73 protein-coding genes are annotated in these 54,712 nt (G+C 51.0%); 2 read left to right on the forward strand and 71 right to left on the reverse strand.

Annotation, left to right across the window (positions count from 1 at the left end):
• Positions 1-105: 105 nt before the first annotated feature.
• The 32 genes from FYJ45_RS16890 to FYJ45_RS17040 form a co-directional block, all read right to left on the reverse strand.
• Positions 106-1,101, reverse strand: coding sequence for a recombinase family protein (locus FYJ45_RS16890; RefSeq protein ID WP_235930856.1), 996 nt, complete (start codon positions 1,099-1,101; stop codon positions 106-108).
• A 55-nt stretch (positions 1,102-1,156) separates the two neighbouring features.
• Entirely contained in the window at positions 1,157-1,498 is a 342-nt protein-coding gene (locus tag FYJ45_RS16895; RefSeq protein ID WP_154465980.1) for a recombinase family protein, read from the reverse strand.
• A complete protein-coding gene (locus FYJ45_RS16900; protein WP_154465982.1) occupies positions 1,485-3,122 on the reverse strand; it encodes a recombinase family protein in 1,638 nt (545 codons plus the stop codon). The genes FYJ45_RS16895 and FYJ45_RS16900 overlap by 14 nt, the downstream gene beginning before the upstream one ends.
• A 4-nt stretch (positions 3,123-3,126) precedes the next feature.
• Positions 3,127-4,830, reverse strand: a complete 1,704-nt coding sequence (locus FYJ45_RS16905) for a recombinase family protein (protein WP_154465984.1) — start codon at positions 4,828-4,830, stop codon at positions 3,127-3,129.
• On the reverse strand, positions 4,831-6,498 hold the full coding sequence (locus tag FYJ45_RS16910; RefSeq protein WP_154465986.1) for a recombinase family protein: 1,668 nt from the start codon (positions 6,496-6,498) through the stop codon (positions 4,831-4,833). It lies immediately after the preceding gene.
• A gap of 131 nt (positions 6,499-6,629) precedes the next feature.
• Positions 6,630-6,893 carry a DUF6870 family protein gene (locus FYJ45_RS16915; protein ID WP_154465988.1) on the reverse strand — a complete coding sequence of 88 codons (264 nt, stop codon included), beginning with the start codon at positions 6,891-6,893 and terminating at the stop codon, positions 6,630-6,632.
• Positions 6,894-6,943: 50 nt separating this feature from the next.
• Positions 6,944-7,303, reverse strand: a complete 360-nt coding sequence (locus tag FYJ45_RS16920) for a type II toxin-antitoxin system PemK/MazF family toxin (protein WP_105205761.1) — start codon at positions 7,301-7,303, stop codon at positions 6,944-6,946.
• 534 nt (positions 7,304-7,837) lie between these two features.
• Entirely contained in the window at positions 7,838-8,347 is a 510-nt protein-coding gene (locus FYJ45_RS16925; RefSeq protein WP_154465990.1) for an RNA polymerase sigma factor, read from the reverse strand.
• Positions 8,277-8,660 (reverse strand): hypothetical protein, encoded by a 384-nt coding sequence (locus tag FYJ45_RS30095; protein WP_207708432.1) that lies wholly within the window; start codon positions 8,658-8,660, stop codon positions 8,277-8,279. Before FYJ45_RS30095 ends, FYJ45_RS16925 begins: the two co-directional genes overlap by 71 nt.
• A gap of 435 nt (positions 8,661-9,095) precedes the next feature.
• The gene (locus FYJ45_RS16930; RefSeq protein WP_154465992.1) at positions 9,096-9,506 is read right to left on the reverse strand and encodes a winged helix-turn-helix domain-containing protein; all 411 of its coding nucleotides are present in this window, start codon (positions 9,504-9,506) and stop codon (positions 9,096-9,098) included.
• Positions 9,507-9,713: 207 nt separating this feature from the next.
• A complete protein-coding gene (locus tag FYJ45_RS16940) occupies positions 9,714-10,529 on the reverse strand; it encodes a hypothetical protein (protein ID WP_154465996.1) in 816 nt (271 codons plus the stop codon).
• A 33-nt stretch (positions 10,530-10,562) separates the two neighbouring features.
• Positions 10,563-10,973, reverse strand: coding sequence for a DUF6578 domain-containing protein (locus FYJ45_RS16945; RefSeq protein ID WP_195841859.1), 411 nt, complete (start codon positions 10,971-10,973; stop codon positions 10,563-10,565).
• Between the two features lie 102 nt (positions 10,974-11,075).
• Positions 11,076-11,660, reverse strand: a complete 585-nt coding sequence (locus FYJ45_RS16950; RefSeq protein ID WP_154466000.1) for a hypothetical protein — start codon at positions 11,658-11,660, stop codon at positions 11,076-11,078.
• 208 nt (positions 11,661-11,868) lie between these two features.
• Positions 11,869-12,588: a hypothetical protein gene (locus FYJ45_RS16955; RefSeq protein ID WP_154466002.1), complete on the reverse strand. Its 720-nt coding sequence runs from the start codon at positions 12,586-12,588 to the stop codon at positions 11,869-11,871.
• Between the two features lie 152 nt (positions 12,589-12,740).
• Entirely contained in the window at positions 12,741-13,145 is a 405-nt protein-coding gene (locus tag FYJ45_RS16960) for a mannose-1-phosphate guanylyltransferase (RefSeq protein WP_154466004.1), read from the reverse strand.
• 248 nt (positions 13,146-13,393) lie between these two features.
• A complete protein-coding gene (locus tag FYJ45_RS16965; protein ID WP_154466006.1) occupies positions 13,394-13,849 on the reverse strand; it encodes a hypothetical protein in 456 nt (151 codons plus the stop codon).
• A 320-nt stretch (positions 13,850-14,169) separates the two neighbouring features.
• Positions 14,170-14,967 (reverse strand): endo alpha-1,4 polygalactosaminidase, encoded by a 798-nt coding sequence (locus FYJ45_RS16970; RefSeq protein ID WP_154466008.1) that lies wholly within the window; start codon positions 14,965-14,967, stop codon positions 14,170-14,172.
• Between the two features lie 14 nt (positions 14,968-14,981).
• Positions 14,982-15,695 (reverse strand): CPBP family glutamic-type intramembrane protease, encoded by a 714-nt coding sequence (locus FYJ45_RS16975; protein ID WP_154466010.1) that lies wholly within the window; start codon positions 15,693-15,695, stop codon positions 14,982-14,984.
• Between the two features lie 12 nt (positions 15,696-15,707).
• Positions 15,708-16,457, reverse strand: coding sequence for a CPBP family intramembrane glutamic endopeptidase (locus tag FYJ45_RS16980; RefSeq protein ID WP_130850988.1), 750 nt, complete (start codon positions 16,455-16,457; stop codon positions 15,708-15,710).
• Between the two features lie 18 nt (positions 16,458-16,475).
• Positions 16,476-16,901 carry a hypothetical protein gene (locus tag FYJ45_RS16985; RefSeq protein ID WP_130850987.1) on the reverse strand — a complete coding sequence of 142 codons (426 nt, stop codon included), beginning with the start codon at positions 16,899-16,901 and terminating at the stop codon, positions 16,476-16,478.
• 6 nt (positions 16,902-16,907) lie between these two features.
• The gene (locus FYJ45_RS16990) at positions 16,908-17,213 is read right to left on the reverse strand and encodes a VOC family protein (protein ID WP_165449968.1); all 306 of its coding nucleotides are present in this window, start codon (positions 17,211-17,213) and stop codon (positions 16,908-16,910) included.
• 22 nt (positions 17,214-17,235) lie between these two features.
• Positions 17,236-17,829, reverse strand: a complete 594-nt coding sequence (locus FYJ45_RS16995; protein ID WP_154466012.1) for a hypothetical protein — start codon at positions 17,827-17,829, stop codon at positions 17,236-17,238.
• Positions 17,830-18,079: 250 nt separating this feature from the next.
• A complete protein-coding gene (locus FYJ45_RS17000) occupies positions 18,080-18,484 on the reverse strand; it encodes a mannose-1-phosphate guanylyltransferase (RefSeq protein WP_130850984.1) in 405 nt (134 codons plus the stop codon).
• A 39-nt stretch (positions 18,485-18,523) separates the two neighbouring features.
• Entirely contained in the window at positions 18,524-18,754 is a 231-nt protein-coding gene (locus FYJ45_RS17005) for a PF20097 family protein (RefSeq protein ID WP_130850983.1), read from the reverse strand.
• Between the two features lie 41 nt (positions 18,755-18,795).
• Complete coding sequence (locus FYJ45_RS17010; RefSeq protein WP_154466014.1) at positions 18,796-19,113, reverse strand: DUF6442 family protein; 318 nt, start codon at positions 19,111-19,113, stop codon at positions 18,796-18,798.
• Positions 19,114-19,442: 329 nt separating this feature from the next.
• The gene (locus FYJ45_RS17015; protein ID WP_154466016.1) at positions 19,443-19,724 is read right to left on the reverse strand and encodes a 50S ribosomal protein L7/L12; all 282 of its coding nucleotides are present in this window, start codon (positions 19,722-19,724) and stop codon (positions 19,443-19,445) included.
• A gap of 20 nt (positions 19,725-19,744) precedes the next feature.
• A complete protein-coding gene (locus tag FYJ45_RS30795) occupies positions 19,745-19,981 on the reverse strand; it encodes an ABC transporter (protein ID WP_235930857.1) in 237 nt (78 codons plus the stop codon).
• A gap of 331 nt (positions 19,982-20,312) precedes the next feature.
• Entirely contained in the window at positions 20,313-20,474 is a 162-nt protein-coding gene (locus FYJ45_RS29670) for a hypothetical protein (RefSeq protein ID WP_195841861.1), read from the reverse strand.
• Between the two features lie 52 nt (positions 20,475-20,526).
• Positions 20,527-21,111 (reverse strand): hypothetical protein, encoded by a 585-nt coding sequence (locus tag FYJ45_RS17025; RefSeq protein WP_235930858.1) that lies wholly within the window; start codon positions 21,109-21,111, stop codon positions 20,527-20,529.
• 65 nt (positions 21,112-21,176) lie between these two features.
• Complete coding sequence (locus tag FYJ45_RS17030) at positions 21,177-22,481, reverse strand: HAMP domain-containing sensor histidine kinase (RefSeq protein WP_154466018.1); 1,305 nt, start codon at positions 22,479-22,481, stop codon at positions 21,177-21,179.
• Complete coding sequence (locus FYJ45_RS17035; RefSeq protein ID WP_154466020.1) at positions 22,474-23,187, reverse strand: response regulator transcription factor; 714 nt, start codon at positions 23,185-23,187, stop codon at positions 22,474-22,476. Before FYJ45_RS17035 ends, FYJ45_RS17030 begins: the two co-directional genes overlap by 8 nt.
• Before the next feature lie 124 nt (positions 23,188-23,311).
• Positions 23,312-23,869, reverse strand: coding sequence for an SLOG family protein (locus FYJ45_RS17040; protein ID WP_154466022.1), 558 nt, complete (start codon positions 23,867-23,869; stop codon positions 23,312-23,314).
• 164 nt (positions 23,870-24,033) lie between these two features.
• Between FYJ45_RS17040 and FYJ45_RS17045 the strand changes: the two genes are divergently transcribed.
• Positions 24,034-24,342, forward strand: coding sequence for a helix-turn-helix transcriptional regulator (locus FYJ45_RS17045; protein WP_154466024.1), 309 nt, complete (start codon positions 24,034-24,036; stop codon positions 24,340-24,342).
• Positions 24,343-24,436: 94 nt separating this feature from the next.
• On the opposite strand, the gene FYJ45_RS17050 is transcribed toward FYJ45_RS17045, so the two are convergent.
• The 29 genes from FYJ45_RS17050 to FYJ45_RS17185 all read right to left on the reverse strand — a co-directional run bounded on the left by FYJ45_RS17050 (position 24,437) and on the right by FYJ45_RS17185 (position 47,533).
• On the reverse strand, positions 24,437-24,949 hold the full coding sequence (locus tag FYJ45_RS17050) for a helix-turn-helix domain-containing protein (protein WP_154466026.1): 513 nt from the start codon (positions 24,947-24,949) through the stop codon (positions 24,437-24,439).
• Positions 24,950-24,981: 32 nt separating this feature from the next.
• A complete protein-coding gene (locus FYJ45_RS17055) occupies positions 24,982-26,016 on the reverse strand; it encodes a hypothetical protein (protein WP_154466028.1) in 1,035 nt (344 codons plus the stop codon).
• Positions 25,994-26,143: a hypothetical protein gene (locus tag FYJ45_RS29675; protein ID WP_195841862.1), complete on the reverse strand. Its 150-nt coding sequence runs from the start codon at positions 26,141-26,143 to the stop codon at positions 25,994-25,996. Before FYJ45_RS29675 ends, FYJ45_RS17055 begins: the two co-directional genes overlap by 23 nt.
• Positions 26,144-26,154: 11 nt before the next feature.
• A complete protein-coding gene (locus FYJ45_RS17060; protein ID WP_154466030.1) occupies positions 26,155-26,982 on the reverse strand; it encodes a C39 family peptidase in 828 nt (275 codons plus the stop codon).
• 14 nt (positions 26,983-26,996) lie between these two features.
• Entirely contained in the window at positions 26,997-27,476 is a 480-nt protein-coding gene (locus FYJ45_RS17065) for a hypothetical protein (protein WP_154466032.1), read from the reverse strand.
• A 65-nt stretch (positions 27,477-27,541) separates the two neighbouring features.
• Positions 27,542-28,609 carry a hypothetical protein gene (locus tag FYJ45_RS17070; protein WP_330588723.1) on the reverse strand — a complete coding sequence of 356 codons (1,068 nt, stop codon included), beginning with the start codon at positions 28,607-28,609 and terminating at the stop codon, positions 27,542-27,544.
• 4 nt (positions 28,610-28,613) lie between these two features.
• Complete coding sequence (gene ltrA / locus FYJ45_RS17075) at positions 28,614-30,293, reverse strand: group II intron reverse transcriptase/maturase (protein ID WP_154466034.1); 1,680 nt, start codon at positions 30,291-30,293, stop codon at positions 28,614-28,616.
• A gap of 533 nt (positions 30,294-30,826) precedes the next feature.
• Complete coding sequence (locus FYJ45_RS17080; RefSeq protein WP_330588724.1) at positions 30,827-31,687, reverse strand: hypothetical protein; 861 nt, start codon at positions 31,685-31,687, stop codon at positions 30,827-30,829.
• 15 nt (positions 31,688-31,702) lie between these two features.
• Positions 31,703-32,647, reverse strand: a complete 945-nt coding sequence (locus tag FYJ45_RS17085; RefSeq protein WP_154466036.1) for a phosphoadenosine phosphosulfate reductase family protein — start codon at positions 32,645-32,647, stop codon at positions 31,703-31,705.
• A 2-nt stretch (positions 32,648-32,649) separates the two neighbouring features.
• A complete protein-coding gene (locus tag FYJ45_RS17090) occupies positions 32,650-33,408 on the reverse strand; it encodes a hypothetical protein (RefSeq protein WP_321170247.1) in 759 nt (252 codons plus the stop codon).
• Positions 33,378-33,758: a hypothetical protein gene (locus FYJ45_RS17095; protein WP_154466038.1), complete on the reverse strand. Its 381-nt coding sequence runs from the start codon at positions 33,756-33,758 to the stop codon at positions 33,378-33,380. Before FYJ45_RS17095 ends, FYJ45_RS17090 begins: the two co-directional genes overlap by 31 nt.
• Positions 33,755-34,165, reverse strand: a complete 411-nt coding sequence (locus tag FYJ45_RS17100; RefSeq protein ID WP_235930859.1) for a DUF3846 domain-containing protein — start codon at positions 34,163-34,165, stop codon at positions 33,755-33,757. The genes FYJ45_RS17095 and FYJ45_RS17100 overlap by 4 nt, the downstream gene beginning before the upstream one ends.
• Positions 34,166-34,182: 17 nt before the next feature.
• Positions 34,183-35,922, reverse strand: a complete 1,740-nt coding sequence (locus FYJ45_RS17105) for a hypothetical protein (RefSeq protein ID WP_195841863.1) — start codon at positions 35,920-35,922, stop codon at positions 34,183-34,185.
• A gap of 40 nt (positions 35,923-35,962) precedes the next feature.
• Positions 35,963-36,514, reverse strand: a complete 552-nt coding sequence (locus FYJ45_RS17110) for a DUF6550 family protein (RefSeq protein WP_154466042.1) — start codon at positions 36,512-36,514, stop codon at positions 35,963-35,965.
• 153 nt (positions 36,515-36,667) lie between these two features.
• Complete coding sequence (locus FYJ45_RS17115; protein ID WP_154466044.1) at positions 36,668-37,213, reverse strand: hypothetical protein; 546 nt, start codon at positions 37,211-37,213, stop codon at positions 36,668-36,670.
• Positions 37,210-37,605, reverse strand: coding sequence for a DUF4320 family protein (locus FYJ45_RS17120; RefSeq protein ID WP_235930860.1), 396 nt, complete (start codon positions 37,603-37,605; stop codon positions 37,210-37,212). Before FYJ45_RS17120 ends, FYJ45_RS17115 begins: the two co-directional genes overlap by 4 nt.
• Before the next feature lie 17 nt (positions 37,606-37,622).
• Positions 37,623-38,495, reverse strand: coding sequence for a secretion protein F (locus tag FYJ45_RS17125; protein ID WP_154466048.1), 873 nt, complete (start codon positions 38,493-38,495; stop codon positions 37,623-37,625).
• Between the two features lie 6 nt (positions 38,496-38,501).
• Complete coding sequence (locus FYJ45_RS17130; protein WP_321170253.1) at positions 38,502-38,957, reverse strand: XF1762 family protein; 456 nt, start codon at positions 38,955-38,957, stop codon at positions 38,502-38,504.
• Positions 38,958-39,053: 96 nt separating this feature from the next.
• The gene (locus tag FYJ45_RS17135) at positions 39,054-39,983 is read right to left on the reverse strand and encodes a type II secretion system F family protein (protein ID WP_154466050.1); all 930 of its coding nucleotides are present in this window, start codon (positions 39,981-39,983) and stop codon (positions 39,054-39,056) included.
• Positions 39,980-41,356, reverse strand: a complete 1,377-nt coding sequence (locus FYJ45_RS17140; RefSeq protein ID WP_154466052.1) for a CpaF/VirB11 family protein — start codon at positions 41,354-41,356, stop codon at positions 39,980-39,982. The genes FYJ45_RS17135 and FYJ45_RS17140 overlap by 4 nt, the downstream gene beginning before the upstream one ends.
• Entirely contained in the window at positions 41,346-42,101 is a 756-nt protein-coding gene (locus FYJ45_RS17145) for an AAA family ATPase (protein ID WP_154466054.1), read from the reverse strand. The genes FYJ45_RS17140 and FYJ45_RS17145 overlap by 11 nt, the downstream gene beginning before the upstream one ends.
• On the reverse strand, positions 42,091-42,942 hold the full coding sequence (gene cpaB / locus FYJ45_RS17150) for a Flp pilus assembly protein CpaB (RefSeq protein ID WP_154466056.1): 852 nt from the start codon (positions 42,940-42,942) through the stop codon (positions 42,091-42,093). Before cpaB ends, FYJ45_RS17145 begins: the two co-directional genes overlap by 11 nt.
• 18 nt (positions 42,943-42,960) lie before the next feature.
• A complete protein-coding gene (locus FYJ45_RS17155; protein WP_321170248.1) occupies positions 42,961-43,407 on the reverse strand; it encodes an A24 family peptidase in 447 nt (148 codons plus the stop codon).
• Positions 43,404-43,997 (reverse strand): DUF3848 domain-containing protein, encoded by a 594-nt coding sequence (locus FYJ45_RS17160; RefSeq protein WP_235930862.1) that lies wholly within the window; start codon positions 43,995-43,997, stop codon positions 43,404-43,406. The genes FYJ45_RS17155 and FYJ45_RS17160 overlap by 4 nt, the downstream gene beginning before the upstream one ends.
• A 233-nt stretch (positions 43,998-44,230) precedes the next feature.
• Positions 44,231-45,652 carry a DNA cytosine methyltransferase gene (locus FYJ45_RS17165; RefSeq protein WP_154466060.1) on the reverse strand — a complete coding sequence of 474 codons (1,422 nt, stop codon included), beginning with the start codon at positions 45,650-45,652 and terminating at the stop codon, positions 44,231-44,233.
• Positions 45,653-45,660: 8 nt separating this feature from the next.
• Positions 45,661-46,146 (reverse strand): DUF3849 domain-containing protein, encoded by a 486-nt coding sequence (locus tag FYJ45_RS17170; protein WP_235930863.1) that lies wholly within the window; start codon positions 46,144-46,146, stop codon positions 45,661-45,663.
• Positions 46,143-46,466 carry a hypothetical protein gene (locus tag FYJ45_RS17175; RefSeq protein ID WP_154466062.1) on the reverse strand — a complete coding sequence of 108 codons (324 nt, stop codon included), beginning with the start codon at positions 46,464-46,466 and terminating at the stop codon, positions 46,143-46,145. Before FYJ45_RS17175 ends, FYJ45_RS17170 begins: the two co-directional genes overlap by 4 nt.
• Before the next feature lie 9 nt (positions 46,467-46,475).
• Positions 46,476-46,676, reverse strand: a complete 201-nt coding sequence (locus FYJ45_RS17180) for a hypothetical protein (RefSeq protein WP_330588726.1) — start codon at positions 46,674-46,676, stop codon at positions 46,476-46,478.
• Between the two features lie 20 nt (positions 46,677-46,696).
• Positions 46,697-47,533 carry a conjugal transfer protein TrbL family protein gene (locus FYJ45_RS17185; RefSeq protein ID WP_154466064.1) on the reverse strand — a complete coding sequence of 279 codons (837 nt, stop codon included), beginning with the start codon at positions 47,531-47,533 and terminating at the stop codon, positions 46,697-46,699.
• Positions 47,534-47,822: 289 nt separating this feature from the next.
• Here FYJ45_RS17185 and FYJ45_RS17190 point away from each other — a divergent pair, with 289 nt between their 5' ends.
• Entirely contained in the window at positions 47,823-49,031 is a 1,209-nt protein-coding gene (locus FYJ45_RS17190; RefSeq protein ID WP_154466066.1) for an IS110 family RNA-guided transposase, read from the forward strand.
• 181 nt (positions 49,032-49,212) lie between these two features.
• Here the strand turns inward: FYJ45_RS17190 and FYJ45_RS17195 are convergent, their stop codons facing one another.
• The 10 genes from FYJ45_RS17195 to FYJ45_RS17240 form a co-directional block, all read right to left on the reverse strand.
• On the reverse strand, positions 49,213-49,497 hold the full coding sequence (locus FYJ45_RS17195) for a SpoVG family protein (protein ID WP_154466068.1): 285 nt from the start codon (positions 49,495-49,497) through the stop codon (positions 49,213-49,215).
• Between the two features lie 61 nt (positions 49,498-49,558).
• Complete coding sequence (locus tag FYJ45_RS17200; protein ID WP_154466070.1) at positions 49,559-49,822, reverse strand: DUF6133 family protein; 264 nt, start codon at positions 49,820-49,822, stop codon at positions 49,559-49,561.
• 78 nt (positions 49,823-49,900) lie between these two features.
• Positions 49,901-50,263, reverse strand: coding sequence for an Mbov_0395 family pilin-like conjugal transfer protein (locus tag FYJ45_RS17205; RefSeq protein WP_154466072.1), 363 nt, complete (start codon positions 50,261-50,263; stop codon positions 49,901-49,903).
• A gap of 16 nt (positions 50,264-50,279) precedes the next feature.
• The gene (locus FYJ45_RS17210; protein WP_154466074.1) at positions 50,280-51,836 is read right to left on the reverse strand and encodes a VirD4-like conjugal transfer protein, CD1115 family; all 1,557 of its coding nucleotides are present in this window, start codon (positions 51,834-51,836) and stop codon (positions 50,280-50,282) included.
• 9 nt (positions 51,837-51,845) lie between these two features.
• Positions 51,846-52,292 carry a TRAG family protein gene (locus FYJ45_RS17215; protein WP_154466076.1) on the reverse strand — a complete coding sequence of 149 codons (447 nt, stop codon included), beginning with the start codon at positions 52,290-52,292 and terminating at the stop codon, positions 51,846-51,848.
• Positions 52,289-52,939: a DUF7768 domain-containing protein gene (locus FYJ45_RS17220; protein WP_154466078.1), complete on the reverse strand. Its 651-nt coding sequence runs from the start codon at positions 52,937-52,939 to the stop codon at positions 52,289-52,291. Before FYJ45_RS17220 ends, FYJ45_RS17215 begins: the two co-directional genes overlap by 4 nt.
• An 8-nt stretch (positions 52,940-52,947) precedes the next feature.
• Positions 52,948-53,316, reverse strand: coding sequence for a hypothetical protein (locus tag FYJ45_RS17225; protein WP_154466080.1), 369 nt, complete (start codon positions 53,314-53,316; stop codon positions 52,948-52,950).
• Positions 53,309-53,596: a hypothetical protein gene (locus tag FYJ45_RS17230; RefSeq protein ID WP_154466082.1), complete on the reverse strand. Its 288-nt coding sequence runs from the start codon at positions 53,594-53,596 to the stop codon at positions 53,309-53,311. The genes FYJ45_RS17225 and FYJ45_RS17230 overlap by 8 nt, the downstream gene beginning before the upstream one ends.
• A gap of 3 nt (positions 53,597-53,599) precedes the next feature.
• On the reverse strand, positions 53,600-54,283 hold the full coding sequence (locus tag FYJ45_RS17235) for a hypothetical protein (RefSeq protein WP_154466084.1): 684 nt from the start codon (positions 54,281-54,283) through the stop codon (positions 53,600-53,602).
• 17 nt (positions 54,284-54,300) lie between these two features.
• Positions 54,301-54,627 (reverse strand): hypothetical protein, encoded by a 327-nt coding sequence (locus tag FYJ45_RS17240; RefSeq protein WP_154466086.1) that lies wholly within the window; start codon positions 54,625-54,627, stop codon positions 54,301-54,303.
• Positions 54,628-54,712: the final 85 nt, after the last annotated feature.

Consider the following 54,712-nt stretch of genomic DNA (forward strand, 5'->3'; position numbering starts at 1 on the left):
TGTTTTTCTGTCAGGAAAACAATTCGCAGAAACAATTACTTTTAAAATGACTAACCTATCTGTAGAGATCCCAAATCGGCACGAAATAATCTGCCGGATGGAACATCATTTAATTTGCCGGACAACACCTTGGTTGGTGTACAGTTTATTCCACATATCCGTGAATGCCTGCTGCAGCACATCCTCTCGGATTGCCTTCATATGGCAAAATTCTTTATCTTCCACATGGCGGTGGCATGTCCAGATGATTTTCTCATAAGGCTTTCCTATGTATATTTTTTGCCTGCGGAAGTGGCTGCCACACTCTCCGCAGATAATTCTGCTTGAGAACAGGTATCTGTTCTGACACCTTGTTCCATTCATGTGTAACGTCTTACTTCGATACTCCATGATGCTCCGCACTGCCTCCGCTTCCTCATGGGTAATGATAGGCGGATGGGCATCCTTTGTCAGATACATATTCATCTGTCCCTTATTTTCTTTTCGGGTAAAAGGGAATTGCGTTTCTGTGTAGGTTCTCTGCCTTAAGGCATCTCCCTCATACACCGGATTTGTTAAAATATTTTTGACTACACTGTCCTGCCATCTTTCACTCTCCCGAATAGTTGGTATTTGGTGGTCATTCAGCATTTTGGCTATCACATAGACACCCATACCATTCAGATAACTTTCAAAAATCCATCGTACCACCTCTGCTTCAGTTTCCTCGATAATGAGGTTTCCATCCTCATCCTTGCGGTATCCGTATGCCGGGGTTCCTACGATAAAGGTGCCATTTTCAAAGCGGTTAATGATTGCCCATCTGTTGTTACCCGAAAAATCTTCCGATTCTCCCTGCGCTACAGATGCCAGTATGGTCAGCATCAGTTCGCTTGCCTCGGTTAAGGTGTTGATATTCTCTTTTTCAAAGCAAATCCCCACACCGACTGCCTTTAACTTTCGGATGGTCTGTATGCATTCCACCGTATTTCTGGCAAATCTCGTTATGGACTTGGTGAGGATTAAATCGATATCGCCCTCTTCACAGGCTGTTATCATCGCCTTAAAATCATCCCTGCCCTTTACCTTGGTTCCGGTGATCCCTTCATCTCCTAATGTCAAGAGAAAACAAAAAAATTTATGAGATTTTTTGCCGGATTTTACGCTGATTCAGTAATTAAAGCCCTCGGAGAGTCAAGTCCGTGACGGAAAACACGCCTACACCCGAAGTATTCAAGTCTGCGATCCATGAGGCAGTCTGCATGACATCTCGCCCCAGGCGTGTCAAATCTTTTGTCAAAAGAGCGTCGGCCTGTCCTCGCCGGACAGCTTCCAGAAAATCATTCAGCCCAGGCCGGTCAAAGGTCAGGCCGCTGGCCTCGTCCTGGGATTCTCCCACAACATTGAGCTGATACTTTTCCGCAAAGCTGCGAAGATAAATCATTTGGTTCTCCAAAGCCCATTTATCAGGTGAAGCGACCCGCCCATAGAGCCAATACCGTTTTTTATCCCTGTTCATGCTCCGCAGCCTCCTTTTTTGTAGTATCGGCAAGTAGCCGTTGATATTCGTCCCCACATTTCCAAACGATCTCAATAGAAGTTGAACTGTAAATGTAGATGTTTTGGATCAGCAAATCCACCAGTTCCCGTGTCAGTGTCCTGACATTGGTATAGGGGAGTATGCTGTCTGCGGAGAGTTCTTCTACCTTTGCCTGCCGTTTGGCGTCCTCCAGCTCTTTGATTTTGATTTCAAGCCGCTGGATATGTTTTTCACACTGTCCTCGCTTATGCTGGTAGTCCTCCGCGCTGACTTTGCCGGACACCATATCCTCAAAAGCCGCCATCTTTTCCTGCTGGCGCATTTGAATTGAGTTCTGGTGTGCTTTGATCTGCCGGTCAAGGCGCTGGTTGTATCGGGTATCTTTTGCGGACTGGCGCTGCTTCGCCTGAACCGCCCCTCGAACAAGCTGGGCCATCGTGCGAATAGATACTAAAACCGCCTGTTCCAGTTCCTTTTCACCTATCCTGTCCTGTGGGCATCCAATATCCGGCTTATACCTGTCTGTCCGGCACACATAGCAGGGGTGGGAAGATTGAAGCCGCTCCATTGCAAGTCCACAATGACCGCATCGGATCTTCCGATAGAAAATCCGTGCGCTTTTTCCAGTGGTGCCAAGGTGAAAACTCCGCCCCAGGCTCTTGGCCGTATCGAAAATCTCCTGCGTAATGATTGCTGGAAACGCCCCGTCCACAACAGTCCACTGATCTTCTGTGACAGCCTTGACCCGGCTGGAACCCACCTTTTTTCGGGTAGTCTTGCCATAGATCGCTTTGCCGGTGTACCGCTCGTCATCCAGAATCTTTCGGACTATGGAAGAAGTCCAGTAGTTTTTATTCTGGTCTACGCAGTTCCATTTCCGGCTCACCGCTTGTAGCCGCTTCCTTTGCAACGGGGTCAGCACCCCTTCTGCATTAAACTTTCTGGCAATTTCCGTGGTGGACAGTCCGCTGATAAAGAGGTCAAACACACGCCGGACCACGGCGGCGGCATCCTCGTCCACCAAAAGGGTGTGCTTATTCCCAGGCGCTTTCTGATAGCCAAAGAACGCATAGGGGGCAACACAGTAGCCTTTTTCGGCAAGCTGCTTTTTGGTCGATCTTACTTTTTCCGACAAGTCCTTGCTGTAAAGGTCGTAGATCACATTTCGGAAGGACACATCAATCAAGCCCGCAGAACCGTACTTGTGATCCTTGCTGTCATAGGAATCATTGATGGCGATAAACCGCACATCCAGGAAAGGGAAAATCTGTTCCAGATAGTCCCCAACCACGATATAGTCGCGCCCAAACCGGGACATATCCTTGACGATAATGCAGTTGATTTTCCTTTGACGCACCTGTTCCAAAAGCCGCCGGACGGCGGGCCGTTCCATGTTCGTCCCAGAATAACCGTCATCACAAAATTCGAGAATCTGCGCCTCGGCAAATTCAGGCCGCAGCTCAATGAAACGGCGGATGTAAGCCCGCTGATTGACAACGCTGTTGCTTTCGCTTTTTTCATCGGACAGATCGCCGTCCTCGGCGGAGAGCCGGATGTAAATGGCGATCACATAGTTCAACATTTGCTGTAAGACCTCCGGCATCGTGCTACACCTCCTCCTGAAACAACTTCTTCATCTCGTCCTGATAGTTCAACACGATATGTACCTGCTTGTCCTCATTCACATAGATCTTCTCCACCAGCGCCAGCAGCATCTCACGGGACAGCTCTTTTTCATCCCGGAACTTGGCAAAAGCGGCGAACCACTTATTTTGTTTGGGGCTTACCTCCGGCAAGGCGTCTTTTTCCGCCTGTATATTCTGAAGGCGTCCCTCAAGCTGGCGGGCTTCATCCTCATACCGGCTTTTCCCGAACAGATAATCCGCCTGCGTTACAATACCGTCCACATAGCTTTCAAAGAGTGTCTGACGGAGTGAGTCCAATTTCTTCAATCGCCCCTGTACCGATACGATCTCATTGTCAAGAGCCGTCCTGCGGCTTCTGGCCGCCGAGGAGCGGCTGACCTTTTGGATAACCGACTCCGCATCTGTGAGCATCGCCATCTGCAATCGAAGGACCTCATAAACGGCCTCTTTCAAATCGTTTTCCCGCAGGCCGCCCGCATTGGGGCACCCAGCATCCAGAAGCATGGCATGGCGGGGGCAAATAAAGTGGTACGCCACCGCTCTGCCTTTGTTGTAAACGCTCTTATAGCGTGTCATATTGTGCTGGCAGCACGCGCATACCACAAGCCCCTCAAAAATGTTTTCGCTGTCAAAATGGGCGTATTTCCCTAGACGGCTGTGGTATTCCTCGTGCTTGGCTTTCAAAATAGCTTGAACCGCATTAAACAGCTCCTGCTCAATGATTGCCTCATGGGTATTGGGGACAATGATCCATTCTGATGGGGGCATAATTTTTTGCTTCTGCCCAGCGTGCAGTTTTGTGATTTTCTTGCCCTGAACCATGTGCCCCAGATACACCGGATTCTCCAAAATATGCTTCACTGTCTGTGTCTGCCACGGGCTGTTTTCAGAAAACCTCTTGGTAAACACAACTCCCTGCAAATAGCGGTGGTAATTGGGATTGGGAATCTGTTCGGCAGTCAATATTCTTGCTATCGCAGCGTTGCTCATCCCATCTTTTTTCATCCGAAAAATGCGCTGCACCACCTTCGCCGCGTCTGGATCAACGGCCAGCTTATGCCGGTCCTCCGGGGATTTCACATAGCCATAGGCGGCGAAATTACCGATAAACTCTCCGCTGCGTTTCTTGGTGTCCAGCGCGGAATACACTTTTTGAGAAATGTCCTTGGCGTAAATGTCGTTCATCAGGTTTTTCAGCGCGATGGTCATGGCCTCTCCGCTGTCCGCCCGGATGCTGTCGTAGTTGTCGTTGACGGAGATAAACCGCACCCCCATGAAAGGCAGCACCTTTTCCAGAAAGTTTCCGGTTTCCAGGAAGTCGCGCCCAAAACGGGACAGGTCTTTCACAATGATGCAGTCCACCCGGCCTGCTTTCACATCCTCCATCATCCGCTGGAACCCAGGGCGCTCAAAATTTGTCCCGGTTTCTCCGTTGTCACGATAGCAGTCGTACAGCTCCAAATCAGGGTGCTTGGCGATATACCCACACAGGTAGTCGATCTGCGTTTGCAGGCTCTCGCTGTCCTTGCGGTCACGGGTGTCCATGATGGAGAGGCGCACATAAAGGGCCGTGCGGAAAACCCGCAGAGCGGCGGCCTTGGGCAGCTCATCAACCGGAACGCCCTGTGCTGCCGCTATCTGTTTTCTTCTGCTCACACGCGCCATCTACACCGCCTCCTTTACCGTAGGGGCTGCCTGCGCTGCCTGACGCTCCATATACTGTTCGATGTAGGCTGCCGCCGCCCTGTACTCATTCTGGTACTTGAAAATGATCTCAATTCGGTTCCCTTCATAGACATAGATGCGGTCGATGATCTTCACCAGGATTTTGCGCTCCATCACATCCACATGGCGGAAGGACTTGAAATGGGCGATCCATTCCCCCTGTGGGGAACCCGCCCGCACAATGGCGTCCAATTCCTCCTGCCGCTTGCTGATGGCCGCCGCAATCGCCTCACACTTTTCCGTGTAAATCCGCTGATACTGCTTGAACTCATCTTCATTCAGAAGATGGTCCACGAACTTCTCATAAGCGGACATTTTGAACCGCATGGCCTGTTCATAATCGGCTTTCAGCTTTTCAAGCTGCCGGTCGATCTTTCTGGCCTCTGTGTCCTCTGCGGGGAGGGCGGCGATGAATTGCAGGGTTTTCTCAATATTCAGCACCGTTTCCATGTGAGCGTGGATACAGTCACGAACTGCGTCTGTCAGCAGCGCTTCGCTGATATTGTGGGTGGTGCAGGCGGTTTTGTCCGCCCGATTGGTGGAACAGGAGTAGTAAAAATATTTTTTCCCGCCTGCCGGAACGGTCTTGCGGATCATGTTCTGCTTGCAATCAGCGCAGAACAAAAGTCCCGAAAAGGGATAGACCGTCTTTTTCTGTACGGCGATTCTGGTGTCCCGGCACAGCAGGCCGCTGACTGTCCGAAAATCCACCTCGCTGATAATCGGATCATGGGCGCCGGGAACCCTGATCCACTCGTCCTCCGGTTTCTCCATCAACTTCTTGATTTTATAGTTTGGCCGCCCGGTCTTTCCCTGAACCATCACACCGATATAGAGGGGATTCTTCAGGATGCGCCCAACTGCTACTGCCGACCACTTGGCCTGCGGATTGCTTTTGAAGCCGGAGATATACTTCATCCCCAGGGAACGCTTGTATTCTGATGGAGAGAGGACCCCATCGGCGTTCAGCCGGTCAGCGATCCCTTGCTGGCTCATTCCTTCCAGCTTCCAGCGGAAAATATCCCGCACCACCTCGGCGGCGTAATCGTCCACAACAAGCTGATTCTTGTCGTCCGGTGATTTCAGATAGCCGTAGGCGGCAAACGCCCCTACAAACTGACCCTTTCGCTTCTTGACCTCCAAATGGCTACGGATTTTCACCGAAATATCCCGGCTGTAAGAATCGTTCATCAGGTTTTTGATGGGCAGCAGGATGGTGCTGGCCTGCCCCTGTAAATTGGCGGTATCATAGCCGTCATTGATGGCGATGAACCGTACCCCGTGGTCTGCAAACTCCTGTAAGACCTTTCCGGTTTCGATATAGTTGCGCCCTAAACGGGACAGGTCTTTTACCACGACGCAGTTGACTGCGCCGGAACGCACATCCTGTAAGACTTCCTGAATCCCAGGACGAAAAAAATCAACGCCACTAAACCCGTCATCCTTCCTCTCGGCATAGATGCGGATTTCTGTCATTGATTTCAAAAATTCCGTGATAAATTCCCGCTGATTTTTGATGCTGTTGCTTTCCGGCTTATCTCCATCATCATCAGACAGACGGAGATAGATGTCGGCGTCATAAACAGCCTGCGCGGTCAAATTTTTCATAACAATGCCTCCAATCGTTTTGTTCGTCAGTCCCAACAACGATTGGAGTGCGAGTTTTGTCCTATTTCTATTATACCGCAGGGCACAGTCAGTGTCCAGGTGTTTTTTTCGGTTCCATTCGTGTCAGGGATTTACAGGGTACGGAGATAGCTTTCAAATTGTTCCTCCATTGTGGTTTCCTTGGCCGCCTCGGAAAAGCCAATTTTCACGACGATCTTTCCGTGGCGGAAGCAGTAGGGGTTGCGGATCTGGCGGATGAAGTCCAGCACCCGTTCCTCTCTTGGAAGTTCTCTGTGGATGGATATATCCCGAATATCGACAAGCTGTTCTGGATCGACCGTCTTAATATCAACGGCGGAGAGCGTATCAAGCTCTGCAAGCGTGAGTGATTTCAAACAGGTTCCTCCTTTCTGCCTCTACCAATCTATTCAGAAGGGCGCCTGTCCTATGCCAGAGAACGCAGGCCCACGCTGATTGCCAGGGCTGTGTCGATCTCCTTCATCTTTTTCTTGTTGATCTGCCCGATATAGCCTCGCAGCCGCCTACGGTCAACCGTCCGTATCTGCTCCAACAGCAGCAGGGAGGTAGGGGCAAGGCCCGGCACATCCTCCAACAAAACATGGGTAGGAAGGTGGGTCTTATCCCTTCGGCTGGTGATGGCCGCCGCCACCACGGTAGGGCTGAAATAGTTTCCCACATCATTTTGGAGAATGAGGATAGGGCGCGTTCCGCCCTGTTCCGAGCCAACCACCGGGTCCAGGTCGGCATAGAACAAAGCGCCGCGCCGGATCGCCTTTCGCCGCATAAGAATGACCTCCTGAATATAAGTAAGCCGGAAACAGGGCAGGCCCCGAAAGGCCCGCCCTGCGTCCGGCGAATTTTTTCCAATCTGTTTTCTTTCATTGTGCTATTTGTCCTCGACACCCCGCACATGGGAAGTCATCAGCGGCCAGCAGCGAACCGGCCCACGGGAATCTCACCCCTCCGAGGATCTCTCCGAGCTGCCCCCATTGCGTGATCCCGCGGTCAGGCAGGGCTGTGGCTGGACAGGAGTACCATTGTACCCTTTGCCGGTCATGGCCGCGCCGGGAGCTGCCCGGTTTTTACAGACCGCCGTTTCTCGCTCATACAGGCAGGATGACAGCAAGACCAATGAAAGAAAGTAGGTGGGATCTGCTCATCCGTGCCGTACCTCATGGCGCGGCTTCTGAATCGGCTTTTGCTCATCGCACTGGCAAAGGGGAAGTTACCGATGAATGAGTATGCGGTTGTCAAGGAACAGGCGAAAGGGGGGTCAGAAAGAACTCCTTTCACCCATCGTCCTGAAACCGTGGGGGTGTCAACCCTGCTCCGCAAAAAATTTTTTCAATTTTTCGATGGCAAGGTTCAGAGACTTAGCTACCGCCTGATGGCTTGTCCCTTCCAGCCTGCCGATCTGCCGGGTGGACAGGCCACGGAACACATGAAGCCGAAAACGCCGCTTCTGGACTTCTGTAAGTACGCCCGCAGCAAACAGTCGCTCCAGTGCAGTTCGGGCATAGCAGCGGTTTTGAACTTCTACCGCCAATTCTTCTAATTCGTCCTCCAATGGACGGGTAGAACAGCAGTCCATTTCCTCTAAACCGTGAATGGACACATCCTTACGGGTCTGGGCGCTTTCAGCCCGATCCTGTTCATAGTAAATCTCATCGGACAGGGCTTTCAGCTCCGCAAAGTCCTGTTCTGTTTTATCTGGGTTCTCTTTCAGGTAATCTTCCAGAGAAACCTCAATAATTTCATCATGGAAGCGATAAACAATGTTTGGGCTGTATTTGTTTATCGCATAATCGCTTTTGCGATAATCCCGCAATTTTTGTACCTCCGATCTGTTTTTTGAGAAAACAGACCGGAGGTGGCGGCGCCCTGCTCCTGTAACCAGGCCGCCTATGAAACAAGCGGCTGATTTTGTAATCTGGTACAAAATCAGCCGCTTGAAAGACAGGTGCATTGAGAAGCCCAATGGCGTATGGAGTCTCCGCAGGCGGAGGCTTGTCCCCGGATGGGGCAAACTCTCTCCCACTGAAACGCCGGTGAACGCCGATTGAAAATTGTCCATTAAAAGCCGTGTGTCGTTTGAGAAGGACAAAAAGCAGCTTCTCAATGCTGTGGATTTTCTCATCCATAGCACGCTACTCCTTGTCCGCTTATGCGGACGGCACACAGGCGGCTGGCGTCATCCCCTTTCTTTTAAGCGTGGCAGCCCAAAGCTGCCGCCTTTGCTGATACATTATGTTGTTGTATGGTCGAACCGGGAGAAATCATAGAGATATTTCCCGGATTATGTCGATAGAGAAAAGAAAAGTGGCCTTTATCCAACTATCAGATAAAGACCACTTTGTTTAATAATGAACTCTAAGCTCATATACCTCACCTCACTTTATCATTTTTTGAGGGATTTTGGATAATCTGCCACAGTCATAGATTATCAGATATGTTTAGAGTTCTTTTGGAGTTGGTTTTGAGTAAAGCATAATAGTAAGAAAAATTATTCGACATTAAATAACAAATAATATGAAAAGAGTTCCTTAAAACTAATCATCAGGGGGAACTCTTTTATATTATGGAATTTCAAATTTGTAACCAGCACCGACTATCGTGCGAATATAGCCCTCTCTGGGGTCATCCGGGTTTAACTTCCGACGCAGTTGGCCGACTATATTGGAAACTGCCGTCCCATGATCGCCATCTTCCTTGTGCCACACAGCAGAATAGATTTGTTTCGCACTGAATACCCATTTAGGATGCTGTGCTAAATAGATAAGTACGGCAAATTCTCTATGGGTCAATAACACTAACCGTCTATCCCGATAAACACTGTGTTCGTTGAGATGGATGCTTAACCCAGGAAAGTTTAAGATATTTTTATCCTGATTGAGAACAGAGGGGTGGGCTACATCAAAAGATGCCAATACGGTTTCTGAAATGCTATCCTTACCTGCTCGACGCATGATAATTTCAATTTTTTCCATACCCTCACCTCCTCGAATAATGACTACCAAAGAAAATCAATCAGGTAGTAGCAACATCAACTGGCTCCAATTCCTTTTCCAGTACACAATGCAAGTCCCAGAACAGCCGCTGTTCTTCCTCATCTTGTATTGTCATCAGACCAGTCTCGTCCCATCGCAGTATAATCTTGTATAATACAAGAGCTTCTTTTTTCGTCAGGATGATATTCAAGATACGCTCTCCTTTCTCCGCTCAGTAGCCCCTTCCACATAGGGAACCCGTTCCCGCAGGAATGCCCGCAGTTCCGGGATCGTCCCCTCCAGCAGATCTTTCTTCTGGAGGAACAGCACCTTTTTGCAGCAGACAATCAGGAGAATAGATTCCGCTTCTATGACCTGCTGGACATCACGGTAATACGCAGCCTCCTCTGCCGGTTTAGTTTTGGAAGCATCCTTCCAGCCCAGAGAGAACTTTTCTTCTGAAAAGATGAAGCGCGCCAGTTCAAGCCCCTTTACCGCATTTCTTTTCCGAAGCAGGTTTCGCGCCGCCCGGTCATAGGGGTCCTGCCGCTTGCGAACGAGCAGGGAGGCCAGAGCAACTATCAGATACTGAGCGGCCAGATATACCAGGACTGCCATCTCATCGGGATCGCCCAGCGCTGTCATAAGGAAAAAGGCTCCGGCCAACAGGCTCAGGATGCCCAGTGTTTTAGGTAAATACCGCCAGAGTTCTACTACACCGATACCAAGGCATAACGCACCTACAACGACTAACAGGGGCGAGTCCGGGGTGAGAAAAGCGACCGGAAGCACTACCATTGCCACGATCCAGTTGACCAGCCCCTGAACCTGCCCCTGCCGGCGCCGTTTGGTTCTGGCGGTAGGAGCCTTGTTCCATCTGTTTATCCGGTCTGTCAGTGCCCACAACTTGGGATATTTTCGCCGTGAAGCCAGCTCCATCCATTGCTCTAACGCCGAACTCACCTCGGGAAGCAGGGCGTCAACGTCCGGTGCTGTGACTTGAAATACAAAGTTTTGTTCCATCAGTTTACCCCATTTCTTTTCTAAACAGAGGATTTATTGATAAGCAATATCTTCTTTTCCTGCTGGCCGAACTATATATTCCTTTAGGGTAACGATATATCCGACAGCTTCCATACCGTTGAATTTTTCAAAGCCTTTTGCGCTGTTGACTTCTACAATCTCCCCGCAGACAGGGGCCATCAAGCGTGAATCCTCTGAAGCCGCTGCATATCTCTGGTATAAAATCTTGATATTCTCAACGACCCCCTCTAAAACAAATAGTTTTTGCCAGTTTGAATCATGCGCTTCATAGCAATAATCTATTGTAGCGACTTTAACAAGCGTGTTTAATTGCGTTCCTTTTCCAACAGGCCATTTGATAGCATCTCCAATGGAAAATGCAGTTCCGCAACATTCCATTTGCCACCCCTCGTAAAAAACCACGCATTGCATTGTAAGTACCATCTCCCTGAATTTCGGATTGCTGTCCGCATTTTCGAGGTTTATCTCACTTAGGGGACATCAGACATAGTACGGAAATTTCACGGCAAAACTATTGTTTCAAAATCAAGTTTCGGGATTTGTTCCATCAAAGAGTCTCATTTCTTCTTCAAAATTTTTCATTACTGTCTGCCGAGTGGGAACATCGGCAAGGGTGCAGCAAAACGGCACGCCAAACAATGGGCAGGATAGCCGTTCCACCCATACGGTTAAGACCTCTGGAGAGAGAGGGCGTTCTTCCCGAAGGAAGATTACCCCATAGTGGGGTGGCACAGACGGGGAAAGCAACTGCGTTAGAGGGTTACTACTCCGGGCTGGGGCGTTACAGAAAGCCAGATCCGGTGAAAAATGCGGATAGTACAGCGCCCCGACAAACCAATCCTGCTCACCGTTTCTGAGCCGTTCTGCCTGCTTCAGAAAGTTAGGATAATCTGGACTCTCCGGCTCCATAAACTCACCGTTCCGAATCGTCTGGTGAAGCGCAGGCAGGTTATAGAAGTCAAAGTGAAAAAAGAATTCCTTTCCAGCCGCATCCTCGGTTAGACAGAACTCTGCGGTATCGGGATCATCCCATCCATCCGCACAGTGATAAACGCACCACCAGTAGTTCCAATCGTGAATATGCAAATATTTTTCTGATTTGAAATCCATAGATCTTCTCCATTCTAGTTATAAATTCATTTTGGGGGAGTAATAATTGATAAATTTCTCAGAAGCGAGTTTATTCTACTTCTGAGAAATTTATCATTTTTGTTAAGACGATTTAAGTATTTTCTTCGTTATAAAGATTCCAATACATTTCTTACTAATTCAATAAGTTATGGAATCGTAGGGATAATAAAATATTTTGGGAATTCTTTTACTTATGGGACTTGACAAATTTATCGAATACCCACTTATTTCCATCCTTGTAGCCGTAGATTCGATATGCCCCATATTCTCCAAGAACTTTAATTTCGTGGGTATAAATTTTATCAATTTTTCCCTTTAACTTTTTGATCCCAGTCTGCCCCTTACTTCCAACCAAACCTTTATTAGCTGCTTTTTCAAAGGCTGCTATGACTTTTGCGGCTTCTTTTTTGGAAAACTCTTTCTTGATTTTATTTCGAACTCCACTGGTAATCCCGTCCGAATACTTAAAGGTTTTCATGGCTGCTTCGACAGCTTTTTTCCCTTTGGAAGTCTTTGCAAACTTGACAAAGTCATCTGCTTTTAATAAAATTTTGCCACCTTCACGGACATAAGCGGTCGATGGAATGAGCGGCAACAGAGCAGCAGTATCCAAAACAGCCCAAGCAAAATTCCCCCAAGAGGGTTCTTTGAGCAGATCACTCCAACTCTTTCCGGCCATCGCAATATCTAAAACATCCCATAGAGTTCGTGTCTGCGGTTTCCCATCTTCTTTTACAAAGTAAAGCTGTCCATAGTCAGTTTCAACTGCGGAAACAACGGTATAGGAGCCAATTCCATCAACAACGATTGATTTTGTAGGCCCGGCCGCAAAAGCAGTAACATTTAAAGAGCAGAGAATGGACAGAATCAGGATAAAACTGATAATTTGGTTTGTCAACTTTTTCATTACAATATAGCTCCTCATAGTATTTTTGGTACTACATGAATCACGGCCATGATTTCATATGAGAAAAGTATAAAACTCAATTCTTATTTTTTACCCTCTCAAGTTCTTAACATTTCTTACTTTTTGAAAAAGTAGGGGGCTGATAATGTATATCAGCCCCCTACTTCTGCGTTAATACACACTTTACTATTCAGGAGCTGGCGTACCCGTTCCACAGGGAAGCAGTCCTCCAGCTCCACCACTTCAAACAGGTTGGCCGGGAGTTTAGGTTCCCCAATCAGGGCCAGATACTCCGGCACCGCACGGCGGTCAATCAGGATTTTCCCCCGGCCAGCCCAATGACGGTTGCTCTCCGCTTTTTTAAGCCCGGAGATCCAGTATTCATCCCCATTTTCTATATCGACATAGTTAGCATAGCATCCAATGGCCTTTTGAAAGGCGTGGTCGTTAAAGTAAATCGTTTTCCTGCTCTTTGAGGTTTTCACATATCCGATCCATGCCGGGCCATCGTCGGAATACCCTGTTTTCAGTTCTATATACATCAAATCATGTATCATGTTTATCTCACTATCCCAATTCAATTTCCCAGTAGCGATTACTCTTTGCAATCCATTTCCTTTGCCCAAGTCCTGGGGGAAAATAAGGCACAACTGTTGATGGAAGTATAGTACCCAATTCTTACTTTCCACCATATCAATTTCTTAATAATTCTTACTTTCCGGTAACAGTATCGCACATTGAAGATACAAATGCCCAACCCCGCATACGGAGTTGGGCATTTGGTAACACACTCATTCGTTGATATTTATCTTAAATTTACCAGCACCATTTCCAATTGCCGACTTTTTTTAGTGTAAACGCCATCTCCTAACCACTCAAAGAATTCTCTTGCAGATGTAAGCAACGCATGAAAGAATTCTTTTTCCGTTAGAGCATAGTGGCTTTCATTCAACCCAAGCACTATTTGTATTTGATTAACAGAGTGCAACGTCATCGTGCTTGCGTTATCCGGGAAAAAAATAATTGTATTACGATTTTCAGAGTATTCACTCAGGCCGTCTATAATGTTCTTCCACAAAGGGATAATATTATCATAGTAGGCTGCTCCCGCAAGTTCTGTTCCATAATATTGGATAGAAATATATCCTTCGAGATATTCAAGCCTACCCCGAGAATTCTGTATTTCTGATATAGAGCAGTCAGCTATATGGATAAATTCTCCTTCATGTTCATAAAAAACAAAAGTATCGGTAGTAATCATTTAACCGCATCATGCCTTTCACTCATGTTGTGCTGTATGGTACTGAAGCTATTTTCATTGGTGGTACTTGAAAGAATAAAGTTCACCTCATAGCCACATCTGCTCGTGATTTTATTCTTTTACTTAGGGAAGAACTGAACAATGTGTCCCTTGTCTACTGTTAATTGGTAAGCTCTTCCTTTGTGGGTGCCGTGCAAGGTCGCACGGCCATTTGTACCTATCTTGACCAATGTCTCTCTATTATCCTTCATAATAGCCATCGCAGCTTCGGTAATACTTGCTACAGTATCATTTTTATTAAAAAACGTTTACCAACCTGCTTACCGCAGCTCTATCCCGTCCGCATTGTACCAGAGAAAACCGTTCTCTGAACAATATGCGTCTATCCGCTTTGAGAGGGCGCGATCCGCCCTGTATTCCAGCAGGTAAACGGACAGACCATGTTCTTTTGCTTTAGAAAGATACTCCTGAAAATACTCTGTTTCTTCTTCCGCCTGCTGCCCGTAGGTTTGATTTGTAAAGTCTATCTTGGTAAATACTGTTTCCTGATTGGTTCCATCGAACAGTGACAAGGCTGTGTTTTCTTCCATGCACCTTGAAACAAAAGGATCGCCCCCGTTTATTATGAGCGGCAGTCCATAGCTTTTCAGACCCTTCATGATCGTACAAAGCCCTTGAAAAACATCATCTTCCGGGAAATGATAATAGACATCGGCATTGTCAAGGAAGAATCCGTCCAATCCCATAGCCGCATAGTCTTTCCCAAGCTCATCAATGACAAAGCTCTGCCATAAAGGAGAAGTTACGTCGATCCATCGTTCATCCGGCCAGTTCTCATAGATACCAAGGGACAAATCCCGAAAGCGATCATAATAAGGGCGGTATTCCTCGACAGCTCCGACATTGAGGTAGCCGTAAACCGTTTTCCTCTCTGCGTGCAGCTTCCCAATCTGTTCAGAGGAAAACGCAGAGGGCTCAATGATGACGATGCTGTACCTGTCCAGCTTATGTATTTCTTCACTGTCGATCCCGATGAAGACGCCATATTCTTTAGGCTGCCTGCTGCATCCGGCAAGCGATATAGTCAAACAGAGAATGATAAATAAAATCTTTTTCATATTGCTTCCATGCGTTACATCCAAAAGTATGAAAGGACCCCCAGACCGAATATGTCTCCTATCGCATGAGCGATAAAGAAGGGCAATAGGTTCCTGTCCTTTGACCGGCGGTACATCAGATACATAAATATGCCGAACAGCAGCCCGATCCCAAGAGCCGAAATCATTCCCTGATAGGTGTGGAAGCTGACCCGTATCAGCAGAGAGAACGGAAGAGCCCATTTCAGGTGTTCCTTTCTCACCGCGAGACAGATACCAAGGAAATAGATCTCCTCATATACGCCGTTGAGCAGGGCGTATATCACACTGGATACCGTTTCACTTCCGAAGAAAGCACCAATCGGCCCCGGAAACGGGAGGAGGCCCGTCAGCGGATTGGTGAGCATGAAATATATATCAAGGAGAAGTGCTGCGGCAAGGAAGATTAGAACGCCACCAGCGACGGCTTTTATGTTGAAGCGTATCGTCCATACTTTGAAATCGAAGCGGCGCAGCCACAGATACAGCAGGGCAAGGAGCAGAAGTCCCGCCTGCAACGCCAGCGCTCCGTAGTTGTCCGTTGCAGAAAAAGTAAGGTTGTCATCAACGGTTGACGCGCCCTGTATCAGCGCGATATATGATGCGGTTGAGGTATAGATGCCCTCGCCCCACAGAATCAGGGTAAGGACGAGAATATCAAACCATTTCAGATGGTTGATTTTTTCTTTGTTTTGACGGTTGAGTAGCAAATGATAATCCTCCTATGTACGTTCTGCTGAGGCGTCTTGCCTCCATTTTCTGGCCAACAGCACCAGCATGATGACGATCTCCGCAGCCTGTAAAATACCCATCAGAACTGCATAGACTGGAATCTGTTTTGTCGCTCCGCTGAACAGGATATAGTCCCATAAAAAGTGCATAATGATCAGAAGATAGATGTTCCGGGTATAATCAAACATAAGCACATAGAACAGTCCGGCGACAAAGGTTGCCGCAAGCTGCATGAGAACCTGCGGTGCCGGCGATCCTCCCAAAATGTTGACTGCATGAAGAAGGCTAAAGCATACGGCAGAGATCAGAAGCGCTTTTTTGAACCCCCGCTCCTGAAACAGCCCGAGCAGCCGGATAAAAAGAATCCTGCGGAACATGGTTTCTTCCGCTACGCCGACAAGCAGCGTTACGGCAAGCGGAGCTATAAACGCATACGTAAAGCTGCCGTTTGTCAGCAGATAGTACAGCGTCAGTGCCGCAAGAGGCAGGAATATAACCAGAAACAATGGCAGCCTGCCGCGCTCCTTCCACGGAAGGGTAAGCCTTTCTCTTTGGATAAACAGGCAGATCATAGTACCGGCTGCCAGTGCCGCAAGGAACGGAAGCATCGCGTTTATATACCCATCCCCGCCATACTCTATGTGATAGAACTGATATACGATGTAATTGGAAAGCCCCATCCCCAAAGTATACAGAAGAGGCCATAATATTATTGTTAAGATTTCTTTTTTGCGATTCATAAAACGATTTCCCTCATGTCAATTTCTTTTCACTCGCTTTGCTTCGACAGCACAATATACTATATAAACGATTGCAATAATTGCTATTATCGAAAGCGCGGCCATGTTGGATAGCTGCTCTATACGTACGCCATAGGTTGGAGCCAAAAATAGAGTTGTAAAGGGAACGAGCATCGGAAGATCAATATCAAATATGTTTACAGTAAGGGTGAGCAAAGCCGTTAATAAAACAAGTCCCCAGAATACGAGAGAAGCCAGGAATCCCCGATATGCGTTATATCGCTTCATTGCCGGTATGAAACAAATCCAGAAAGCAAAATAGAGCAAAGAAATGGTGACATTCATACCGGTTGCTGTACTTCCTTGAAGCAGGGAGTTAAAGTTAAGTACAATCGCTAATACCTGAACAAGAAAGGGAGAAATCCCAAATATCGTTTTTTTCATGGCTTTCTATCCCATCTTGTTTTCAAATTCGACCTCGATTCCATTGCCCGCTTCCAGTTCCAGCCGTTCATCGTCGCACAGCTCTTTTATCAGAGTGAAGCGGGCGGGATCGGTGCCGTAAACGACCTTGCTGATCTCTGTAATGCCGTTTGGATGCACAAAGTCCACAGGCTTTGGATCGACAGAAAAATAGGTCATCAGAAAAGGCACATCAAGGGCTGCCGGAGAAGCAATCCGAAACCGTAAGTCTCTGCCGTGGGTATCGATCCTACGGCTCGGCATCCCGCAGCTCTTGATCCCATATTTCTGCAAAATAGCGATTTCCTTTTTTAGATCAGTCTTGCTTTGCTTTAATAGTACCATTCCAATATGCGGGGTGATGCCGCTTAAGAATATGTTTCATAGTTGATTTATCAAGCAGGAAAGTGTATTTTCCAACCACGTATTTCTTGGATACAAACTTGCTTAGCTCGTTGACAACTTTTGCTTTTTCTGCCTTCGTGACTCCACGCAAACCCTTTAGAATTTTTTCTTTAAGCCCAGGAGTTGACTTCATTGCCGCTTTAAGCAAATCCGGGTCTAACAAATTTTTTCCGTCCTGTCTAACATAGGCGGAAGAGGGAATAACCGGAGCCAAAGCAACTGTATCTAATACAGCCCACCCTAGGTTTGCAAATGATGGCTCCCCAAAAAATTCGGCCCAGCTAGCTCCAGCCATGACCACATCTAATACATCCCAGACGGTACGGGTAAGGCGCTCATTCGGATGTTCAATATAATAAACTGTTCCGAAAGAAGAATTCAACGATGCAACCGTATCATAGGACATTGCCTCATTCGTCGATGCCGCAGATGCAGGTACGTACAATGTGAACAGCATAGACAGCACGAGCAATAATGTTGTAAACCGATGTAGCATTTTTTTCATAGAACATCATTCCTTTCAGTATTTTTAGTTTGATAATTTTGAGGCAAGAACAATATCGCACATATTTAGGAATAATGTCTTTACAAAGATCTTCATTGCAATATAACTCCTCATAGTATTTTTGATACTACATGAATCACGGCCATGATTTCATATGAGAAAAGTATAAAACTCAATTCTTATTTTTTACCCTCTCAAGTTCTTAACATTTCTTACTTTTCTGAAAAAGTAGCGGGGCTGATATACATTATCAGCCCCCTACTTCTGCGTTAATACACGTTTTACTATTCAGGAGCTGGCGTACCCGTTCCACCGGGAAGCAGTCCTCCAGTTCCACTACTTCAAACAGGTTGGCCGGGAGTTTGGTTTCCCCAATCAGGGCCAGATACTCCGACACCGCACGGCGGTCAATCAGGATTTTCCCCCGGCCAGCCCAATGACGATTGTTCTCCGCTTTTTTGAGCCCGGAGATCCAGTATTCATCCCCATTTTCTATATCGACATAGTTGGCGCAGTATCCAATGGCCTTTTGAAAGGCGTGGTCGTTAAAGTAAATCGTTTTCCTGCTCTTTGAGGTTTTCACATATCCGATCCAGGCCGGACCGTCATCGGAATAGCCTGTTTTCAGTTCTATATACATCAAATCATGTATCATGGTTATCTCACCGTCCTAACTTTGACTTCCCAGTAATGCTTATTCTTTGCTGTCTATCCACATCAGCACTTTCCTGCATTTCGGACAATGCCATGCGGGATAGTCTAAAACGGTTGCTTCAACGCTGACGGTCTTTTTCGTGAAAAAGCCTTTGATTCCTGTTTTCCGCTTTTCTTCGTTGGAGGTGAACTCATACCAGTGTCCGCCGCCTTGTCCGATGCCTACGACAGTTCCCTGCTCCATTTCCATTCCGCAATCTAAACATTTCATTAGTCAATCCCCCAATAGTTCTCCAGACGCTGACTTTCCGCTCATGCTGCACCCTCCAGCATATTGATAACCGCAAAAGCCAATGCCATGAGAGTACCCAACCCGCTCAGTGCCAAAATAAAAAGGTCTGTCCTCTTTCTGCCGGATCTCCATTCACTGAAAAATTTTCCGGCGAGGGCTGCGCCCAACATAGCGTTTACTCCTTGATTGGTTTCTGTCCCGGTAATCAGGCCGCAGGAAGTAATGACGATGAACACGAGCATTACAGCTACATACTCAGACAAACCATTTTGCTTTCTTTTGTTGGAGGCAGATAAATTTTCTTGTTTGATGTTTGAAACATCTTTCTCTTTACTCATAGCGCATCCTACCTTAACATAATTCGTAGCTAGGATAAAACCCGATTCTAAATAACTGTTTCTTATGAGAAAATCAATCTCGCAATTTAAAGAAATTTTATATCTGATTTTCGATTATCCACATAAATACTATACTTTTAAGCATTTTGAAATATAGAAAACCATTCATTTTACCACGAATTTACCACGATTGAATGAGCCTTGATATGACAATAAAATAATACCCAAAAGACACCCTTAGCACTGAGAGGTGTCTTTTATTAAAAAACAGTCAATCCTAAGACTAACTGCTTTATGTGTGTATGGATATGGAATTGTCAAAATGTAAGTTATAGCGTATCAACATATTGCTTTGCTTCTACTAATCCCATAGCAGTAATCTCTCTTACTTTTTTCACAGCCTCTACATCTTTTCCACTATTTTTCAGATGAAGAATAAGTTCTTTATCTTCATCTGATATATGATACGTTGCCAGTTGATTATTCCCCGTCTGCTCACACAAAGTATCAATCTGTTTTTGTTGAGATTTAACCTGCTTTTTCAACTTGTCAATTTCAATAAAAAGTAAAAGTCCACCAATTATCACTAAAACTATAATTCCTAATTCCATAAAGTTTTCCTCCATAAATTCTAATTTGTCACTTTCTTCGTATCCATATTATAACAGTTCCATATATCCGCTACAACAAAAATCAACATACCCTTTATCTTAAATACTAAAATACCAATAAAATAGGAAAGAGGCATTTTAATATAATTTTTTTGCAAAATACTCTTTTCATCAAAAATTTTTGTTATCAGCATATCAATAATGACTATCAAGGCCATACCTACTACCGCTGACAATATTGTATAAATAATAACCACGACTTCACCTCCATAAATCCACAACTATTGAGGGAAGTATAGTACCCAATTCTTATTTTCCACCATATCAATTTCTTAATAATTCTTACTTTTCGGTGTAATACAGAAAAAGCAAGCGACTGATACCAAAAATCAGCCGCTTGCTTCTGTGTCATTTTTAGTTTACAATTACTTACGCAACCGCATAAGTCCAAAAATAAAAAGCGTTCCAACAGTGCCTGACACAAAATAATGAGAAAATGCTCTAAAATAAACTCCAATAATTGAAACTACAGCCGCCGCTGCAATAAGTAAAATTCCCTTTCGCTTTTCAGTTACTTCAAATTTCATATTACTTGGAGTTGTTTTTTATCGGATCGCCATTTTCATCAATCTCGCCCTCAAGCCATGCCATAATGCCAAACTTACAAAAAGGGCAGATAGCTGCATCCTTGTAGACCTCTTGTTCACAGCGCGGGCATACAACATATTCTTCATTCTTTACATGATCCATTTGTCGGTTCCACCTTTCTTTCTGCATCTCCACCTGTTTAACAGGATAGGAATTAGGCATTTCGTCTCCGATGCCATTCATTCCAAAACGCAATATATCCGTCATGGTCGAACTTGTCTTCAGATAATTTTTTGGGCGAACACGATTTATAGTAGTTTTCAATTTTATCTGCAAACCGATATACTTCCTGCCGGTACTTCTTTAAGGGAATGGTCACTTCTGTTCCGTTTTCCAAAGTCAAAATAACATTGCTGCCGTTGTGCCGTACAGTCCAATCAATTCCTTTATCACAACCGCTGATTACTATGTTTTCAAGTTTTGCATCGGGAATGTAAAAGTGACCGCAGCAGGGAAGCATCTGATTGTCCTCATGAATTATATGGTCTTCGGTCAATGTTTTGAGTAGATATAACGCCGTTGCGCTGACCGTGCAGTCATACTCCAGTTTTTCTCCACCAATGTAGGCGACCGCATGACCGTGTAGACACAAATCTTCCGGATCATCCATATCCCCGTTGATCCAATATAATTCTGTTACATCAATAATAAATTTTTTCATCGAAAATTTTTCATCACCAGTGATCTTCATTCTTTGGCTGAGTGTATGGCTGATCCTTCTTGCCTCATCAAATTTCATTGAGGTGAGTATAGTACCCAATTCTTACTTTCAGCCCTATAAACTTCTTAATAATTCTTAACAGCTTATATATCCTCGCCAAACTCAGACGATTCAATTTGAGGGAATGAAATCCGAATGGAAAAGCGCAAGGCATTCTGCTCTATGTCCACCGATCCGCCATTCCGCTCCACCAGTGTCTTGACCGTCATCAGGCCGATTTTATGGCTTGCAGTATCCGCCGGACACTTCCTCTTATGGTTTTCAATCGTAACACAAATCTGTTCCTGTTTATTTGCTATTGCAATTATAATCGGAACCTGCGGGTCTGCATATTTCCGCAGGTTGGAAAAAATATTATCAAATGCCCTGCGGATGTCCTCAATATGCAGACGGCAAAAACATCCCGAACCAAACATGGGAAGCTGTCCCACAAGAAATCCATCTTCCTCCAGTTCGCTGCATTCTTCATATAGCAGTTGGTCCAGAAATTGCCCGCCATCAATTACTTCTTGAAGATAATCACACTCAGCTCTGCGGCCTGTGACAAACTTATGAAATAACTCATCCGTCAAAATCTTCATTTGGTGGGCTTTCTCAGAAGCCTTTTCCAGATAAATTTCATACTGCGTTTCTGTCAATTCCTTTTTATGTATCAATATCTCCAGATACCCAGTCAACTTAGTCAAAGGCGTCCGAATATCATGTGAGAGGGAAGCAACCAACTGTTCGCTTTCTTCCCTTATTCGTTCCTCATTTTCCAACAAAGCCAATAGAGACATACGCATAGATTCAATCTCTTTTCCAAGCTCCGCAATTTCATCCCTGCCGCTGACTTCAATCCGGCTATTTCTGCCCGACTGAGCAGACAGGAGGACTTGTTGATAGAGCCTTTTTATGCGGTGTATGGTATAGACTGTATACGGGATGACAATTCCCAGGAACAGCAAAATACCAATTATTACACCAGAGGTATCCCACCAGAAGAAGTAGGCATTTCCTGGAGAATATGAAGTAGCATAAATAAAACCGTCTGTGCAGTTGATTAGTTCGTATTCATCTTCTTCATCTAAAGCTGACTGATCTTCTTCATAAAGGAATGCTGGCGCTGTAAACAGAATAATATCAGAGTTTTCTTTGTTCCACTTCGTATCTGTCAAAGCCTCTCGCACAGAAAGGCCCCGTTCTAGTACATACTTCTGAAAATCTTCCACAGCAGACGCACTTTGTTTATCCCAATAGGCATCAAATCTGGTATCATAGAAGAACCATGTGGCTACTGTATTGGCTACTAAGTAATTCCCCAGCCATGCAAAGGCAAGTGCTATAGCCGCTACCACTAACAGCTTTATACCTAACCGTCGGGAAATCCATCTAATCAAATTATTCAATACGATACCCCTTTCCCCACACAGTTACAAGGTGGACTGGATGCCTGGGGTCATCCTCAATTTTATCCCGCAACCGGCGGATGAAAACCATAACGGAATTGCTGTCCGTGGAAAAAAAGGGTTCTTCCCAAACACTCTCATATATGTTCTGAGCTGAGAATATCTGACCGGGATGGGCGAGCAACAGACGCAGTATGCGGTATTCCGTAGAGGTCAGATCCAGCTCTTTTCCTTGTTTCCATGCCATATTGCGGCAGCAGTCAACGCGCAAACCACCCCATTCAATATATCCTGATTTTCGTGTTGGCACTTTTTTGCCTTGATAGACCTTATATCTCCGCAGCAGGCCCTTAACCCGTGCAATCAACTCTGGATAGGAAAACGGCTTGGCCAGATAGTCGTCTCCACCGGAGGAATACCCCAGCACAAGGTCAGAGCTTTGAGTTCTTGCGGTCAGAAATAGGATCGGCACATTTGACGATTCCCGAATCATTCTGCTCACCCGATACCCAGATATGCCCGGCATCATCACATCAAGGATGATTAAATCTACATTGGCGGTCAATAGTTCCAGCGCATCCTCGCCGGATGCAGCTTCAATCACCTCAAAATTTTCATTTGATAATAGAACGGAAATAACTTCTCTTATTTCTTTGTCATCATCTACCACCATAATTCGTGTTTTCTCATCTATAACGCTTTTCATAGTTAGCCTCCGTGGATGTTAGTCATATTATCATAGGCTATAACTTTACACTTCAAGATTGTATCACATAATTTCTGGTTGCAGTAGATGATAAATGCTGACAATTTCTTAATATGAGCAGTTTTCAGGGAGTAGGTCGCATTATTCCGCTATTTTTGACTGTTGCAGTGTCGGGATTTATAAAAGCAATTGTGAGTCCACATCTCTCTGCATACCTCACGGTCTGCATTGTACCAGACCTCAAATTACGCTCATTGTCATAAACCGCTACTAAGTAGTTCGCATGATCTATCATATAGCAGTTCCGCTTGATGTAGCTCTCCCGGCAGTCCTCCTTTCCTACCACTACACATTCAGAACACATCCGCAGGAGAAAGTCCATCCGGCGTTTGCTCCGCTCGTCCCATTTGGCGTCGTGACCCTCAAAGGGCAGCACCACAACCAGCTCTATATCCCCATATCCCGGCTGTTCTTTCAGCCGCAGGATCAGCTCACCGGCCCACATATCCACGCCCAGGGCGCCGCCCACATAATACCGGCGCACACCCTGTTCATCGTACAGCCTCTTGAACTGCTCGAACATAGCCCGCTTTATTTTTTTGCACAGCGAATAGTCCTCGCTGTATTTGAACTTGAACCGGCTCGGCCGGTGCCCTGTTACGGCGCAGGCAGTTTGCCGCATAGAATCACCCTCTTGTCCATACATTTTCTCCTTTTACACGCATACAAAGCTAAAATAACGCAAATAATGTTTTGTAAGCAGTGGTATATGGAGAATTATAACACAATCAATGTTCCTTATCCAGAAAACCTTTCTGCTATGCTAATGAGTAGTGAGGTGAGAGTATGGATGAGGCATTTATCCGCAGCCGGATCACAGAGCTGCGGCTGAAAAAGGGCGTGTCAGAATATCAAATGAGCTTGGCTTTAGGGCAAAACCGCAGCTACATCCAGGCAATTTCTTCCGGCCGGGCGCTCCCATCCATGAAGCAGTTTCTCAATATCTGTGAATATTTCGAGATCACGCCGCTCCAATTCTTCGATTCCGAGGAAACCAATCCACAGCTTGTGAGAAAGGCGCTGGACGGCATGAGAACGCTGAAGGACGAGGATCTAATCATGCTGATCGGCTTTATCAACCGGCTGCAATCCTGATAGGGCGGGGGCTGAGGCCCCTGCTTTTATTTTGCTTTGGAGAAACACCCATTACTTTTCTTTTCATCCGTAAGTATCTGTTCACCTGTACGGTTCAAGGGGGGACAAAAATGGACTGCCCCCCAGTCCACACGGTATCCGGGCGGCAAAAATGCCGTCCGGTCTTTATTCTATCAAGCCCATTTGTAAAAGAATAGGCCGGGAACAGAAAAAGGGCGGACTGCTCCCCAGGCGTGGCGTCAGGTTCGGGAAAACAGGTATCTTCAGTTCCGTCCGTTTCCTCTTGTGCAGGTGCTTTCAGCTCTGTGGGTTGCTCCGGCGTGGGCGGCGGAGCCTCGGCGCAAAGGGTATAAAGATTACTGGTCTGGCCGCCGTTCTTACGCTCGTCAAAACGGGCCTGTTTAATGATGTAGCCAGCTTCTACCAGCTCATCCAGCGCCCGCTTGACCGTAGAGATACCATAGCCGCACTTGGCGGCTATGGTCTTGATGGACGGAAAACACTCGCCCTCCTTGTTACAATGCAGAACAAGGACCTGAAGCACCAGCCGCGCCCTCGGCCGCAATTCAGAGTAAAACGCCCTCTCCATGTATTCAAACTTTGCCATTCTGTGATCCTCCCATTCTGATACTCTCTTTGTTACAGCCGTCGTTCTCCCATAATGTACGGCTCCACCAGGCGCTTATACAACTTCCCATTGATCCGGTTTGCAAACAGGTCATGGGATGCCTCCGCCATTTCCAGCTCGCCGCCAAACAGCTCCCGGCAGTATTCCCGGAACTCTCCCGGCACACTGATGGCCACCGGGCGCACCTCCAGCCCTCCGCAGACCTCCAGCGCCTTGTGAAAGGCCGGAATCTCATAGGGAAGGACACTCCCGCACAACAGCCGGTGATCCGCCTCCCGGAACACGGAGGTAGGCGTCTGCATCACGCCGCAGTCGTAGATAATAAACTGATAGTCCCGATCCGGCTCATTGGTCAGATAGCAGTCGATCCCGTCAATGGCATAATGTTCGCCAGTGGGGGCCGCCTCATAAACATTGAGCAAAAGCTGAAGGTGCCGGTTGGTGTTGACCTCAATGTAGGCTGTTTCCGCGCCTCTGGCAGTCAGCCATGCCGCCAGATTGAACGCCGTCACCGTCACGCCGCTTCTTCGCTGTGCCCCGGCAACGGCAATACGGACATTTTTGGCGTTCCAGCGGTAAGGGATGATCTTGTCCTCCGGTTCAGGCTCTGATTTCCGCTGGGGTTCCGGCTGGCTTGATACCTGCGAGGGAGTCACATACCGCTGCATCCCTTCATCAGAAAGGGCCTCTTTCAGCTCGTCGGCGGCATCCTCCAGCGTTTCTGCCGTAATCAGATTCGTTATCCCGATGGACAAAAGCCGCTGGATACAGCCGCTCATATCCTCACAGCCGGACAGGATCACGATAATACGGGCGGAAAACATCATCCGAAAGGAGCGCAGCGCGAGGGTAAAGTCCTCGCCGCTTTCCTCAATACAGGCTGCGTCAATCAGAAAGAACTTGGCCGTGGCATAGTTGCGCATATCCTTGGTGACAAAACTTTTTAGGCTGAACTTTCCAACCAGCTTTTTGGACGGCATAAGCATTTCAGGGGCCGTGCCGTCGATCAGCCCGCTTTTCTGGTTACTCGTCAAGTACAGCAGCATACGACGCGCCTCCCATATCCATATTTTTTTCGGCTTTTTCTGGTTCCCCCGTCAACAAAAGGACAACGCCAACCACTACAATAGCGATGTAGATCAATAATTCAATCAGTTTATTTCGGTTGCTCATATCATGCTCCTTTAGTAGATCGCCCAGAAAGGACCGCCAGCGGCAGCACCTTTTCTGGCCTCATCCAAAATAATGGAGAGATCCCATTCCTGTTCGCTTCGCTTGTGGCTGGCAGGGTCGGCTACCAGGATTTTTCCCTCCGCAGTCACGCCGCGCAGGACAATGAAATGCCCGGAGCTGGTAAAGTGTCCCTTTGCCATGATCGCCACAACCAGTTTCCCATCTGTCAGGGCGTCCACCATCGCCTGCGGGTCATCCCGTGGAACACTCTCCCAGGATAGGCCGTAGGCTTCGGCGGCGGCTGGGATCAGGCTGTGATAAGAGCCATTCCCTTCGCAGCGGTGCCCATTCGCCACAGACCATTCGCTGAGTTCCACCGGGTCGTGAGCCATCCCGGTCAGGGTCGATGTGACAATCGCCATCGCCGTGGGACCGCACCCGGCCTCGCCAATCGTGCCGGATGTGCCGTACATGGTATCTGCCCACCGCTCATCCAGTTGGTTGTAATAGATGACCTCCCGGCCCCCATCGGTAAAGACCACGCCCTCGTAGCTCTGGCCGCTGCCCTCGATATAGTCCTTCTCATAAATGCCGAGCTGCTGGTTGTAGCCATACTCTTTCTGAAAATTCTCCACCACACTCACCTCATCGCCCACCAGCCATTGAGACAGCATGGAGAAAGGGCTGGTAATCAGATACAGGATAAAGGCAATCAAGAGCAGCAGGCCCAGAATGGGGGCCAGAATGAGAATGAGCGTCCTTCTGCGGCTTTCCTCATCGGTCGCCGCCCGCGCCGCCGCTTGTGCCAGCAGCTTTGCCGTCAACGGATCAATCGCCAAAACAACACCTCCAATCAGCCCATTTCCGCGCCTATGTCCGCCAGCATCCGGTCAAACTGCTGGCGGATTTTTTCCCGTTCCCGCCCGGCGCTGTCATCCATCACAAACACCTTTTTCCCGTCCTCATTCTCACGCACGGAAACCGTATAATCCCCGTTTGCAATAAAGAAGGAAGTATAAATGGCTTGGATGGCCGGGGCGGGCATCCGGGAAATCTCAAAGGGCGTGGCGGCACACTTGCTGTTCCAGGAAAAGAGGTTGCGGGCTGCGTCCGCCGTCAGTTTCATCCAGTCATAGTCAAATTCTTCTTTCTTCATCAGGCCGCCAAAGTCAATCCCGTCCGGGGAAAAATACCGCTCTACCTTTTCGGCAAGAACCGGATGGGATGCCATCAGGTAGAGGGCCGCCTGATAAGAGCAGTCCAGCTCTCCGCCCCGCCAGCGCATCGAGGACAGCTTGGTTATCAAAGATTCATACCGTTCCGCGTGGTTCATCAGAAAACGCCTCCTGTTCGTGAATAAGTAAGGCGGCCGGGGAGCATCCCAGCCGCCGTGGTGTGTTACCGGCCGCCCGCCTTGCCCATGTAGGCAAACTTGTAAGCCGGAATTTCAAAATTGACATGAAGCCGCTTGGAGCCGACCAGGAACAGGGCGTGTCCCCGTCGCTTGCTCTCCAATAACTCCTGCTCGGCGTCCGTCAGGTTGTAGAGGTCTGTGGTTTCCTGAAGGTTTTTGCCGTCGCAGCCCATCAGGATTTTGTAACAGGGAATATCCAAAAGGGCTTGCCCGTACATCTTGATCTCCGGCGCCAGGAAATCCACCACCGAGTGGGAGATGATCGCCAGGGCGGACTCATATTTTCTGGACCGCTTCTCCACATTCCGCAGGAAGGCCAGTGATTGCGGCACCTGCGGGTCGATCATCAGGTACGCCTCGTCGCACACCAGAAGCACACGCTCCCCACGATTGTTGCTCATCTGCTCCCAGCACCAGGTCAGCAGATTGAAATACTGCGTCCGCTTGATGTTGTCCGCTGCGTTTTGCAGGCTGTGGGTATCCAGGCAAACAAAATGGGAATCGGCCTCCAGCGTGCTGTGCCCGTTCCAAAGGAAGCTGTCGCTGCCTTTGGCGGCGTCATACAGCAGCATGGCGAGGTCACGGAACACCGGATTGTCCGGGTTGGCCTCGGCTTTTGTTTCAATCATGCTGTGGAGATCTTCCATGATGGGGAAATCCGTCGCTTTGAGCTGGCGAATGTCCGTGTCCCAGAAGATGCCGAACTGATTATATAGTTCAATGACTGTCTGCTTCAGGACGGCTTTCTGCATATCGGTCAGGCTCGGCAGATACAGGGAGAAGATGATCTCCAGCGTTTTGATATGGAGCGCCATATCGGACATTCCATTTCCTTCATCCGTATAGAGCTTGTCAGTTTCGTCCTCATCGTCACGGGGCGCCGGTCTGATCTGCAAAAGGTTGGAGCGGCCGTTCTTGCCGCCTCCCGCATTGAGCCAGCTTCCATTCAGGTTCCGGCACATATCCTTGTAGTCGACTAAGTCGGCGGGATTACTCCCGCTTTCTCGTCTAAGAACCGTACGTGAGCGTTTCCACTCATACGGCTCAAGCATTTCATCACGCTTTCGCGCGGCGTTCCAAGAAAATTTGCTGGCAATGTTTATGGACGTAGGCCATATTGCGCACCTCGTCCTTGCCGCCCATGGTCTTCGGGACTTTGAAGAAAATCTCCCTCTCGTCGCTGATGTCCATGGGAAGGCCACAGTGATAACAACACCCCTTCTGGTTTTTCCAGATTTGCTTAAAGCGTCCGGATAGCCGTTTCATACCATGCTGGAATTTGCGGTCAATGAAATATTGGGTGTCAAAATAGGGATTTGCATCCATTCGTACTTTGGTGTGGCGGACAATAGGGATGTGGTCTACCCGCAAAAGTTCTTTGCCCTCGGTACAGAATACCCAGTTCCGGTTGCTCCTGCGGTGCCAGTAGTTGGTGGAAACCCACCACTGCCCTTTATGAGGATGGCGGCGCTTCGCCCATCGCCACAGCAATTCGTAGAGAATGTAGTCAATGTGGGCAAAGGCGTCACTGGCACAGACCGATTGATGGTAATTCGTCCAGCCACGTATCTGCTGGTTCAGCTTTTCAATCAGGACTTCCTGTTTCCAAGCCTTACCGCGCCCAAGAATGGTCTCGGACAAGGCAGATTTCAGGGCTTTCAGCGCTTTCTTGGACGGCTTTACGATGAGCTTTCCTTTGAATTTACGAAATGTCCAGCCCAGCATATCAAAACCGTCGTCGATGTGGGTGATGACCGTCTTTTCCTCAGACAGCTCCAGCCCTCTGGTTTGCAGAAAATCGCGGATGATTGCTTTGGCTTCTTCCGCAATCTCCTTTGTCGCCGCTGTGACAATAAAATCGTCGGCATAACGCACCAGATTGACCTTGCTCTTGTTATGGACAAATGCACTGACCTCACCCTTGGCGCTCAAATCGAAGCGGTCACTCAGGACTTTTTGCATCCCATCCAGCGCCATGTTTGCGAGGATAGGGGAAATGACGCCGCCCTGAGGCGCACCCTCATCGGTGGGAAACAGTTCCTGCTCAAATATAAATCCTGCTTTCAGAAACTGTTTCAATACAGATTTGTCCATGGGAATGTGCTCAATGAGCCAATCATGGCTGATGTGGTCAAAACACCCTTTGATGTCGCCCTCCAGTACCCACTGTGGGGAGAAACTGCGGCTGAGTGCTGTGAAAATATATTCACAGGCGTCCTGCGCACAGCGCCCCTTGCGGAAACCAAAGGACTTCGTGTCCGCCGTTGTCTCCGATACCGGGTCGAGGGCCAGGGCGTAGAGCGCCTGCATGGCCCTGTCATACATACAGGGGATGCCCAGTGGGCGTTTCGCTTTTTTGCCCTTTTTCTCAATGAATACCCGGCGCAGCGGTTTGGCCTTATAGCCCTTGTCTGTCAGGGTCAACACACCGCGCATTTTAGCGGCTGGGGTAGACCACAGCTCACCGTCTACGCCCGGCGTCTTTTTCCCTTTGTTAGTAGTAACTTTTCGGACTGCCAACACTTTTGCATAGTACGAATGGGTCAAAAGATACTGTAATCGCTTCACTGTGTTCCATTTCTTCTCTTGGGTCGCCTTAGCAATCCTGGCTTGCAGCCTATTGACCTCGGCTTCCGCTTTCTTCCAGTCAATGGATTTCCACTGCTGTTCCAGCGCCGCCGCGTCCGGCAATCTCTCAGGGCTTTTACACCCCGTCGTTGAACAATTACCGTTCATAGGTTTACCTCCTTTTCTTGCTATGAAATACCGTGGGACAAGTCAGCACCCTTTCGGGCCGGGGCAAAGTCTGAACCCCTATCCCGCCCCATTACAGGGCGGGCGTTCGCTTTTTATCCCGTTCCTCTACCCTCTGCGCCATTTCTTCCCCTTACAAGGTCGATACCTCCGCATTTCTGCAAAGGAACGCATAGGGCTTACCACGTTCCGCATAACAAATAATTGTGTGCGTTTTAGGAGCCATCTTTGAGCCGGGAGGATTTGCGTCCATTTGCTGTGATGTTCTGAAAGCCCTCACAGCCACCTCCGCACCTTTTGGTGTAGGCGTATCAGCCTGATTTCGCCTATTCCCTGTAACGACTCTTGCGATGATTCACTTACATTCCCCATGACGCACTTATCCTGGCAGTACGGCTGAGTTAGGCTCTCAGCTTTCCCACGTTGTCCCACAGGCTTCCCACCCCGCCGTTACCAGCGACGCAGGCTGTGGTAGGATTACCCCAAATGGATAGGGTAGCTTCTTAGGCAATTTGTTACGCGACCTCGTGTCGCACTTCGGATTCCGGGTCTATACACAGGATTCTGGTTCCCTTCATATACTCCGAGAGCATGATGTGCTTGACCACGGTGCTTTTGCCGATACCGGCCACGCCCATGACAACGAAGCTGCTGTTGGTGCGGTCGTTCCCGCGTGTCCAGGGGTCCAGGATCACCAGCCCGCCGCTGCTGTCCTTGGCAAAATAATAGCCCCGGCCGTCGCTGTAACCGGAGCTTGCGAAGGGGAAACCGCCCACAAAGGTACTCATGGGGATGATGCGGGAAACGATGCTGTCCACCGTCCCGTTGGCGGGATAAGTGGGCGAAATGCTCTGAAACCCCTCCTTTTGCAGATTGGCAAGGGTGCGGACCTTGCATTTCTGAACGCTGAACGCACTCTCCACACGGCGGCAGATTTTGGAGAAGGCCGCCTCGTCCTGCGCCACCGGCATCACCGTGAGCGACATCATGGCGACGGTTTCACCCTCCTGGTCGATCTTCTGCATGATATGCTCCCCGTCCTCGGCGGCTTTTTCCGCCCGCTGGCGGGTCAGCGGGTCTTTTGCACTGTCGGCGGCGCCCCGCTGCTGGACAATGCTCTTGGAGAGGGCGGAGATCAGGGTGCTGTTATCAATCGGGGTGATCCCCACCGATACAATGGTGCTGGGGATGTTCGTGATTTTGGAGAGCCAGCCCATCTCCACTTTTTGCGGATAGCGGACCACCCCATAGACCTTTCCCATATTTTCACCGATGACCAGGCTGTTCCGCTTGATCTCCAACCCCATCGGGGTAATGACATTCAGCAACGCTTCATTGACAGGGAGCGTTTCTTCCTTCTTCTTGGTTCCTAACAATGATACACCTCCAAATCAGCGGCACGAGTACGGCACACCGATATAATCTAAGACAGCACCCAGCCCCAGCTCATGGATGCAGTAGTGGTACTGCTGGGGATGGGTTTTCTCCATGAGCTGAAACCGATTCGGCTCATGCTCCAGATGAACGCCGTACATACAATACATACACCCCGATCTGGAAACGCCGGTGGTTTTCAGAGTCGGGGCGCCGTTCCTCTTTTTGACCTCCACAATATCCCCATAGATGGGCGCATAGGGGATGCCGGTCATTTTCAAGTAGCGCAAAATATCTTCCTCCCGCCAGAACGCAAGGGGTTGACTGAGGGGACGCCTGCGTTCATAGCCGTTGCAGCCAAATCTAAGGTAAGACTGCTCCCGCAGCTTGCTCTCACAGGCCAGCACTCCCGTAATGGGATGCCGCCCGGACTGCCGTTCAAACTTGTTCAGCGGGGCCTTTTTCATGTGGTAACAGCACCGGGCTGAAACCGCAAAGGGGGCGTCCAGAAGATACTTGTACTTCTCACAGTTGTAGATCGACTTCTTTCCGTCCTTATCCAGCAATTCACCGTTCAGGCGGGCCAGACGGTAAGGCTGGCCTTTCCGTGCGCCGCTGACGGCATCGGACACTTCCTTGGAAATGACCGGATAGCCGTATTTCTCAATGATCTGCGTAAACGGATAGCGTGGGCGAAGCCAAATCACATTGTCTTTCGTTTTTACAAAATCGCGCAGTTCGGGGTATTCCAGCCCTGTGTCCACATACACAGCGGGAATATCCGGGCAGACCTGCCGTGCCAAATCAAGGAGTACCGTGGAATCCTTACCACCCGAAAAGCTGGTAAAGACCTGCCCGTTGTATTCCCTGTACCATTCCAATATTTTCATCTGCGATACTTTGATCTTTTCTTCGAGGCTCCAACCCTGCATGATGTTCAAATCCTGCCGGGTGTGCTTCATTCTTACACAACACCTACACTTTCTAAAATCGGGATCGCCGCTTCAAATCCGGCGTCCTCCAAATGGACATAGGCCGGGTTATTCACCAGATTGCACAGCCGTACAATGTCCTGCTGCTCCAAAATCTCGGTCTGGATGCCGCAGTCGGCAAAATAGCCGGACAGATATTTCAATTTTTGGAGCAGATCACGCTCCACTCTATCAACCGCCTTGTCCCAGATTTTGATGTAAAACTGCCGTTCCACCACCTCGCCGGAGAGGGCAAAACCGCCCATCTCCACGATCTCATGCTTCAGCAATTCCTTCTGCTTTATATCCGATGAAGAAGTGAGGGTGGAGGACAGCTCCGCCATCAGGGGAGAAATGTCCACCGGGCGGGAAACCGCCAAAAGCTGAAACGGATATTGGCCACTGGACAGGCTGGCCGTGAGCTGTTTGGCAATCAGGCGTTTTTCATTCTTGCTGAACAGCTCCGTACTGATGGGAAATATTTTCAGATACGCCAGCGCCATGCCGTCACGGGTGTAGAGGAAGCTCCCGCGAATGTCCTTTACATTGACGAACTCATTGGCGGTCATCTGCGCCAATTCTTCCTTATCCCTGCTCTTGGCTTTCTTGCGCCTTTCTGAGAATTTCAAAAAAAGAAGCGTACCACCTCCCAGCAGTACGCATACCAAAATCATAATGATCGGCAGCAGCAACCTATCAACCTCGCTTTCCTTGCCGCAGTTTACAGTTCCAAATCGTCCTCGTCCTCCCATGCCGCTTCCGGCTCCCGATCTTCGGCAAAATCGAGAGAAAGAGAATCCAGAGGAAAGGAAAAGCTGTGAGCGCCAATTCGGTCAATCTGGCTGGACTCGCGCAACTCATCAAAACGGCGGCTGAGATCAGCCAAATCTTCCTCACTGGCCCGTATCGTTTCCCCTTCGCCATAGAGATAGGTTTCTACCTCTACACAAATTGTGCTGTCTTTGGGCTGGCTTGCAAGGTCATCCCGGATAACAGTATCATCCAAAAGATCATCCGCACAGTCAGGGCATCCGGCGGCAAAGTATTCCACCCACATTCCATAATCAGAGGAGAGGGTCACAACAGAAAACATCTTGCTCATTTTGAACCACCACCTTTCCGGCCCCCGAACATTAGCCGCAGAAATTCCTCTGTATCTTTTGCTGACCGCACCTCAAAGGCCACAACAGAAGGTCGTGGCTTTGTGAAGTAGTCCCGGAAACGGGCGATTTGTTCCTCGGTCAGCGATACGCCTTGCCCTTCCGGGGTGTCGCCATAGAGAAAGAAAGTCCCGTGAATCGTATCATTCCTTAACTGTCGATTTACGGGCAGGCCCATCCATTTGCCAGCGGCATTACAGCACAGGACGGTTTCATGGGGCAGGGAGATACATTCGATCTCGCCGCCGACAAGGGCCTGCCGGTGTTCCAGGGAATCCTCCAGCACAGCGGTATAGGGTTCCTTTCCCGGCTCAAATATCATTACCCTGATTTCTTTATTGCTGTTCATTGTATTTTCCTTTCTCATCATGGGTTCCCCGGCGCGATATGCCAGTCATCGTAAAGGGAACCGCTGATCGTCACGGAATCGGTGAGATTGGCGCAGAGCATCCCTGCCGGGGTCCAAATATCCATTACATGGGTATTGACCGTATAGCTCCCATCGGGGAACCACACCGGCGAAAAATGGACCCGCTGCTTGTAGGTGCTGTAAATATTTTCGGCAAACTGGAACCGGGCTGTTTTTCCGCTGGAGAGCCGGTCCAGCAGGCGCCAGTAGGTCGTATAGTTAAATTCGGGAAAATAGGAAACCGCCGTCTGGCCATAGGTGTAGTGGGACATGGGCGCCGATGTACTGACCGTGGCGGTGACGGTGTTGCTCACGCCGTAGCCGGATTTCATGGTATTTCCGGCCGCCGTGGGCACCTTCTCATCCGGTTCAATCCTTGTGGTGGCGGTCATGGAGGCGGAATAGTTGTCCCGGAAGAAATCATACCAGCCCTCATCCACCCAATATCCATCATCATCGCCGGTACTGTGCCACACCCAATACGGGTGCCACTGTGCCCACCACACGCTCCATGCGGCGTAGGACTTTTCCTCCCGGCTGGGGACGCTGCTGGGCCGCCAGCTTCCAGCGGTGTCGGTGGCCTTCGGGTCCGGCGGGTCGTTGCCGGAAAGATCAACCACTTTTGCCTTGATGGTGGTCTGGCTCAGAGTCCCCCGGTTTGTGCGTACCGTAATAGTAATATTCTGCGGTTCGGACGGGGTATGCCACTTCACCCACGCAAGCTGACTGTCCCCCTCCGGGATGACGATATTGCTCATGCGGTAGGTGCTGCCCTTGATGGTAAAGGTCACGGTGGCGGGGCCATCCGGGTTGATCTCAGAACCGGCATAGAGCGTCACCGGCGTTATCACATCGGTGTCTACCCGGTATTCGTAGTCATAGTCGGTAGGTTCCGGCTGCTCCGGGGGCTGTTCCTCAAATCGGACAATACCCATACCCAGGTAGGCGATGATGGTGTCATTGGAACAGGTCTTGTTCGTGGGGCCGGAATAGGCCGCAAAGCCTAAATCCGAATATTCAAGGTACATCGCCAGCGGGAGATTTTTATGGGTCAGGCTCGTCATGGTCCTGCGCAGGGCACCGCCCGTCTGGTTGTCGTAGAGGGCCGCTTCATGGGCAGTCATGGCGTACATAACTCCATTGTGCTTGAAGTAGGCGATTGGCTCCAAAAGCAATTTATACTTTCCTGTTATCAAATCATCATAAGAAATACCCGTAAGTTCTGCGATATAACGGACAATGATTTCATCACAAAAATATTTCTTGATTGCTTCAATACTCGCCTTGCTGCTGCCGGTGCTGATGATCCTCGGCATTGTAATCGCAGGATTGTAATAAACATAGCTGCTTGTTGTCGGAGAGATAGAGCTTCCATCCCTATATTGGATTTTTGATACCTTGCCAAAATGGATTTTAATTGCGGGGGTCTTGCTTGTTAAGTCAATAGAAGCGGATGCCGGTTTCTGCGTTTCGGAGTAAATCACGGTAACTCTTACTCCATCCATGCCCGGATTCCATGAGTTCTGCGAGGTTCCCTGTCCCATACTGCCGCCACCGCCGTCCACATTTCCGCTGCCTCCGGTATCGGCCAGGGCACTCATAGGGCAAATGCCCAGGATAAGCAAAATGCTCAAAAAGAAGGCAAAAATCCGTTTCAAAAGCGCACCTCCAGTCTGCTGATTTTTGAAAAAGGACATAAAAAGAGTACGGCATTTCTGCCGTACTCTTAATGTGATATTAGCCCATAGTGCCAACCTGATTTCCGGTCAATTCATCTCCATCATTCCCAACCGGAATCCCAACGGAACTGCCTCCTTCATCGGGAATCCAGCCGAAGCCCTCAATGTAGATAGAGCCGTTCTGTGTATCTCCGTTTTGGGGCTGATTGGCGGCGGGATCGGAAACAATCGGCTCATTGTTCTCGCTGGCCGCCTGCTGCTCCTCCGGGGACGGGGCGGGCGGCGGAGTGGTTTCCGGCTTTTTTTCGCTGTCAGTCAAATCAACATCCACCTGATCCTCCTGCTCTACATCCAGGACGGGATCATCCTGTTCCTGTGCGGGGGTGTTTTCCGGTGCGGAAACATCGGGGACCTCCACTGTGGGCGTCGTAGTTTCTTCCTCCGGGGGCTGGCTCACATCCTCCGTTGTAACATCCGTGGGGGCAGCGGCCGGGTCCGTCCCGGTTGGCTGATCGCCTTTGCCGAGCATAGACACAGAAACGCCGATCACGATCAGCAGCACCGCCGCCACACCGACGATGGCAAGCAGCTTTTTATTTTTTGCGTTCATCTGGAATCCTCCTTTTAAGGTGAAATTATATCAAAAGATCAATGTGTTCCTCCGTCCTCATTATACCATTTGCACAACAATGGCGTCCAGGTGGAAGAACACACAAACATTTTTTTGCGCTATGGAAAACCGTCAGGCAGAAATAGACAAAATCTAAAACCGGGGAACATACTTGGCGTTCAGCTTCATGGTGATCTGCATGGGCGGTAGATGGCCGAACCCAAAGGAAAAGGGCACCTCCACCGTGACCGTTCCTGTCACATTGAGCTGCGTAATCCCCTCCGGCACGGAGGGGGCAAGCGGGGCATTTTCCAGTTCCATGTGCAGATCATAAAAGCGGTATTCCAAATCTGGCCCCGCGTATTTCAGATACCGCCCATCCTCGTACACCAGGCCCAACACCTGTTGCAGCCGGTCATATACATTCCCGGTAGTGACATTCTTTGTCCAGGACGAACCGGAGAGCTGGTAGCCTCCCGAATACCCTTCCCGCAGGCCGGGGTAGGCTTCATCCCAATTTTCCGTTGCCACCGCTACAATAGCGGACTGGACGGAATCCCGGACGCCCTGCGCCACGATCATCAGCCGCATATATTCAAACACCACGCAGGCTAAGATCAGGCAGCAGACCACCACCGCCAGAATCATGGGCGTGCCCTGCCCGGACCTGTCTTTCAAAACTGTTTTCAGCCTGTTCATTTCCAGTACACCTCCGAGACTCCTGTGGCCCTTGCGGTGAGTGTGACAGGAAAGGACGCAAATTCTCCGAACAGACCGAGATTGACGGTGGTGGTGAGCGTCACCGTCACCTCGTCGCCGAGCTGGATTTTCCCGGTGTCGCTCCATGAAATATCCGGGTCAAGTCCGGTTTCCTCCCGGAGAGCCGCCGCTTTTGAGCTGGTGGCGGAACCGACCCGCCCATTGATCTCCGCTGTCCGCACCAGCTCATCCGCAAACACATCCAGGTTTTGTTTCGCCACAAACACCGGGGCGATGCGGACCACCAGCGCCAGAACGAGCGCAACGGACAGGACAAGGACGCATACATCCACAAAGCCCTCCCCGCGTTTTTGTTTCAGCAGCCGCCTCAAACAGCCACCTCCCTTCATCAGAACAAATCCCCAAAGGCTTCCAGAACCACATAGCCCAGAACACCCAGATACATCAGCAGGAAACAGCCCAGAAGCATGAAGGAATACTTCCTCATTTTTCCCGGCTGCTTCATGGCCTCCAGCTTCAGCTTTTGGAGTTCAAGCTGTTTGAAGGTCATGGAGAGCATTTGAAAGTACATAATGCCGTTATCGCCGCGCTTGACGGAGATCAGCCCGCGCACCACATCGGAGAGCATGGTGCTTCCGATTCGGCTCTCCCAGCGTGTCAGGGCGTTTTCCTCGTTGCCGGAGGCCATATCCGCAATCGTGATCTCCAGCTCCCGCTTCATGGCGTGACCGGCGTTGTGCTGATAGGCTTTCAGGATATTCAGCACATCACGGGAGGAACGAAGCTCCTGCTCCACGGTATTGACAAAACGGGGCAGTTCCGTTTCAATTTCTTCCCGCCGCTGCTGGACAATCTCATCCGCCCGTTTCTGTTCTTTGAAAAAAACAGCCACCGCCAGAAAGAGTACCACCGGCGCCAGGATAGGAAAAATCAGCAGGACAGGGATCACCAGCAGCCCGATCAGCCCGCCCTTGACCCAGGCCGCCGCCACATAGGTTTCCGGGGACATTTGAATTTCGGCGGATTTAAGCTGGGCTTCCAGCTTGCGCCGTTTATAGGCGTCCAGCCGAACTAGAGGCGCCGCCTTTGCCGCCATGTCGAACAGGATAGCGTTCATGTTGTTCTTTTTCGCCTTTCCCCGGTTCGTGACGGTCAGTACGGCCTTTGTGCTGGCGGAAGTGGGCAGCCGGAGAAGTCCGGCCAGTAAAAAGAACGCTCCCAGGCCAAAGAGCGTTCCGAAGCATAGTAAGATCAAATACAACCTGTTTCACCTCAATTCCTTGTAATACATTCGTTTGGGGCCGGTGTTCCGGCTCTCCGCCCGGGGACGGCCCGGCACATTCCAGCTTCCGCCGCCCCGGAATCCCGGCGCGCAGGACCAACCGGAGGCCCGCAGGCTGGCTCCATTTTCCTCCGCCAGCGTGTAAGTGATGATCTTCCGAAACCCCATCTCTCTGGCGATTCGGGCGCAGCAGCCATAGAGGAAGCTGCACCCATTGAAAGTGCCGTCCGTGCATAGCCGTGTCACCTCGGCGGTCCGTCCATCATCCAGATACCGGGAGATTGGCCGCCCCGCGACAGCAACGCCATGAATCACCCCCAGCCCATCGGAGAGCGCCACACAGAATTTACAGCCCTGCACCCGCCCGCTGTGGCGGTGGTGCTTTTCAATAAAGCGGTTTGCCTCCCGCAAGCTGATTGGAATGATCTCCGCGATTCTCACCTCCAACGAAAAACACCCACCGGGAAGGTGAGCAAAATGGTTTCATCTGCTTTGAATTGGAAATATCCCACCTGATTTTGGAGTAGATAGTTCCACTTATCTTTTGTACTCCACCGGCTTTGTCAGCCGGATAACCGCCGCAAAGGAAATGAGCAGCACCAGCAGGCAGACCGCCAGGATGCCCTTGCCGAAGCCGGTGTTCACCAATACATCGTACCAGTCTTTATTCAGAAAGTAGAGCAAAGGGATGTTGCCCACCAGCAGGAAGGCCATGGTGATGAACTCCTTGAACGGCTCATACATCAGGTAGTCCAGTTCCGCCGCCACGATCCGCATATCGGACAGCTTGCCGATGATGGGGGTAAGCGTGCTTTTCAGGCTCTTATCATCCTGACAGGCGATAGCGGCGTCCACCCATTCCCGGAAGATGTAGTTGTCCAGCTTGGGTTTCATGTTGGAGAGGGCCTGCTTCACATCGGCGCTTATCATGCCGGTTTCGGCCAAAAAGCCCCGGAATACATCGGCCACGGGCGGGTTCAGGTAGTGGATGTTTTCCTCTACGGCGGTGATGATACTCTCGCTGCGCAGATAGGAGCTGGTGATGATGGACAGCCCGGTTTCAATCTCATTGTTCATCAGCTTTTTGTAGCTGTGGGAGGTGAACAGGACATACCAGAACGGGATCAGCCCCATGCCTACCGCCAGTACCGGAAGCATGAAATAGTTTTGGATCAAAATGCAGATCACCGCGCCCATAGCCGCCAGAAACAGAGAGAGGGCGCAGAGGGCGGCAAACTTGCCGCCCCTGCCGGTCAGGAGCATCATTTCCTTGGCTTCCCGCACCGTCTTTTGGATGCCCTTGGCCTCTCTGGGGTGGTTGAGCTGCCCGATCCTCTTGGAAATTGGCATCTCCCGGCTGGCAAAGGATTTCGTCAGGTCCTCCGCAAACTCAAAGGGCGTCATGTTCAGCAGCAGGAAAATACCGGCCAGCATACCGGCAAAGGCCAGCAAAATCAGTACAATCAAGCGGGTTCCTCCTTCCCATCGTTTATATCCATCCGGCCACCGGCGATCTGTTCCAGCAGGCGGGGCGGCATCCCATTCTCCAGCAGCCGCTTTTGCAGGCTTGCCGAGATCGTGGACACCTTTTGAAATTCACCACGCACTTTTATCTTGCCGTCCTCCACGGCGGTTTCCGATACATGGTAGCGGTAGAGGGTGTGGAGCTGCCGGGCGCCGTCCTCCAAAATCTCACACTCGGTAATCTCCATCACCCTGCGGCTGTTGTCCTCCAGCTTCTTCACAAAGAGGACAATGGGAAACGCCTCCGTCACCAGGTTATACAGGGTCTTGTCGCCCATATCGTATTTCTGGGTACACAGCGTCACCATGCGGTAGTAGGTGGCCTTGCAGCTATTGGCGTGGGTGGTGGTAATGACCGCGTGGCCGGTGCGGGCCGCCTCCTGCGCCGCAAACGCTTCCGCCGACTTCATCTCGCCCACGCACACCACATCCGGGTCGCAGGTCAGGGCGAACTCCAAAAGCCGCTCCTGATCGTAATTCTGCTTGGGGTCATCGGAAAAGCGGGTGACGGTGTGGACTACATTGTTGAGGACATTCCCCTCGGCATCCTCCTTCACCAGATCAAACTCCCGGCACCCGTTTTCAATGGTGAAGATTCTCTTTTCATTGGGAATGGTGGAGAGAATCCAGCTCATCAGTGTGGTCTTGCCGCTGCCGGTGGAGCCGGTGACACAAATGGACAGGCCGAACCGCAGCACCGCCGCCAGGAAATCCAGCATTTCGGCGGTGGCCGTTCCATAGCGAACAAAATCATCCCGCCCCAGCTTTTTGGGGTTTACGATTCGGATGGAGGCCGCCACGCCCTTGTCCTTGTCGGTCAGCGGATTGCCCAGAACCGTAATACGGATTTTATTGGAGAGGTGGCCCACCACTCCCGGCTGGCTGTTATCCAGGATCATCCCGGATTTATGAAGCAGCCTGCGGACCACATCGACGGCGTGCTGGGGGCTTTGAAACCGCTCCTTGGAGGGAACCACGCGCCCATCCGCATAGGTGATCTTGGTGTCCTTCCAGGAATTGATGTTGATTTCCTCCACATCACTGGCAAAGAGGTAAGGCGTCAGGAAGGAGAACTCGGCCATTTCCGTATAGAGCTTGTCAATCAGGGCCTCGTGATCCATGCCTTCCACACCCAGGCTGTAATCATTGAGATACTTGGCGATGTAGGCGGTGATCTGCTGGCGCTGTTCCTCCGGGTTGTCGGTTATCAGGGTAGAATACTTGCTGGCAAGATACTCCTGCACCTGTGCCAACACCTCCGCGAATGAGCGCGTGTTTTTGCTGGTGTTGAAAAAAAGGCCGATGTTATTTGCCATCTCCGAACACCTCCGCGGCGATGGCAGTGATGACCGGCTCATAGCTCTTTGCCTCTTTTCCGGCAAGCGGTTCCAGCAGCTTCAGCGTGGCCGCCTGTTCCTCCACGATGGGAAGATAGGGCAGCCGGTACTTCACCCCGCCAAATGAATTTTCGTATTCCATACCGCCCGGATAGGGCCGGGTGTTGGACAGCACCCGGATGTGCTGCTCCGGCTTAAATTTCCGGTCCTCAATCAGAGGAAGGTAGGACGCGAAATAGGAGATCGCTTTCAGATCGCATCCGCATACCCGCAGCACATCGTCCGCCACCTCCAGCGCCGCCGTCGCAAGCACATTCCCGGTCAGGACGCTGGTACAGTCCACGATCACATAGTCTGCGATATGCCGCAGGAGAACCAGCATATCCACCGCCTTTTCCTTGCTGTACTCCGCGTAGGTGAACACATTTTCCCCGGCCTTGTAGCCCAGAAAGCTGATATAGGGGTGCTTTTCACAGGGGACGCAGGTTTTCAACACCTGTTCCTGCGTCATGCCGGGGGCGGACAGCAGTTCGCCCACGGACACCTCCGGCAGTTTCCCCTCCGCAGCCACAGCCGGAAGCGGGGGTGCGGTAAGGTCGGTAAACACCAGCACCACATTTTTCTTCCGCTTGGCAAGCTCCGCCGCCAGCTTGACCGCCGTGACCGTCTTTCCGGCGCCGGGGCTGCCCCATACGGCAAGCATCTGTTTCTGCTTATTCGACATCCGTTGTTTCCACCTCCTGTTCCTCCGCGCCCTCTGCGGGTTGCCCACCGTCAGCACCGTCAACGGGGGCCTCCGGCTGGTTGCTCTCGTCTCCAGCCTCCGGCTCGGCAAAGAAGGCGTCCTGCGCCGCCAGGAACTTTTCGGCATTGGCACGGGCGCCCCGGTAGACAAAGGCCAGGTGGAGGCTGTTGGATTCCTCCAAATGAGCTAAAAGCTGGGCCTGTTCGCTGTTCACCAGCAGGGTGATGGTGGCGGGCAGGGTTTCCTCCGGGTTTTCTTCTTCCTCATTTTCCACCGGCGCCTGATATTCCTTGTCCGCGCCAGAACTCTGGGTGGCGGCAAGGACCTCCACATATTTCAGCTCCGGGGGCTGGGTGGTTTCGCCGGTGTCCTTGTCGGTGGCAAAGAGCATGATAATATCGCCCGCCTCCACCTTACCGGAACCGCCCTTGGCAAAGGTGGGGATGGTGACGGAGATCGCAACCTTGGAACCATTCAGACGGGTCAGATACTCATACTGTGTCAATGGCTCCGAGGACAGCCACGCCGTGTTCACATCGGTATATTTCCGCAGCTCCACATCGGTGTATCTTCCCACCACCTCATCCAGCGAGGTGGCGATACTGCCCTCCATGCCGGAGGCCCCTCTGGTGTAGACCTCCACCATGTCCGCCGTGATGTATGTCCCCCGTGGGATCACCTCGGCTTTTACCCGGACGGCCTCCGTCTGGGCTTTAAGTCCCTCGTTGAAAAGCGGCGTGATTCCAAAGCAGACCAGGACTGCCAGCAGGATGCACACCGCGCCGATGACTGTCCGGCTCCGAAAAATGTTCTTGTTCAATTTGATACCTCCACTTGTTCAGATTTGAAGTGCAAAAGCAGTCAGCCAGTAGGCGGACACGCCTCCGAAGCAGAAAAAAGGGGCCAGGGGCAGGCGCACCGCAGACAGCGGTTGTTTTTGTAAACGACATTCCACCAGCCCGACAAGCGCCGCCAGCGAGAGGGAAAGGACGGCCTGTATCAGCCCCGGCCACACGCCCAGGACAAATCCGCAGGCCTCCATCAGCTTCACATCACCGCCGCCGATGGCAAACCCGTCCCGTTTTATCAGGACCGCCGCCAGCAGGAAAGGGCCGCCGACCAGAAACAGCCCCGCCACAGAAGCGGCAGGGCGGAATCCGATCAACCCGCACAGCAGGAGCAGGGCCGGGATCAGGTTTGGTATCTCCCGGTTTCGCATATCCCACACAGCGGCGGACAGGAGCAGCAGGCCGAACAGAGTGCCCTTGACCATGAGCGGCGTCACCGCTCAACCTCCCCGGCAGGTTCCAGTCCAGTGTCGTTCAGTTCGTCCCCATGAAGATCGTAAAAGTCCTTCATTTCCACAGGCGGCTCCCCATTGACATGGAACGCGCAGCGGCGGAGATCCGCCGCCTGTTTCGCCACTGTTTTCTCCACTGTTCCCCGGATGCTGTCCCAAAAAGAAAAATTATTGTCCATCCATTCCGTATATAGGGCCGCAAGAGGCTGAGGATAGGTCAGCAGGGTGTCGGTTTCCCATTCATCCAGTCCTTGCTCCAACTCTCCGAGAAATTCTTCCTTGATGACCTTTTCATAAGCGTGATCCAATATTTCTTCTGGCGGCAGAGCGGCGATTTCCTCCATGCGGGCGTCAAATTCCGCCTTGGCCCGGTCGTAGAGTAGACCAGCCCGATACTCGGCGCCCTTGTCCTGAAGAAAGTAATAGACCACCTCGCTGATGTTCTCCGGGTTCATACAGCGGTCCGGGACGGGCGTATTTCGGAAAGCCCACGCCTGTTCCAGCACATTCTCCATCGCCAGAAGCATATCCCGCTGCGTATCACTCAAGGGACTGTTCTCCAATTCGCTTTTCATGGCAAGCATCCCCTGAATCCGCGTAAAATAGGGATCGTTGGGCGCCAGTTCCTCCAGCGGTCTGGCCGCCCGGCGGATTTCTTCGTCCAGTTTATCTTTCAGTTTTGCTTGCTCCAGTTAAACCACCTCCTTCGGTCAGGCATACAGCCCGAAATAAAGAAGGATGGCGGTCAGGCCGACCGCCATCCCAATCACCAGGGGCCACGGGTTCCATCCTTTTTGAAACATCATTTTTACTCCCCCTGTTCCAACGCCTCCTGAGCGGCGAGAATCTGCCTGCCCACGGCATAGACCACTTGAATGGTCACAGAGTTCCCCGCCTGCCGGTAGAGCTGATTGTCGCTGTTGACCGCCCGCGCCCGGTCAAACATTTCATCGGTAAAGCCTTGCAGCCGCCAGCACTCACGGGGCGTCAGCCTGCGGATCAGGCCGCACCCCGCAAACGGCGTCCCCTGATTGCAGGAGGTTTCCAGAGTGCCGGTGCAATCCTTTCCGACACGCCCACGCCTTGTCCGGCTATCCGGGAACGCCAGATTGATGCTGTCCCCGCAGCGGGCAACCGCATAGCCCTGTTTTGTGGCTTCCCGAATGTGCATACCGTGAGGGCATTTTTCGCAGTCCTGAAAGACAACGCCGTGGCGATCCTGTGTCGTAAGGGTAAAGGCTGGTTCTCCGCACTCCTTGATCCGCCGCCCATTCTGCTTTTTTTCTTCCCGTTCTGGCGTAACGACAGCGCGGCAGCCGTAGAACACACCGGAATTGTCGCCGCTCCGGTTGGTGATCCCGCTGTTATACTTGGCCTTGATGCACCGGGCATGGCTCGTCAGCTTGGGATTGCCATTACAAAGATCCACAAAGACTGCATTTTGTGTCTGATTTCTATTGATTCCACGAGTATCGCTGGCATTAAGACAGTGGGCTACCTCTAATTCCTTATCTACTCCTTTTTTCCGATTATACCCCACACAATACAGCCCTGTCTTTCCGCCCCAGCCGCCGGATTGGGCGGCCATCGTGACGCTGATACCAGACGGGTCGTACACCCGCTGGCCCTGCATCCCGCCTATGAGTTGGACAAGAGCTTTTCCACGGCCCGCTGGGACAGGAAATACTTTTGGTCCACTTCCGGCTCCAGGATGTCGGCAAGCGACAAGGTAGACCCGCTCTCTGTTTTGAGGGGGGCCGAAATCTTTTGTATTGAGAAGTCCGTACTCGATATGGTAGCCGAGTGAGGCCAGCGTATCGAGTACGGCCGCAAAGTCCCATCCTCCATGAATGGACAGGAGATTCTTAACATTTTCAAGGACAATCCATGTGGGTCGATTTTCAGGACTTTGGCCTTTGACGAGTTCAGCAAGCGTAAAAAAGAGTCCGCTTCTTGCTCCGTTAATCCCCCGCTGACGGCCGCTGACCGAAATATCCTGACATGGGAATCCCGCTGCCCACAGGTCTGCTCTGGGGAGTTCTGCGGGGGTGACTTTTGTGATGTCGGCTGCATACCATTCATCCTCCTTCACACTATGAATGGCTCTGTAACTGCGGTCGGCATACTTGTCAATCTCACAATGCCCCACACAGCGCATCCCGCATAGCTCAAAGCCCTTGCGGAAACCGCCGATGCCGGAAAAGAAGTCAAGGAATGTCATCTGCGCCATCGGCAGCCTCACAGTTCCAACGCCATATCCTCATCAAGCTCTTTCTGTCCGTCGTTCTCCATTTGAGTGGTCGCTTCCTGTTCTTCCTCCAATTCCATCAGCTTCATAAAGATGGCGTTTACAGCACACGGATCAATCTCCGTGACATACCGGGTGGTCGGGTCAACATGGTTTTTATCCCTCGGCGTCCGGGCGTCTGGGAAATCGGTCTGTCCGGCCCGGTCAAGCACCGCCTGATCGAAACGGGAATCCCAATCGGAAAACTGGATGGTGCGGGAGAGGACATAGATTGCCCGCTCCACACCGTAAAAGCGCACCAGCTCTCCAATGAAGGAATCCAATTCCCGGCTGTTCATGGCGGCCATGGCCTTGTCCTGAATGAAATTCCGGCAGTCCATGTTGATATTGTAGCTGTCGCACCAAAGAGCCGCCTCATTCCTGCGGCTGGCTTCTTCCAGCGACGGATAGTAAACGGGAATGGTTGCGTACATCATTCAAGCCCCCATTCGTCCCCGTAGCGGTACGGGTAGATTTTCTGCCCGCGCAGGAAGCGAACCAGGTTCTGCACCTGATCCGCCACGGACAAATTGCTCTGATCCTTGGTGGTCATCATCACCGAGCCAAAGATACCGGCCAGCGCCAGGACTACGGTGGTAGTCACATTGGCGGTAAACAGCCAGACCAGGGCGGCCACACCGCCCATCACCAGGGAACCAATCAACGCCTGAAAGAGCTGCTTTTTCCCAAAGCCTGTGAACAGCTCCGCCTCCGGCTTCACGCCCAGAGGGATATACAGTTTCAAATCCTCGTCCATTCGCACCTCCTACGAGTAGTAATATAAAATCAGGTCTTTGATCTGCCAGATGGATTCCGCGATTACATAGAAAATCACGGTGTTGCGGGCGCGTTTTTTGTACTGCGCCGCCTGTTCCTCGGCGGCCGCCAGCCGCACCATGCAGTAGATAAATCTTGCCACGGCGCCCACGCGCACCAGCAGGATGATGGCCTTTGAAAGATCGTCCATTGTTACCATCCGCCGTCACCTCACTTTCCCATGCCCTTGACCATCTGCACCAGGCGCACGGAATGGTATGCGTTGTTGACGATGGCTCCGCCACCGCCGCCTCCAGTCGTAACGATGAACTCCTGAAGGAATTTCGGCGTCCGCACGGCCAGGATCATACAGGCCACGCCCCAGAAAATGTGCATATTCATCATCAGCCCCACGCCCAGCTTGGCGAGGGCGATCTGGATAATCACCGAGAGGGCCGATTGAAAGAACTTGCTCATGTAGGGCTTGAATACGCCCTTGTCGTTGTCGATCAGGCCCACACAGGCCAGGGGCATCCCCACCCGCAAAATCAAAATCTCCAGTCCCCGCATAAGGAACTGGAAGTAGAGGATAAAGTACACGATGACGAACACCAGCCCAAAGATGGCGGTCACGAGGCCGAGCGTGGAGATACCGGACACCCAGCCCGCCCAATCGTAAGCGGTGGCAAGGCCGATAGCCTCCAGCATCTTGTCGCTCATTTCCCCCACAATTCCCGCAAGCCAGCCGTACATGGTGGGAAAACAGACCGCCACGGCCATCGCCTTGAAAAAGTTCGTCAGCAGGGCAATCGGTTCTTCATCCGCGTCGCCATCGGACCACAGCACATAGGTTTCAAAGCCCTTTTTGAGAAATTTCAGAATGATAAGCGACACGCCAAAGCCAAACACAATATCAAACAGGGCTTCAAACAGATCAACACCGGCCAATGTGGACATATACTGCTCCGCGTACAGGGTCAGCGGCACAATGCCCTCCATCAGCCCGTCAATGTAGGCGATGGCTCCGTTAAGCAGGGCGACGATCAGCAGAACCAGAATATATTCCAACCAGCGGCCACCTCCTATTACAATATATTTGGACAGGAAAGCCGGGCAGCCAGTCCGGCTTTCCCTCCATCTCGTGCCTAAGCTACAATGAGAGGAGCAACTGGCTGACCATCGCCTCCTTGGGCTTCTATGTCCGCCGGAAAGACTGTCAGTCATCCTCTTGTTGCAGCGTTCGATTTGAGCAGGTTGAACCACCGGATGCCGGGGAGTTCGCGTCACACAATAGATTGAATCGGCAGCGAGAAAAGATGGATTCCGGTTGCAGATTCTTGGTATTGGAGGAATGTAAATGAACTGCGTTGGCATCGATGTTTCCAAAGGAAAAAGCATGATTGCCGTCATGCGCCCCTTCGGAGAGGTGGTGATTTCCCCCTTTGAAGTGCAGCACACCGCCAGTGAACTAAGCGAGTTGGCAAAGCTGCTCAAAAGCCTGGACGGTGAGACCCGTGTGGTCATGGAATCCACGGGCAATTACCATACACCAGTGGCTTGGCTGCTCCACGATGCAGGGCTTTATGTCTCCGTAGTCAATGCAATGCTGGTACATGACTACGGGAACAACAGTTTAAGACGAGCCAAGACAGACAAGAAGGACGCTGTGAAGCTGGCCAACTACGGGCTTGACCACTGGCTTACGCTGCTCAGGTATGTCCCGGAGGAAGATACCCGGCTACTTTTGAAAAACTGCTACCGGCAGTACCAGCAATATTCCAAGGTACAGACCATGTTGAAAAACAACCTGATTTCCTTGCTGGATGCCGTATTTCCGGAGGTCAATCGACTGTTCAATAGCTCCCCCCGTGCCGACGGAAGTGAAAAATGGGTGGATTTCGTCTCGACCTTCTGGCATTGCCGGTGCGTTTCAACATTGTCCCTCAAATCTTTTTCTGCCAGATACCTGAAATGGTGCAGAAAACATGGGTACTATTTCAGTCAGGAGAAGGCGTTTGAAATTCATTCCAAAGCGCAAAGCTGCATTAGCGTTATGCCCCGAAATGAGACAACCAAGCTCTTGGTCCAACAGGCAATTGCTCAGCTTAAGGCAACCTCTGCTGCACTCGCCGCACTCAAACAGGAGATGCAGTCTTTGGCCGCTGCCTTGCCCGAATATCCCGTGGTAATGGAGATGTTCGGCGTTGGTTCTACGCTCGGTCCGCAGCTCATGGCTGAAATTGGCGATGTGCGCCGGTTCCACTCCAAAAAGGCTTTGGTTGCCTTTGCCGGCATTGACGCACCTCCTTGCCAGTCTGGCCAAATGGACATACACAGCCGCAGCATCTCCAAACGGGGTTCCGCCGCTCTGCGCAGAACTCTGTTCCTTGTGATGGGCATTTATCTGCAAAGCGCCCCTTTGGACGAACCCGTGTACCAATTCATGGACAAAAAGCGTTCCGAAGGAAAGCCTTACAAGGTCTACATGATGGCTTCTGCCAACAAGTTCCTGCGTATCTACTACGCCTCGGTAACTGCTTATCTAAACACACTGGCGCGGATCTGATCTCATACTGAACACCTCTCTGGCCGACCGCCGTTTCAATTTTGGAGCGCTCAGCGGTCTGGCTTCGTGTGGCCTTTTTTCTGACTTGAAATCTTGAAATTCCTACTTGACTTTCATTAGCAGGTCTTTCCGGGGGCGGCCGGGGCCGCCCCCTTGTCGTGTGAATTGAAAACGGGGCGGATCAGGCAGCAGGCGTCCCGCCGCCGTCCTCCGCCAGCGCCCGGTCATATTCAGCCAGCACCGCGGCGGACAGCTTCTCCCGCAGCTCCTTCGTCATGGGGAAGCACTGTTCCGTCCATTCGCCTTTTACATTCCTGCGGCTGGGCAGGGACACGAACATCCCTTTTTCACCTTCTACCACCCGGACATTCTTCACCAGAAAGCAATCGTCCAGGATGACGCTGCACACCGCCCGCAGCTTGTCGGGGCCGGTCAGCATCCGTTTGATCTCCGCTCTGAACTCCATAGAAAACCTCCTTGATAAAAAGTGCGGCGGGGCATAACGCCCCGCCGGTTCCCGCTGAACATCAGCCCGCGTAATCGAACATATCCTTGATGCGCTGGGTAATGGTGGGCAGCACGGTGCTGTCCACAATGAGGTAGAGGCCCGCCAGGATCAGGGCACCCAGGACAATGGAGATCAGCACCGTGATCGCCACATCAAGGGTGCCCTGCCCCTCACGGTTTGCCAGCGCCTCCTTCGTGCGGCCTGCCAGCTCACGGGCTTTCTGCTTGGCCGTCCAGATGGAAGTCATAGCCTTAACCTGAGTGTTGCGGATGAAGTTAGCCATAATTTTTTTCCTCCTATTGATGAATTGATTTATTTAGTAAGGCGTGGCAACCGCCTGTACTACGAAAAAAGCCCCGGCTCACTGATAGTAGCTGAGAATCAGGTTCAGGGTGGCGGAGCCTAAAACGGCGCCGATGCAGGACACCACCGCCACCACAATGCGGTTGTTCCACTTCTTTTGATCCATTTCGTCAGCCATGCCGCGCCGGATGCAGAAGTAGATGATAAGAAGGCCGGACACCACCGGGGCTAGGACCATGAGCCAAGTGGTCAGGTCGCCAATCAACTGCTCGGTGCCCGTCACGATCTGGCTGTCCTCCACACCGGCCGCATAAGCCGGTGCGGACATGAAAAAAGAGGCGGCAAGTGTGGAAAGACCGACACCCGCCGCCCGGACGGACTTACGAAGCCCGCCCATCGTCTGTTTCACTTTTTCTTTCATCGAAACCTCCTGAAATTTAATCATCATCAGAAGCGCCGCCCCCTGTGTTTTTCTGCTGGGCGAGGCGGCGCATGATGTCCTTTTGATAGTAGACCCAGATATTCCACAATGCGATTTCCTCTTTGGTATCGGTGATAACGGGCCGCTTGTTTTCCCGTTCCTCCCGCAGCTTCCGGTTATGCTCCATGTCGCCCATGCCCAGCATTTGATTGAACAGCCATTGGGAGAGGTCCGGGGCGTACATCATGGCCGGATGGTCCCGGCTGGTGATGATCTGATAGGGCCGCTTGACGCGCCGGACCTCATCCGTATTGAGCAGCTTGCGCTCCGTCAGGCTGACGCTCTGGGAGCTGGACGGTATGGTGAACCGCCCGTTGCTGGCCGAGAGCTGATAGCTGGATGTAGTGTAGCTGCCCAGCTTGTCCGACATTTCCCGCAGGGTTTCCGGGTCGTCGCTTTGCAGGTAAGCCCAGATTTGGCAGTTGCCCTTGATGGTGTTGGCGATATTGTCGCTGTACTTTTCCTTGAGCTGGTCGAACCCCTGCACATAGAGGGCATAGCGCATCCCGCGTCCAGCCGCCACGGTGAGTTTGTTCGTCATATCGCTGATGGGGGTGAAATTCCCAAACTCATCCAGCAGGAAATTCACCCGCCGTTCCAGCCGCCCGCCCCGCTTGTCCGCTGCCTCCGCCAAAAGTTCATACTGCTGGGACACAATGAGAGAGGCAATCGGGTAAAAGGTGGTTTTTTCGTCCGGCAGGATCACAAAAAGCGCCTGCTTTTTAGTTCCCAGGTCGGAGAGCGTAAAATCGCTGGCATGGGTGATGGAGTAAATGGATTTCGAGGTAAACAGCCGCAGGGTGGTCAGGGCGGAAGTGTAAAAGCTGCCTCTGGTGCGGGACGGGGCCACATCGGAGATGGAGAGCAGCGCCCGCGCCGGGTGCGTTGGCGACTGCTTTTTCAGATACTCCAACAGGGGCATTTTGTTCCCGATGGTGCGGCACATCTCGGATATGAACCAATACACATTCGTCATATTCTGAAACTCCGGCCGCTTCTGGTTGTCGCACACCACGCAGAGAATGGCGGCGGCGATGATGGAACATTCGCCGTTGGTCCAGATTTTCTCGCCCTCCGGCTTGCCCACCAGATTGTTGGTCAGATCCCAGGCCAGCATTTCCGCCCGGTCTGTGTCGCCCTCGTTGATGGCGTCAATGACCGGCTGGAGAAGATTGTAGCGCATACTTTTGGCCGGGTTTTTGAAGTCCAGCACCAGCACTTCATACCCCAGCTTTTTTAGGAATTCAGAGGTGTAGTGGAACAGCTCGGCCTTGGGGTCCGAACAGAAGATAGATTCCCCGGCAAGCCCCAAAAGGCAGATGCTCTCCAGCACCAGGCAGCGGGATTTGCCGGAACGGGTGGCGCCCACGCAGAGCAGGTGGCAGTCATCCCCCACAAAATATATTTTTTCCTTGTCGCCCTCCTTTTTCATGCCAACCACCACGCCGCCTTTCGTCAGCGGGGGAGGCGGCGTGTCCCTGGGAATCCCTTTGGGACGCAGATCCAGTTTCAAACAAACACCTCACTTTTTCATAAAATCCAGCCCATCATAGCCGGTTTTCAGCAGTTCCCGCATGACCGGGTCATTCGGGTCCAGGATGAAGCTGTCAAAGGCTTTTTCTTTTTCCGCGTCGCTCATCCAGCGGGCCGAGCCGTGCTGATACTGGCCCACTGCCCTGGGAGTCTTGATCTCCGGCGTGATGGTGTCCAGGTCGGATTCATAGGGCCGCATATTGGTGAGAAAGAACATCACGGCCAGCACGCACACAAATCCTTGCAGGCAGAGGTACAGCATCATGTGCTGGCGGCTGGAAAACAGGCTGGCAAGGCAGTCCCCGATGGGAAGGAGGGAGAGCCGGGTGATCTTCCTCGTCAGTAGCCCATGAACAGCGGTGGAGAAAAAGAGATTCAGGACTGCGCCGGAAACAAAAATCAGCCCGCAGACCAGCAGTTTTCCTTTGCTCCTCATGGCTCCAATCCCTCCCCGTCCTCCAGTTCAGGGGCAAGGTCCTGTACGGCGGCCTCCAGCGCTGCTTCCGCCGCTTCGCTGCGGATCGGCTTATCTGCCAGCCATGCGGCCAGACTTTCCGTTTTTACGATACCGTAGAAGTCCTTGCGCTCCCAGTGAATGTACCGCCCATCCAGCAGGTTTTCCGCATAGACCGCCTGCCCTCTGGCTCCATAAGTGCAGCCAAACCCGTCACGGGCATACCACAGGGAATCGTCTGCGGTCAAATCCATGCTGCTGCCGTAAGCCTCTGGTTTTAGAACAAGAATCTGTCCCTCATAGCCGCGTTTGCTGCTTCCCTCAATGCAGTCATCCAATCCCAGGAGGCGGTCCTGCTGACGGATTTTGACCTTTTCCCGCACCTGTTCTTCCGGCACATAGAAAATGGGCATATAGAGTTTCTTTGCAAGTTCAATTTCTTCCTGCATCCCGGAAGAAATGGTGCTGCCCACTACCCAGAGGTCATCGTCCAGATATTGCGTGAAGATCGTGTGGGGCGCCAGGGGAATCACCCCGCAGGATGCCGCATACGCACAGTAGTCCCTTGCCCTTTGGATATTCCGCTCCATATCCCCGCGCAGGGGGGATGAGATATAGACCAGCCGCAATTTATCACCTACCTTTCCAAATCCAGCCCATCCAGCTCTACATCGCTGATGGGCGGCTCAAAGCCGGTGTCATAGGACACATCATCAAGCTGCCGGATAGCCTCCAATCGTGCGGTAGCCTTCGGGTCGGTCTCAAGCTCCTGCTCCAGCAGGGCGTCGGCAACAATGGCATTGGAAACGGGGTCTGTAAAGCACAGGGCCTCGCCGTCCTGTGTGGCCTGCTCCATGACGGACTCCGGCAGGATTTCCTCCGCAACGGCCTTGGGTATCTCAAGCCCCCGCTTTTTGGTGCCGACGATCTCATAGATACCCACGGCGATCTCGCCGCAGGTGATGATGTTCCCCCATATATCGGGATTTGGGCGCCCGTCACGCATACCTCACACCTCCATCTTCCTCATAAGGCATAAACGCAATCACAGAGAGATAGTCCGTCCCCAGCCGCCTCAAAAGCGCGTCCTGATGCTCCATGACCTGATCCACCACATTTTCCGGGCAGTACCGCATCAAGTCCTTTACATAGGCGCCTACATCCAGCCCGATAGGGTCAGCCAGATATTCCTCGTCCGTCATGCCGTCAAGCTGCTGGTTCAGGTTGTGCTTATACATGAGAAACCGGGCGATAGCGATTGTCTGGTTCCGCTTGCTGTTCCTCATAGGCTATCCTCCAATCTCCAATTCTTCCTGTTGACCGAACTCCATATCAAAATCGAAGCCCATGTCGGCCTCCCGCAGCTCCGGCATGATCTCCTCAATTTTATCAAGAATCCGCTCCACGGATTCGCGGGCGTCATTGGAAACATCCTGATCGAGTATGCTCATTTTGACCAGCCCGGCGTGAAGAACCCTCAGTTCTTCCTCGCTGAACAGGGCCTTTTCGTCCACCAGGCCGCTGCGCTTGGCAAAGTCCTGACCAGCAAACTCTTTGTTGTAAAAGACCTGACGCGCCAGTATTTCCCCGGAATCCGGGGCTGTGCGGTAGGTGGAGAACACATAGCCGAACAGATGATGCTCCTTGCAGGCCAAAGTCACGCCGTTGTATTCCGCCAGCTTGTAGGAACCGTTGGGCAGCTTTTCGTTGGCGTCCGTGTAGGGACAGTCCCGGCAGATGCCCACCTTGACCGCTGTGTTCTGGGCGGTGTCGTTGATAAGCCGCATGACCTTATCCTTCACAGCGACAAACGGGTTCTGGATCACCGTATCCGCCTTGGAGAAGTAGGCCACAAGCTGATTTTTATAGTAGATGTCCGCAATATAATCCGAAGATTGGGACCGCTTTACATCAAAGCCCTTTCGGGCGAGCTGTTCAAAGAACAGACGGTAAAAATCTGTTTTGCTCCGCAACCGGCAATCCTCCTTCCTTACGAGTAACCTTTTTGTTTCATCACATTTTTGAGAACTTCAATGAAATCAAAAATCCGTTCCGCCGCCGCCTGACTCCGGGGGTAGGTGTGCGGCAGGGGAGGGCGCTTCTTCCGCTTCAGATCGTACCAGAGGCACCCGCCGTCCTTTCGGCTGGGGAACATACAGGATGGAACGGAAGTCCGTAAAGTAAAAGGGCACCCCCGGCAGGGATGCCCTTTGGGGTACTCATATAGCCGGGCCGTCAGGCGGGTCACGCCATAGGACCCTCTGGGGATAGACACCGGCGCCCCGTTGTGCTTATAACTCGTTGTTACTGTGTTCATCCAAACTCCTTTCTCGAACCGGGCGGCCGGTTGTTTGATTTGTTTGATGCCGCAGGGCAGCAAAAAAGGCAGCCCTCAATGGACT

Origin of the sequence: Eisenbergiella porci, assembly GCF_009696275.1 — a bacterium.
Taxonomy (GTDB): domain Bacteria; phylum Bacillota; class Clostridia; order Lachnospirales; family Lachnospiraceae; genus Eisenbergiella; species Eisenbergiella porci.

What these genes read in the sequence shown, in the direction of transcription:
- FYJ45_RS17010 (WP_154466014.1), bottom strand. Translation starts at nt 19,113, where the DNA reads ATGAGTAAAGAGAAAGATGTTTCAAACATCAAACAAGAAAATTTATCT.
- FYJ45_RS17205 (WP_154466072.1), bottom strand. Translation starts at nt 50,263, where the DNA reads ATGAAAGAAAAAGTGAAACAGACGATGGGCGGGCTTCGTAAGTCCGTC.
- FYJ45_RS17070 (WP_330588723.1), bottom strand. Translation starts at nt 28,609, where the DNA reads ATGCTTGAGCCGTATGAGTGGAAACGCTCACGTACGGTTCTTAGACGA.
- FYJ45_RS30095 (WP_207708432.1), bottom strand. Translation starts at nt 8,660, where the DNA reads ATGGATGAGAAAATCCACAGCATTGAGAAGCTGCTTTTTGTCCTTCTC.
- FYJ45_RS17015 (WP_154466016.1), bottom strand. Translation starts at nt 19,724, where the DNA reads ATGGAATTAGGAATTATAGTTTTAGTGATAATTGGTGGACTTTTACTT.
- FYJ45_RS17050 (WP_154466026.1), bottom strand. Translation starts at nt 24,949, where the DNA reads ATGGCAAAGTTTGAATACATGGAGAGGGCGTTTTACTCTGAATTGCGG.
- FYJ45_RS29675 (WP_195841862.1), bottom strand. Translation starts at nt 26,143, where the DNA reads ATGAGCAACCGAAATAAACTGATTGAATTATTGATCTACATCGCTATT.
- FYJ45_RS17115 (WP_154466044.1), bottom strand. Translation starts at nt 37,213, where the DNA reads ATGAACAGGCTGAAAACAGTTTTGAAAGACAGGTCCGGGCAGGGCACG.
- FYJ45_RS17025 (WP_235930858.1), bottom strand. Translation starts at nt 21,111, where the DNA reads ATGAAATTTGATGAGGCAAGAAGGATCAGCCATACACTCAGCCAAAGA.
- FYJ45_RS17085 (WP_154466036.1), bottom strand. Translation starts at nt 32,647, where the DNA reads ATGAAGCACACCCGGCAGGATTTGAACATCATGCAGGGTTGGAGCCTC.
- FYJ45_RS17170 (WP_235930863.1), bottom strand. Translation starts at nt 46,146, where the DNA reads ATGATGTACGCAACCATTCCCGTTTACTATCCGTCGCTGGAAGAAGCC.
- FYJ45_RS16930 (WP_154465992.1), bottom strand. Translation starts at nt 9,506, where the DNA reads ATGGAAAAAATTGAAATTATCATGCGTCGAGCAGGTAAGGATAGCATT.
- FYJ45_RS17230 (WP_154466082.1), bottom strand. Translation starts at nt 53,596, where the DNA reads ATGAGGAACAGCAAGCGGAACCAGACAATCGCTATCGCCCGGTTTCTC.
- FYJ45_RS17175 (WP_154466062.1), bottom strand. Translation starts at nt 46,466, where the DNA reads ATGGACGAGGATTTGAAACTGTATATCCCTCTGGGCGTGAAGCCGGAG.
- FYJ45_RS16980 (WP_130850988.1), bottom strand. Translation starts at nt 16,457, where the DNA reads ATGAATCGCAAAAAAGAAATCTTAACAATAATATTATGGCCTCTTCTG.
- FYJ45_RS17200 (WP_154466070.1), bottom strand. Translation starts at nt 49,822, where the DNA reads ATGGCTAACTTCATCCGCAACACTCAGGTTAAGGCTATGACTTCCATC.
- FYJ45_RS16940 (WP_154465996.1), bottom strand. Translation starts at nt 10,529, where the DNA reads ATGGAACAAAACTTTGTATTTCAAGTCACAGCACCGGACGTTGACGCC.
- FYJ45_RS17095 (WP_154466038.1), bottom strand. Translation starts at nt 33,758, where the DNA reads ATGAGCAAGATGTTTTCTGTTGTGACCCTCTCCTCTGATTATGGAATG.
- FYJ45_RS17145 (WP_154466054.1), bottom strand. Translation starts at nt 42,101, where the DNA reads ATGTCGAATAAGCAGAAACAGATGCTTGCCGTATGGGGCAGCCCCGGC.
- FYJ45_RS17065 (WP_154466032.1), bottom strand. Translation starts at nt 27,476, where the DNA reads ATGAACCACGCGGAACGGTATGAATCTTTGATAACCAAGCTGTCCTCG.
- FYJ45_RS17225 (WP_154466080.1), bottom strand. Translation starts at nt 53,316, where the DNA reads ATGCGTGACGGGCGCCCAAATCCCGATATATGGGGGAACATCATCACC.
- FYJ45_RS17005 (WP_130850983.1), bottom strand. Translation starts at nt 18,754, where the DNA reads ATGAAATGTTTAGATTGCGGAATGGAAATGGAGCAGGGAACTGTCGTA.
- FYJ45_RS17140 (WP_154466052.1), bottom strand. Translation starts at nt 41,356, where the DNA reads ATGGCAAATAACATCGGCCTTTTTTTCAACACCAGCAAAAACACGCGC.
- FYJ45_RS17180 (WP_330588726.1), bottom strand. Translation starts at nt 46,676, where the DNA reads ATGGACGATCTTTCAAAGGCCATCATCCTGCTGGTGCGCGTGGGCGCC.
- FYJ45_RS17215 (WP_154466076.1), bottom strand. Translation starts at nt 52,292, where the DNA reads ATGAGGAGCAAAGGAAAACTGCTGGTCTGCGGGCTGATTTTTGTTTCC.
- FYJ45_RS29670 (WP_195841861.1), bottom strand. Translation starts at nt 20,474, where the DNA reads ATGGATCATGTAAAGAATGAAGAATATGTTGTATGCCCGCGCTGTGAA.
- FYJ45_RS17165 (WP_154466060.1), bottom strand. Translation starts at nt 45,652, where the DNA reads ATGGCGCAGATGACATTCCTTGACTTCTTTTCCGGCATCGGCGGTTTC.
- ltrA (WP_154466034.1), bottom strand. Translation starts at nt 30,293, where the DNA reads ATGAACGGTAATTGTTCAACGACGGGGTGTAAAAGCCCTGAGAGATTG.
- FYJ45_RS16900 (WP_154465982.1), bottom strand. Translation starts at nt 3,122, where the DNA reads ATGCCGGAGGTCTTACAGCAAATGTTGAACTATGTGATCGCCATTTAC.
- FYJ45_RS17160 (WP_235930862.1), bottom strand. Translation starts at nt 43,997, where the DNA reads ATGAAAAGCGAATTGGAGAACAGTCCCTTGAGTGATACGCAGCGGGAT.
- FYJ45_RS17190 (WP_154466066.1), top strand. Translation starts at nt 47,823, where the DNA reads ATGAACTGCGTTGGCATCGATGTTTCCAAAGGAAAAAGCATGATTGCC.
- FYJ45_RS16995 (WP_154466012.1), bottom strand. Translation starts at nt 17,829, where the DNA reads ATGAAAAAAATGCTACATCGGTTTACAACATTATTGCTCGTGCTGTCT.
- FYJ45_RS16945 (WP_195841859.1), bottom strand. Translation starts at nt 10,973, where the DNA reads ATGGTACTTACAATGCAATGCGTGGTTTTTTACGAGGGGTGGCAAATG.
- FYJ45_RS16960 (WP_154466004.1), bottom strand. Translation starts at nt 13,145, where the DNA reads ATGATACATGATTTGATGTATATAGAACTGAAAACAGGGTATTCCGAC.
- FYJ45_RS17090 (WP_321170247.1), bottom strand. Translation starts at nt 33,408, where the DNA reads ATGGGAGGACGAGGACGATTTGGAACTGTAAACTGCGGCAAGGAAAGC.
- FYJ45_RS17110 (WP_154466042.1), bottom strand. Translation starts at nt 36,514, where the DNA reads ATGAACGCAAAAAATAAAAAGCTGCTTGCCATCGTCGGTGTGGCGGCG.
- FYJ45_RS17100 (WP_235930859.1), bottom strand. Translation starts at nt 34,165, where the DNA reads ATGAACAGCAATAAAGAAATCAGGGTAATGATATTTGAGCCGGGAAAG.
- FYJ45_RS17240 (WP_154466086.1), bottom strand. Translation starts at nt 54,627, where the DNA reads ATGAACACAGTAACAACGAGTTATAAGCACAACGGGGCGCCGGTGTCT.
- FYJ45_RS16965 (WP_154466006.1), bottom strand. Translation starts at nt 13,849, where the DNA reads ATGATTACTACCGATACTTTTGTTTTTTATGAACATGAAGGAGAATTT.
- FYJ45_RS16910 (WP_154465986.1), bottom strand. Translation starts at nt 6,498, where the DNA reads ATGAAAAATTTGACCGCGCAGGCTGTTTATGACGCCGACATCTATCTC.
- FYJ45_RS16895 (WP_154465980.1), bottom strand. Translation starts at nt 1,498, where the DNA reads ATGAACAGGGATAAAAAACGGTATTGGCTCTATGGGCGGGTCGCTTCA.
- FYJ45_RS17055 (WP_154466028.1), bottom strand. Translation starts at nt 26,016, where the DNA reads ATGCTGCTGTACTTGACGAGTAACCAGAAAAGCGGGCTGATCGACGGC.
- FYJ45_RS16970 (WP_154466008.1), bottom strand. Translation starts at nt 14,967, where the DNA reads ATGAAAAAGATTTTATTTATCATTCTCTGTTTGACTATATCGCTTGCC.
- FYJ45_RS17035 (WP_154466020.1), bottom strand. Translation starts at nt 23,187, where the DNA reads ATGAAAAGCGTTATAGATGAGAAAACACGAATTATGGTGGTAGATGAT.
- FYJ45_RS17040 (WP_154466022.1), bottom strand. Translation starts at nt 23,869, where the DNA reads ATGCGGCAAACTGCCTGCGCCGTAACAGGGCACCGGCCGAGCCGGTTC.
- FYJ45_RS17195 (WP_154466068.1), bottom strand. Translation starts at nt 49,497, where the DNA reads ATGGAGTTCAGAGCGGAGATCAAACGGATGCTGACCGGCCCCGACAAG.
- FYJ45_RS16920 (WP_105205761.1), bottom strand. Translation starts at nt 7,303, where the DNA reads ATGCGGCGAAAGGCGATCCGGCGCGGCGCTTTGTTCTATGCCGACCTG.
- FYJ45_RS16955 (WP_154466002.1), bottom strand. Translation starts at nt 12,588, where the DNA reads ATGAAAAAGTTGACAAACCAAATTATCAGTTTTATCCTGATTCTGTCC.
- FYJ45_RS16950 (WP_154466000.1), bottom strand. Translation starts at nt 11,660, where the DNA reads ATGGATTTCAAATCAGAAAAATATTTGCATATTCACGATTGGAACTAC.
- FYJ45_RS17000 (WP_130850984.1), bottom strand. Translation starts at nt 18,484, where the DNA reads ATGATACATGATTTGATGTATATAGAACTGAAAACAGGCTATTCCGAT.
- FYJ45_RS17045 (WP_154466024.1), top strand. Translation starts at nt 24,034, where the DNA reads ATGGATGAGGCATTTATCCGCAGCCGGATCACAGAGCTGCGGCTGAAA.
- FYJ45_RS17105 (WP_195841863.1), bottom strand. Translation starts at nt 35,922, where the DNA reads ATGTCCTTTTTCAAAAATCAGCAGACTGGAGGTGCGCTTTTGAAACGG.
- FYJ45_RS16905 (WP_154465984.1), bottom strand. Translation starts at nt 4,830, where the DNA reads ATGGCGCGTGTGAGCAGAAGAAAACAGATAGCGGCAGCACAGGGCGTT.
- FYJ45_RS16985 (WP_130850987.1), bottom strand. Translation starts at nt 16,901, where the DNA reads ATGAAAAAAACGATATTTGGGATTTCTCCCTTTCTTGTTCAGGTATTA.